Origin of the sequence: Streptomyces sp. NPDC007157 (assembly GCF_040634235.1) — a bacterium.
GTDB lineage: Bacteria > Actinomycetota > Actinomycetes > Streptomycetales > Streptomycetaceae > Streptomyces.
Window position 1 is genome coordinate 113535 of sequence record NZ_JBEYFE010000021.1, and the last position, 56382, is coordinate 169916.

Genomic DNA, 56382 nt, shown 5'->3' on the forward strand with positions numbered 1-56382 from the left:
GACACCGTCGGCGGCCTCCAGATCGGCCGGATGCGCATCGAACTGCCCGGCCGCTACGAGGACAACGTGGTGCCCATCGGCTTCCTGCGCGAACAGGGCCTGCAGATCGACGTGGTGGGCCAGGAGTCCGCGCTGGTGAAGGAAGGTGCCAAGTGAGCTGGTCCGAGATGCAGCCGCTGCTGTCCCAGGCGTGTTGGGACACGCTCTACATGGTCGGCTGGTCCACGTTGATCGCCGTCGTCGGCGGACTCCCGCTCGGCGTCCTGCTCGTCCTCACCGACCGCGGCGGACTGCTCCAGAACGTGCTGGCCAACAAGGTCATCGGCCAGATCGTGAACATCGCCCGCTCGATGCCGTTCATCATCCTGATGGTCGCGCTGATGAACTTCACGCGCTCGATCACCGGGACGACCATCGGCCGTGAGGCGGCCATCGTGCCGCTCGCCATCGGCGCGATCCCGTTCTTCGCGCGGCTGGTCGAGACGGCTGTCCGCGAAGTGGACGGCGGGCTCGTCGAGGCCGTGCAGTCGATGGGGGGCAACACCTGGACCGTCGTACGCAAGGTCCTGGTGCCCGAGTCGCTGCCCTCGCTGATCTCCTCCACCACGACCACGATCGTCGCGCTCATCGGCTACTCGGCCATGGCCGGCACGGTCGGTGCCGGCGGCCTCGGCGACATCGCGATCCGCTACGGCTACCAGCGCTTCGAGACCCAGCTGATGTGGATCACCGTGGCGATCCTCGCCGTCGTCATCTCCCTCATCCAGTTCGCCGGCGACTACGCGGCCCGCTCCCTGCACCGCCGCGGCGGTGCGTCCGGGCCGGTGCCGAAGCTGCGGCTGCTGAAGGCCGCCACGGCCACCGGCAAGACCGTCTGAGCCTCTTCGGCACCCCTTCAGATTTCCCCGCACCACCCATCGCGGGGTCGCTCCACCCTTAAGGAAAGGCACTTTTCGTGCGTAACACCGCCAAAATCACCACCGCCGTCCTCGCCGCCGGAGCCCTCACCTTCGGGCTCACCGCCTGCGGCTCGGACAAGGACTCCGCCTCCGCCGACTACAGCGGCCCGCTGGTCGTCGCCGCGAGCCCGACCCCGCACGCCGAGATCCTGAACTACGTCAAGGACAACCTGGCGAAGAAGGCCGGACTCGACCTGGAGGTCAAGGAGTTCCAGGACTACATCGTGCCGAACACGGCGACCGAGGACGGCTCGGTGGACGCCAACTACTTCCAGAACCAGCCGTACCTCGACGACTTCAACAAGAAGCGCGGCACCCACATCGTGCCCGTCGTCACGGTGCACCTGGAGCCGCTCGGCCTCTACTCCCACAAGGTCAAGAGCGCCGACGCGCTGAAGAGCGGTGCGACCGTCGCCGTCCCGAACGACGCGGTGAACGAGGCGCGTGCCCTCAAGCTGCTGGCCGCCAACGGGCTCATCACCCTCAAGGACGGCGCCGGCACCGAGGCGACCCCGCAGGACATCGCCAAGAACCCGAAGAACCTCCAGTTCAAGGAGGTCGAGGCGGCCCAGACCGCACGCTCCCTGGACGACGTGGACGCCGCGGTGATCAACGGCAACTACGCCATCTCCGCCGGTATCAAGCCCGCCAAGGACGCCCTCGTCCTGGAGTCCGCGAAGAACAGTCCCTACGGCAACTTCCTCGCGGTGAAGAAGGGCAACGAGAAGGACCCGCGGGTGAAGAAGCTCGCCAAGCTCCTCACGTCGCCCGAGGTCAAGAAGTTCATCGAGGACAAGTACCAGGGCTCGGTCATCCCGTCCTTCTGATCGTCCTGCCGATCGCCCTTCCGATCGTCTTTCCGGTCGGGTTTCCGACGGCTGGTACACGTCTTTCCGACGGCACGTATACGGCGTATCGCCACGCACGGGGTCCACTCGCTCACCGCGGGTGGGCCCCGTCGTGCCGTTCGGTGGTTTCATGCTGCATGCTGGGCAGTTCGCAGCCCTGAAGGATTTCCGAAGGTTACGGAGTGGCGCATGACTAGCACCTTCCCCAACATCTCCATCAACACGGAGCGGTTGGTGCTGCGTCCCCTCGACGAGGACGACGTGCCCGCCCTGGCCGAGATGATGAACGACGAGCAGGTCGCGGCCTGGACCGACGTGCCCCAGCCGTTCACCGAGGACGCGGCCCGGCACTGGATCACCGAGTACGCCCCCGCCGAACGCACCGACGGCCGGGGCCTCGACCTCGCGGTCACCGAGTTCCTCACCCAGCGCCTGGTCGGCGTCATCCAGCTGACCAAGACCAACTGGCACATCCGGTCGACCGAGTTGTCGTACATCATCGCCCCCTGGGCCCGCGGCGAGGGCTACGCCTCCGAGGCCGCGCTCGCCACCGCCCACTGGCTCCTGGGCGACCAGAAGCTCGAACGCATCGAGATCCGCACCGCCGCCGACAACACCGCCTCCCAGCAGGTGGCCCAGAAGATCGGCGGCATCAGCGAGGGGGTGCTGCGCAACGCCTGCATAGTCCACGTGCGCACCGAGGACGGCACCTGGACGGACGTGCGCACCGACTTCATCGTGTGGAGCCTGCTCCCTGAGGACCTGGAAGGCGCCGGCGAGGAATTCGCCGAGAGCGGCGGCTTCACCTCCTGGAACTGACGCCGACGGGACTCGCCCCGTCGCGCGCCGGACAGCTCCACCAGGTACTCTCACGGGGCCCGCCCACGGGCCCGGACCCTGACGACCTGCGAAAACTCTGGAGACTGACGACGATGGCCGACCGGGTCACGGTGATCGGCTGGGACGGCTCGCCGCTGACCGCCGCGGGACGCGGCGCGCTCGGCGCCGCCACGCTCGTCGCGGGCGCGGCCCACCATCTGGCCCTCCCCGAGGTGCCACCGACCGCCGAACGCATCCGCCTCGGCAGCGTCGCCCTCGCCGCCCGCCGCATCGCCGGCCACCGCGGCACCGCGGTGGTGCTCGCCGACGGCGACCCCGGCTTCTTCGGTGTCGTACGGACCCTGCGCGCGCCCGAGTTCGGCCTGGAGGTCGAGGTCGTCCCCGCCGTCTCCGCGGTGGCCGCCGCCTTCGCCCGCGCCGGCATGCCCTGGGACGACGCACAGGTGGTCGTCGCACACCGGCGCACCCTGCGCCGCGCGGTGAATGTGTGCCGCGCCCACGCCAAGGTCGCCGTCCTCACCTCACCCGGCGCCGGACCCGCCGAACTCGGCCTGCTGATGGAGGGCGTCCACCGCACCTTCGTCATCTGTGAGGAACTCGGCACCGACCGCGAGCAGGTCAGCGTCGTCACCTCCGACAAGGCCGCCGACCACATCTGGCGTGACCCCAACGTCGTCATCGTCATCGGCGGGCCTTCCGCACCGGTGCCGGCGGGCGAGGGCGGCGGCTGGATCGCCGGCCGGGACCCGTCGGCCGGCCCGCGCGGCTGGGTGCAGCCCGACGCGGAGTACGGCGAGGGAGCCGCGCTCGGCGAAGGCGAAACGGATCTGCTGAGGTCCGCCCAACTCGCCCGGCTGGGCCCCCGGGTGGGGGACCTCGTCTGGGACATCGGCTGCGGCAGCGGCGCGTTCGCCACCGAGGCCGCACGCGCCGGGGCCGCCGTCATCGCCGTCGACCGGGACCTCGCGGCCTGCGTCCGCAGCGAGGCGGCCGCCCGCAAGTTCGGGGTCCAGCTCCAGATCGTGCACGGCGGCGCGCCCCACGTGCTGGAGAACCTGCCCGAACCCGACGTCGTCCGGGTCGGCGGCGGGGGAGCGGCCGTGGTCAACGCGGTCGCCGACCGGCGCCCGCAGCGCATCGTCACCCACGCCGCCACCCGCGACGCGGCCGAAGTCATCGGACGCGACCTGACCGAGCACGGATATCAGGTCGAATGCGCCCTGCTGCAGTCCGTCGAACTCGACACCAGGGCCTGGACGGAGACCGAGCGGAACGTCGCTTTCCTGCTCAGCGGCGTCCTGCCCGAGCGTGCCCCGTGATCCTGTTGTCATACTGCGCGCGGTAGGCTGGCCGATCGCTGCACCGCACCGGTGGCCCGGAAATTCGTTCGCCAATATCCGGAAAACGCGCTCCTTTTGGGACGGGTGTGGTACGGCAGAACCGGGGGACGCGCAACGTGGCGCAGTCCACAGCGGGCTGTCGCGGATCACGCTGTCGCGACGGTCGAACGGCCGGGACAATGCCACTGAATGGCTTTGTCGCCTTTTCCGGCGGGTCGTTCGTGCCGCTGGGCACGCACGCTCGTTCTCACTGTGGGGCGGTCGGTGCGCCGCCCCGAGTGAGCTGGTCGTAGAAGGCACTAACCGATGGGCGAGGGGTACGCATGACGGACACCGGCCAGGTCCCGGGCGAGGGACTGCCGGAGAGCGCAGGCATGGTGGAACAGCCGGGCGTTCCCGCGCACGGCGCGTACACCTACCTCTCCGAGTCGCCCGCCGAGGACGAAGACCTGCTGCTCCCGGGCGCCCAGGGGGCCTGGGGCAACGAAGTGCCGCCGCCGGCCCCGGAACCGGTCGTCGAGACCGTCCACGAGCCCGGCCCGCACGAGACGGACGGCCGGGACAGCGGCTCGGTCGACCTCACCGCCGTCCGGCTGCCCAGCTCGGTACCGGCGTCCCCGATCCTCTCCGTGCCCCACGACCCGACGGTCACCCCGGCCCCGCGCCGACCGCTGCACCTCGGTCCGCCGATCCCCGACACCTCCGCGAGCCCGGTCCGCTCCCTCGCCGACCGGGGCCCGGCCGACACGCCGGCGTCCCGGCAGCCCGGCCTGCCGACGGCCGGACCCGAGTACCTCGACGCCCAGCCGCCGCGCGAGGCCGCGCCGCAGTCCGCCGCGCCCTGGGGTGCGTCGCAGGCGGTCCCGCAGGCAGCGCCGGTGGCACAGGTGGCCGCACAGGCCCCGGCTGCGGAAACGGTTGTTCCGGCACCGGAGACGGTTGCTTCCGTGGCTTCCGCCGTCGCGGCTCCCACGACTTTCGCGCCCGGGTCCGCGCTGACGGACGTCGCGGGCATCGCGGCCGACCAGCAGGCACCGGCGGATCTCGGGGTGTGGCCCGAGACCGCGTACGGCCCGGAGGGCGTGGCCCAGTCGGTCGACGGCGGCGTTCAGGTACCCGTGGCCGAGCCGGTGGCTCCGCAGGTCGCCGAGGCTGCGGACGGTTCTCAGGGGCCGGTGGCCAGTGCGATGCCGGAGGCCGCGCCGGTGGTCGCGGAGGCTGCGCAGGCCGTGCGGACTCCGCAGGCGGTGCAGATTCCGGAGGCCGTGCAGATTCCGGAGGCTCCGGAGGTTTCGCAGGTTTCGCAGGTTCTGGAGGGGCAGGACACGGTGCCCGCGCCCGGTGCCGGGCCGGCTCCTGACGCGGTGGCCGAGCCCGAGGCCGTGCCCGTTGCGGAGGCCGCGGGTCCGCTCATGGCGGCGGCGGTTCCGGAGCCGGCCGCCCAGGCCGTGACGCCCGAGGCGGTGCACCCGGAGGCGGTGCACCCCGAGCCGGTTTACCCCGTGCCACCGGTCGGGCCGGAGCCGCCGTTCGTGGAACCTGTCGTGCCCGAGCAAGTCGTGGAACCTGTCATGCCCGAGCAGGTCGTGGAGCCCGTCGTGCCGGAGTCCGTCCCGGTGTCGGAGGCGGTCGCCCCCGAGTCCGTCCACGCCCCGGAAGCGGTCCTGGCCGAGGCCGGTCAGCCGGTGGCCACCGCGCCGCCCGCGCTGCCCGAGCCGGTGCGGCCCGAGGAGGCCGTCACCGAGGCGCCGGCCCCGGCAGCCCCCGTGGCCCCGGCAGCCCCCGTGGCTCCCGCGGCCGTCGTCGAGGCCCTTGAGCCGCCCGCCCCCGCCGCCCCGGAGGCCGAGCACCTCGCGCCGCCCGTCGCCCCGGACGCCGTTGCGCCGCAGGTCCCGGCCGAGTTCCCCGCGGCGGCCGTCGTACCGCCGTTGGAGACCGCCCCCGAGGTCCCCGAGGTTCTTGAGCCGCTGCCGGTCCAGCCCCTCGCCGGCCCCCAGATGCAGGGCACCCCGCCCACTCCCGCGGCTCAGCCGGAGGAGTCCCCGGCCCCGGCCGTTCCGACGGAGCCCGCGCCGGGCCAGCCCCTCGGCGAGTTCGTCGCCGTCGACGGCCAGGTGCCGACCACCCCGCACCTCGCCCCGACCCCGCCGCACCCGCTGATCCTCCCCGCCCAGGACCAGGGCGAGAACGCGCCGGAGCAGGCCGCCACCGTCCCCGCGCCCCGCGAGGCCGAGCCCGGTCCCGTGGCGGCGCACCACCCCGATGTCGTACAGCACGCGGAGGACCTGGAGACCAGGGCCGCCGAGCAGGAAGAGAGCACGGCCCCCGTGGCAGAAGCACGTCAGTCCACCGGCCCGGCCGCGCCCGCCTACGACGACGCCGAGCGCGAGGCCGTTCTCAAGGTCATGCGTGAACGCCGTGACATCCGCAACGGCTTCCGCAGCGACCCCATCCCGCACGAGGTGCTGCTGCGCGTCCTGGAGGCCGCCCACACCGCGCCCTCCGTCGGCCACTCCCAGCCCTGGGACTTCGTCGTCATCCGGTCCGCCGACACTCGGCGCAGCATGCACGAACTGGCCATGCGCCAGCGCGACGCCTACGCCAAGTCCCTTCCCAAGGGCCGCGCGAAGCAGTTCAAGGAACTGAAGATCGAGGCCATCCTCGACACCCCGGTCAACATCGTCGTCACCGCCGACCCGACCCGTGGCGGCCGCCACACCCTCGGCCGGCACACCCAGCCGCAGATGGCGCCGTACTCCGCGGCCCTCGCCGTCGAGAACCTCTGGCTCGCCGCCCGCGCCGAAGGCCTCGGCGTCGGCTGGGTCAGCTTCTTCGACGAGCGCGAGATGGTCCGCGCGCTGGGGCTGCCCGAGCATCTCGAGGTCATCGCCTACCTGTGCGTGGGTTACGTCGACGAGTTCCCGGACGAGCCCGAGCTGATGCAGGCCGGCTGGTCCAAGCGGCGCCCGCTGTCCTGGGTGGTGCACGAGGAGACGTACGGCCGCCGTGCCCTGCCCGGGGAGGACCCGCACGACCTGCTCGCCGAGACCGTCGCCGGGATCCGCCCGCTGGACGCCAAGGCGCTCGGCGAGGCCTGGGAGCGGCAGAAGCGGATGACCAAGCCGGCCGGCGCGCTCGGCATGCTGGAGATCATCTCCGCCCAGTTGTCCGGCCTGTCCCGGCAGTGCCCGCCGCCGATCCCGGAGCCCGCGGCCGTCGCGATCTTCGCCGGCGACCACGGGGTGCACGCGCAGGGCGTCACTCCCTGGCCGCAGGAGGTCACCGCCCAGATGGTGGCCAACTTCCTCGGCGGGGGAGCGGTCTGCAACGCGTTCGCGTCCCAGGTGGGGGCCGAGGTGTGCGTGGTGGACGTCGGTGTCGCCTCCGAACTCCCGGCGACGCCCGGCCTGCTGCCCCGCAAGGTCCGCGCGGGCACGTCCGACATGACGACCGGCCCGGCCATGACCCGCGAGGAGGCCAAGCAGGCCATCGAGGTGGGCATCGAGACCGCCCGCGATCTGGTGGCGGCCGGCAACAAGGCCCTGCTCACCGGGGAGATGGGCATCGCCAACACCACGGCGTCCGCCGCGCTCATCTCCGTCTACACCGGGGCCGACCCCGCCGAGGTCACCGGCCGCGGCACCGGCATCAACGACGAGACCCTCGCCCGCAAGACCGAGGTTGTCCGCCGCGCCCTGGACCTCCACCAGCCGGACCCGGCCGACCCCATCGGTGTCCTCGCGGCGATCGGCGGCTTCGAACACGCGGCGATGGTGGGCCTGTTGCTCGGCGGCGCGTCCCTGCGTACCCCGGTGATCCTGGACGGCGTCAGCGCGGGCGCCGCGGCCCTGGTGGCCCGCGCGATCGCGCCCGAGGTCCTGGCCGCGTGCATCGCGGGCCACCGCAGCGCGGAGCCCGGCCATGTCGCCGCCCTCAACAAGCTGGGCCTGCGCCCCCTGGTCGACCTCGACCTCCGTCTGGGCGAGGGCACGGGCGCGCTGCTGGCCCTCCCGCTGGTCCAGAGCACGGCAAGGGCGATGCACGAGGTGGCCACGTTCGACTCGGCGGGCGTGACCGAGAAGTAGCGGGGCCGTCCCGCGCCGGCGGGGAGCGAACGGCGGCCTGTGCGGCGCCGCGCGGACAGGGAGCCGCCCCTGGCCCGGGCGGCCGACCACAGAGCCCGCCGCGGTTCCTTCCGCGCCGACGACGAGCCATCACGGCCCGGCCGGCCCGCCCCAGGGCGGCGCGAACCGCGTCGTGGTCCGAGCGACCGGTCCTGCGGGCCGTCGGCCGCTCGGCGGCCGGGGCGCTCCGTCCTGCGCGGGCGTTGGCCGCACGGTGGTCTGCGTGGTGCGTTGCGCGGGGTGGTCAACCGCTTGGTGGTCTGGGCGGTTGGTCCTGCGGGCCGTCGGCCGCTCGGTGGCCGGGGCGCTCCGTCCTGCGCGGGCGTTGGCCGCACGGTGGTCTGCGTGGTTCGTTGCGCGGGGTCGTCAACCGCTTGGTGGTTTGGGCGGCCGGTCCTGCGGGGTGTCGGCCGCTCGGCGGCCGGGGCGCTCCGTCCTGCGCGGGCGTTGGCCGCACGGTGGTCTGCGTGGTTCGTTGCGCGGGGTGGTCAACCGCTTCGTGGTCCGGGCGGTCGGTCTTGCGGGACGCCAACCGCTTCGTGGTCTGGGCGGTTCGTTGCGCGGGGTGGTCAACCGCTTCGTGGTCGGGGCTGTCGGTCTTGCGGGACGCCAACCGCTTCGTGGTCTGGGCGGTTCGATGCGCGGTGGCGCCAACCGCATCGTGGTTCGTGGGCAGGCGTTCCGCAGGGCGGAACGGGTGGGCACGGACCACGCACCCGCACCCGGCCATCTCGCCCAGCCCCCGGGCACCTGAGTCGCCGTACCCCCCCCACCCCCGTACCCCCGTACCCCCGCGCCCCGTAAAATCTGCACGTCAGGGCACCGCACCGCGCCGCCGCCACACCTGGGAGTCGCACCCTCATGGCCGAACACCCCGCCTACCCCGTAGGCCTCCGCCTCACCGGCCGCAAGGTGGTCGTCCTCGGCGCCGGCCAGGTCGCCCAGCGCCGCCTCCCCGCGCTCATCGCGGCCGGCGCCGACATCACCCTCGTATCCCCCGAGGCCACCCCCTCCGTCGAGGCCATGGCGGACGCAGGTGAGATCACCTGGGTGCAGCGCCCCTACCAGGACGGCGACCTCGGCGAGGCCTGGTACGCCCTCATCGCCACCAGCGACCCCGACGCCAACACCGCCGCCTCGGCCGAGGCCGAGCGCCACCGCGTCTGGTGCGTCCGCTCCGACGACGCCGACCAGGCCACCGCCTGGACCCCGGCCACCGGCCACAGCGAGGGCGTCACGGTCGCCGTGCTCACCACCGACGCGCGGGGCCGCGACCCCCGGCACACCGCCGCCATCAGGGACGCGGTCGTCGAGGGCCTGCGCGACGGCACCCTCGTCGCCCCGCACCACCGCACCCGCCACGCGGGCGTCGCCCTGGTCGGCGGCGGTCCGGGCGACCCCGACCTGATCACGGTGCGCGGCCGCCGCCTGCTCGCCGAGGCCGACGTGGTGATCGCCGACCGCCTCGGCCCCCGTGACCTGCTCGCCGAACTCCCGCCGCACGTCGAGGTGATCGACGCGGCGAAGATCCCGTACGGCCGCTACATGGCCCAGGAGGCCATCAACAACGCCCTGATCGAGCACGCCAAGCAGGGCAGGTCGGTCGTACGGCTCAAGGGCGGCGACCCCTATGTCTTCGGCCGGGGCATGGAGGAGGTCCAGGCGCTCGCCGAGGCCGGGATCCCCTGCACGGTCGTGCCCGGCATCTCCAGCTCGATCTCGGTGCCGAGCGCGGCCGGCATCCCGGTCACGCACCGGGGCGTCGCACATGAGTTCACCGTGGTCAGCGGCCATGTCGCGCCGGACGACGAGCGCTCGCTCGCCGACTGGCCGTCCCTCGCGAAGCTCACCGGGACCCTGGTGATCCTGATGGGCGTCGACAAGATCGGGCAGATCGCCGAGACCCTGGTGGCCCACGGCAAGTCCCCGGACACTCCGGTCGCCCTGGTCCAGGAGGGCACGACGGCCGCCCAGCGCCGGGTCGACGCGACCCTCGCCACGGTGGCGGAGGTCGTCCGCGCGGAGGACGTGAAGCCCCCGGCGGTCATCGTCGTCGGCGAGGTCGTGAACGTCGGCCCGCACCCGTCCGCCGGACAGGCACCGGCGTAACCCCGGGTAACACAACCCGTTCCAGCCCGTTGGCACCACACCCAGGACAAGGCAGTATCACCCTGTGGCCGATCTCATCACCGTCGAGGATCCCGACGACCCGCGCCTGCGTGACTACACGGGCCTGACCGACGTCGAGTTGCGCCGCAAGCGCGAACCGGCCGAAGGCCTGTTCATCGCCGAGGGCGAGAAGGTCATCCGCAGAGCGAAGGACGCGGGCTACGAGATGCGTTCGATGCTGCTGTCCGCCAAGTGGGTCGACGTCATGCGCGATGTCATCGACGAACTCCCGGCCCCCGTCTACGCGGTCAGCCCGGAGCTCGCCGAGAAGGTCACCGGCTACCACGTGCACCGCGGCGCGCTCGCCTCCATGCAGCGCAAGCCGCTGCCGACGGCGACCGAACTGCTGCGCACCACGCGCCGGGTCGTGGTCATGGAGTCGGTCAACGACCACACCAACATCGGCGCGATCTTCCGCTCGGCGGCGGCCCTCGGCATGGACGCGGTGCTGCTGTCCCCCGACTGCGCCGACCCCCTCTACCGCCGCAGCGTGAAGGTCTCGATGGGCGCGGTCTTCTCCGTGCCGTACGCCCGTCTGGACACCTGGCCCAAGGGGCTCGACTCGGTCCGCGAGGCCGGTTTCACGCTGCTCGCCCTGACCCCGGACGAGAAGGCCCGCAGCCTCGACGAGGCCGCGCCGCACCGGATGGACAGAGTGGCCCTGATGCTCGGCGCGGAGGGCGACGGTCTCTCCACGCAGGCGCTGGTCGCCGCCGACGAATGGGTCCGCATCCCGATGTCCCACGGCGTCGACTCGCTCAACGTCGGCGCGGCGGCCGCGGTCGCCTTCTACGCGGTGACCACCGGCCGCCCGCAGGCGTAGGGCCCGTCTGACAATTCCCGCCTGCCTCACGACGCCATGCACGTACTCTCGCCGCACCGGGCGCAGACCCAAGTACGTCCAGTACGAGGGCCTACGCCCGGCACGCCGAGAGCACGCACCTGATGCCGAGCGGCCGCCCTCCGGGCGACGACGGGAATGGTCAGACCGGCCCTAGGACCCGTTACTCCCTGAGGGCTGCCGACTTCACGGGTACGCCCCCACCGGGCACGCCCATCCCGTGCGACGGGCCGGAACAGCCCTGGGCCAGCGCGATCCCCAGCGCCACCAGCAGGGTCACCACGACGAACACGAACAACCGCTGCCGCAGCAGCCGGGGGTTGGCCGGGCGCCGTCCGGTGCCCGTGGGGCGCGGCGCCGGTCGTCCGGTACCGCTGCGCGGCCCGGGCCGGTTCCCGTTGGTGTTTCCGGGGCGGGTGCCGTTGCCATGGCCGCGCGGAGCGGGCGTGGGGCGCGCGCCACCCGGCCGGGACGGCACACCGCCGTTCGCCCGTGGACCGCTGCCGCCGCGCGAGGGCGCGTTGCCCCGCACCGGAGTGCCCGGCGAGGACTGCGGCGGCCGCCGCTGGGCGCGCTGCGGCTCCGGGTAGGTCTCGGCGAGCCGCCCGGTGGGCCGGTCCGCCTCCGCGGCTCGCGGCGCCGGCGGCCGTACGTCGGGCAGCCCCTGCGCCTCGCGCGCGGCGATCTCCTTGAGCCGGAGCGACAGCTGCAGCGTGCTCGGCCGGTCCTCCGGGTCCTTCGCCAGACAGGCCCGCACCAGCGGGGCCAGCGCGTCCGGCACCCCGTACAGCTGCGGCTCCTCGTGCACCACGCGGTAGAGCATCACCTCGGAACTGCCGTGCCCGAAGGGCGAGTCGCCGGTCGACGCGTACGCCAGGGTCGCGCCGAGCGAGAACACGTCGGTGGCCGGGGTGACGGCCGCCCCGCGCACCTGCTCGGGCGCCAGGAACCCCGGCGAGCCCACCGCCGTACCGACGTGGGTGAGCGTGGAGGCCCCGGTGGCCCAGGCGATGCCGAAGTCGATGATCCGCGGCCCCTTCGGGGACAGCAGGATGTTGGACGGCTTGAGATCCCGGTGGACGACGCCGGCCTCGTGCACGGCGACCAGGCCCTCGGAGAGCGCCGCCCCGACCGCCGCCGCGTCCGCCGCGCCCAGCGGGCCGTCGTCGGCGACCTTGTCGTGCAGCGAGGGACCCGGCACGTACTGGGTGGCGAACCACGGCCGCTCGGCCTCCAGGTCCGCGGCGACCAGCCGTGCCGTGCAACCGCCCCGGATCCGCCGGGCCGCCGAGACCTCGCGGGCGAAACGCGACCGGAACTCCTGGTCCTCCGCCAGATCCGGCCGGATCACCTTCAGCGCGACCCGCTGCCCCTTCTTGTCGGAGCCCAGATAGACGACGCCCATCCCGCCGGCGCCGAGCCTTCTGTGAAGCCTGAACGAGCCGACGACGCGCGGGTCCTCGCGCCTCAGGCGCATCATCGCCATGTTCATCCCCGCTGCCCGGTCCGTGTGACGTGGCACAGCTTACGTTTCCACGGCCGCCCGCGCGCAGAGGCCGCGCCCTCTCGGCCCGACGGATTGTCAGTGCCGGGTGCGAGACTTGAGGAGTGGTCAGGAAGGCGCCGGTATCGGCTCCTTTGGGCATCCGCCTGCGCCAACAAGCCGTCACAGAAGGGGGATTGAAGCTGTGAAGGGTGACCGAGTGGAGATAGTCGTCGACGCCGGCGACACGACCCGTACGTACGAGGTGGTGGCCAGCAGGGCAGGCCGCCGAGTGGAGACGGCGGTACGACGAGGGGTGGTGGAAGTGAGCGAAGTCACGCGAAACGGCAGTGTTGTCCGTACGGCCCGTTTCATGGCGACCCGGGTCCTGGCCCTCGTCGAGCAGCCGGTCCCCCGCGAGGACAGCTCGGAAAAACCGGGAAGGACCGGGCACCCCCTCCGGGAAGACCCCGAGGCCCAGGACGAGGCGTAGGACCCCGTCTCCACCCAGGGGAGTAGACCGCAGGTCATGGCTCATCCTCTCGGAGGCCCGCGATTCGGTACGAGGGCATGACGTCCCCGAGGTGGCCCGCGCCTAGATTTGAGGTCAAGCGGCGGGTGCAGCACTCGTCCCCCGAGGTCAGACACCCGCCGCTGCCAACGACAACTGAACGGTCAGGAGAGGGACCATGGCTCTTACGGCACAGCGGACACGCACCACCCGCCCCCGCCGGCAGGGCCGTCGCCACCCCTTGGTGGCGACGCTGATGGCCCTTCCCCTGGCGGCCCTGCTCCTGCTCGTCTTCGACGGCTGGGAGACGGTGGCCACACAGGCGTCGTCCGTGGGAGTGATGCTGGGGCGCTGAGCGGCGACCCCAGGCCCGGAAGAGCGGTTCGGGCGGGGACATCCACCCATGAAACCCCGTGGGGACGGGGGTGCGGCGGACGGCAAAAATGCCGGCGCAGCTGGGGAGCTGCGCCGGCATTGCTTTTCTGCGGTGCGCACGGCCGAAGTGCTTCTGCGGCCCGGCGGGGGCTGATCGCACAGTTCCCCGCGCCCCTGACGGGGCTCCTCGTAGCCGCGGGCAGTCGTGCCGCCGGGGAATGGGGTCCCCCGCTCGAGCGAAGCCGCGAGTGGGGGAGGGTGAGCGCAGCGGCACCCCGCGAGCGCGGGCGAGTGAAACCCCCGTATCCCAGCCCCGCCCCGGCCGACCGCAAACCCCGGCCCAGTACACCCACGTACGCTCGTCGCAGCAGCCGCACACCCCCGGGGGACCCTTGACGACCGCAGACGTCATACCGCAGCTGACCGCCGAGGTCAGAGCCGCCGCCCACCCGGACGCGACGCCCTGCCACTGCGGCGCCACCACCACCCTCGCCCACCGTCCCGACACCACGGTCCTCCGGCACGCGGAAACCGTCGCCAAGGCCCACGCCCCCGGCACCGACCCCACCGCCCTGGCCCGCCGCCTGGCCACCGCCGCCCACCTCCCCGACGTCTTCCTCGCCCCGCTCACCCCCACCCCGGCGACCGTCCTCGGCACCCGCCCGGTCACCCTCTGGCCGTACGGCCGCCCCGTGGACCCCGACGCCCCGGACGCCGCTCCCTGGGAAGCCGCCGCCACCCTCCTCGCCCGTCTCCACCGCACCCCGCCCCTCCCCGCCACGCCTGCGATGCGCGGCCCCGCCAAGGCGGCCCATGCGACGGCCCGCCTCCGTGAGGCGCTGGCCGCCGCTCCGGGCCACCCCGCCGCCCCGCCGGTCCTCCGGGCCTGGTCCGGGCTGCCCGCCTGGGCCCGCGCCGAGGCCCCGATGCCCGGCACCCGTACCCTCTGCCACGGCGACCTGCATCTCGGCCAGCTGGTCCGGCACCCGGCGCCGGACGGCCCCTGGCGGCTCATCGACGTCGACGACCTGGGCGTCGGCGTCCCGGCCTGGGACCTCGCCCGCCCCGCCTCCTGGTACGCCTGTGGCCTCCTTTCCCCCGAGGACTGGACCCGCTTCCTGACCGCCTACCGGACGGCCGGCGGCCCGGCCGTACCAAAGGACGGTGATCCGTGGCCGGCCCTGGACGTTCCGGCCCGCGCCCTCACCGTCCAGACCGCCGCCCGCTACCTCGCGAAGGCGCTCGCGGCGGACCGCGCCCTGGACGAGGTCGAGCAGTCCTTGATCGACGCTTGTGTCCGGATGGCCCCGGAATGACCCCCGGATAGCTCCCGACCGACCCCGGTCCCCGCCCGGTTGGCCCTCGATTTCCCGAAGTAGGGTGCAACCGACCGGGGTCGGACGGAGTCTGTCCTGGGAGAACGCGAAGCAGTTTTTACCGGCGAGGAGTTGAGCCGACCATGCAGTGTCCGAAGTGTCATGCGCCGATGCACACCTACAACCGCAACGGCGTCCAGATCGAGCAGTGCAGCGGCTGCCGGGGCATCTTCCTCGACTACGGCGAGCTGGAGGCGCTGACGCAGATGGAGGCCCAGTGGTCGAAGCCGGTCCCGCCGGCCCCGCAGGCCTACCCGGCGCCGCCCGCGCCGGCCTGGGGCGCCCCGCAGCAGCACGGCGGCCACTACGGCGGCCACGGTGGGCACCACGGCGGTCACCACGGCCACAACAAGAGCTGGGCCCACATGCTCTTCTCCAGCTGAGCCCGGCGCGCCCGGCATCTGTGCCGGGCGCCCGCGCAGCCCCTGGGACACGAAGAAGCCCCGACCGTCGGAACGGTCGGGGCTCTCTGTGGTGTGGACGATACTGGGATTGAACCAGTGACCTCTTCCGTGTCAGGGAAGCGCTCTCCCGCTGAGCTAATCGTCCTCGGGACCGCGATCCGAGGATCACGGGCACTGCGTGCGCGATACTGGGATTGAACCAGTGACCTCTTCCGTGTCAGGGAAGCGCTCTCCCGCTGAGCTAATCGCGCGGGATCAGATCCTCGGTCCTTCGACGAGAACGACGAAGGGGGCGAAGATCCAGTGGACGATACTGGGATTGAACCAGTGACCTCTTCCGTGTCAGGGAAGCGCTCTCCCGCTGAGCTAATCGTCCTTGGAGGTGGAGACGGGATTTGAACCCGTGTAGACGGCTTTGCAGGCCGTTGCCTCGCCTCTCGGCCACTCCACCAGGAGTGTAGGGGACCGGGAAGATCCCTACTTCCTTCGAGCGGACGACGAGGCTCGAACTCGCGACCTCAACCTTGGCAAGGTTGCGCTCTACCAACTGAGCTACGTCCGCCTGTCGTTTCGGTCCGCTCTCGCGGCCCGGCGACGTGTTGAACTCTAGCGGATTCCCGGGCCAGCACAAAAACGCGTTTGCGCAGCGTGCTGCGCCGGTCCCGGCGGACGACGTGGTCAGGGCCCCCTTGACGACATGCCCGGGCCACCCCCACGACACCCGCCATAGACTCGACGACGTGCTCCATCACCCTCCTCTGGCCCGCTTCGGCACACGGCTCGCCACCGGTCTCCTCGATGTCACCAGCGACCCCGCGGCTCTCGACAGCGCCGGTTTCTGGGCCGTCTGCGCGGACTTCGAGGGCCGGCTGACCTGCGCCCGGTTCGGCGACGTACGCGAGGAACCGGTACCCGCGCCGGTGCCGGGGCGGTGGCGGGGTCCGGCCGCCGGTGACTGGACGTCGTCCCTCGACCGCGACGCGTACACCAGGGCCGTACAGCGGATCCGTACGCATATCGCGGCCGGTGAGGTGTACCAGGCCAACCTGTGCCGCGTGCTGTCCGCGCCGGTCGACCCGGACGCCGACGTCGACGCCCTGACCGCGCTGCTCGCCCGCGGCAACCCGGCGCCGTACGCCGGAACGATTCGGCTGCCGGAGCACGACGTGGAGATAGCCACCGCCTCGCCCGAGCTGTTCCTGCGCCGGGCGGGGCGGACCGTGGAGAGCGGGCCCATCAAGGGCACCGGCCGCACCGAGGCGGACCTCCTGGAGAAGGACTACGCCGAGAACGTGATGATCGTCGACCTGGTCCGCAACGACATCGGGCGGGTCTGCACCGCCGGCACGGTGACCGTCCCCGACCTGTGCGCCGTCGAGAAGCATCCCGGGCTCGTCCATCTGGTCTCCACGGTCCGGGGCGAGCTGCCCGACGGGGCCGGCTGGGCCGAACTGCTCACCGCGGCCTTCCCGCCCGGATCCGTCACCGGCGCGCCGAAGTCGAGCGCCCTGCGGATCATCGAGGACCTGGAGACCGCGCCCCGCGGCCCGTACTGCGGCGGCATCGGCTGGGTCGACGCGGACCGGGGCGTCGGCGAGCTGGCCGTGGGCATCCGGACCTTCTGGATCGACCGGGGCGCGGGCGAGCTGCGGTTCGGTACCGGGGCCGGGATCACCTGGGGGTCCGACCCCGAGGGCGAATGGCGGGAGACCGAGCTCAAGGCCGCCCGGCTGCTCGCGGTAGCGTCGGGTACGTACGACGTGAACGAAGGGGAACCCCGGTGAAGATCTGGCTGGACGGCAGGCTGCAGGACGCCGAGTCCGCGCGTGTCTCCGTGTTCGACCACGGGCTGACCGTGGGAGACGGCATCTTCGAGACGGTGAAGGCGACGGCGGGCCGGCCCTTCGCGCTGACCCGGCACCTCGACCGGCTGACCCGCTCGGCCCGCGGCCTCGGCCTGCCCGAACCGAACCACGACGAGGTGCGCCGGGCCTGCGAGGCGGTGCTGGCGGCCAACCCGATGCCGCTGGGCCGGCTGCGCATCACCTACACCGGGGGCCACGGCCCGCTCGGCTCCGACCGCGGTGACCGCGGACCCACCCTCGTGGTCGCCGTCGCGGAGACCGGCCGCCGCGCCGACGCCACCGCCGTCATCACGGTCCCCTGGACCCGCAACGAGCGCGGCGCGGTCACCGGCCTGAAGACCACCTCGTACGCCGAGAACGTCCTGGCCCTGGCCCGCGCCCACGAACACGGCGCCTCCGAGGCGCTGTTCGCCAACACCGTCGGACAGCTCTGCGAGGGCACCGGCTCCAATGTCTTCGTCGTCCTCGACGGCGAGATCCACACCCCGCCGGTCGCCTCCGGCTGTCTGGCCGGCATCACCCGCGCCCTGACCGTCGAGTGGGCCGGCGCGAAGGAGACCGACCTGCCCCTGGACGTCCTGGAGCGGGCCGACGAGGTCTTCCTCACCTCCACCCTGCGCGACGTCCAGGCCGTGCACCGGGTCGACGACCGTGCGCTCCCCGGCGCCCCCGGCCCGGTGACCGCCAAGGCGATGCGGATCTTCGACGAGCGGTCGGGCGAGGACCTGGATCCGTAGGAGCCCCCTGTTAATTGAGCTGACGTGGGAGTCCGCGGCGGGTAGAACACCTCTGATGACCACCACCCTGCGGCCGACCGAGCCGCTCCAGCACGAAACGGACGGGACGCGTTCCCGCCGGTACCAGGTGTGTGTGAACAGCCGTCCCGTCGGCGCGATACACATCGGCGTCAGCCCCCACTTCGGCAACTCGGTGGGCCGGATCCTGGACCTGCGGATCGAGGAGCCGGACCGCCGACGAGGCCGGGGCACGGTCGCCGTGCTCGCCGCGGAGGAGGTGCTGCGCGGGTGGGGGTGCACGCGGATCGAGGCATCGGTGCCCGCGGAGGCGGAGGCGGCGCTGAAGGCGGCGACCGCCCTCGGCTACCTCTTTCGCAACCGCCACATGGAGAAGCCGCTCGGCGACACCACGCCCGGACTGCCCGCGGGGAGCCGGGGGCGGCCCATGACCCCGGTGGAGTTCGGCTCCTGGCAGGAAAAGCACCAAGAGGACTACGCGCGGAGCTGGATCGAGCGCGGGGTGCCCGAGGCCGAGGCCAGGGCCAAGGCTCGGCGGGACACCGCCACCTCGCTGCCCGACGGCCTGGCCACCCCGGGAATGGTCTTCAGCGTCCTGGAGCACGAGGGGAGCGCGGTCGGCACACTCTGGACGGGCACCCGAGAGGACCGGGCCTTCGTCTACAAGGTCGAGACCGACGCGCGATACCGGGGCAGGGGGCACGGCCGCACGCTGATGCTCCTGGCGGAGGCGCAGGGCGTCGCGGGCGGCCGCAACGCCATCATGTTGAACGTCTTCGCGGGCAACACCCCCGCCGAGCGGCTCTACGAGTCACTCGGCTACGAGACGACCACCTACCACCTGTACAAGAACCTGCTCTGAAAGCCGCTCCGGAACCGGCTGTGGGCTTCGCCCGTGGGGTCGTCCGCGGGGTGTGTCCGCGGGGTGCGCCTGCGGGTCAATCCCGGTCGGCCAGCAGCCGGTCCGCGATCTCCGTCACCCGCTCGCGCAGGCCCTCCTGGCTCTTGCCGCCGTCGAGGCGTTCGCCGCCGATCACGTAGGTCGGGGTGCCGGTCACGCCGATGGCCTGCCCCTCGGCCTGGTCGGCGTCGACGATCAGGATGTGCCGGCCGTCGACCAGGGCGGTGTCGAACTCCTCGGCGTCCAGGCCCAGTTCACGGGCCACCTCGACCAGGAACGGCTCGCCGCCGCGGTCCAGCTCCTCGACCCGGCCGAGGACCGCCTCGACGTACTCCCAGCCCTTCCCCTGCTCCAGAGCCTCCTCGGCGGCCTGTGCGGCGGCGAAGGCGTGCTTGTGCTTCTCCAGCGGGAAGTGCCGCAGCCGCAGTTCCAGCCGGTCGCCGTACCGGGCACGCAGGGCGCGGAGGTCGTCCAGGGCGCCGCGGCAGTCGGGACACTGGAGTTCGCACCAGACGTCGAGGACCGGGGCGTCGGCGCGCGCGGGGGAGTCGTTCATGGCGACCAGTCTTCCAGGCCGGACTCCGTCGACCCAATCGTGACGGTGGGCGGCGGTCGGTGGCCGGCTGTCATCACCGCTCGTACCTGGGGTGGAGACGACCCGGAGAGGACCCCGAGATGCCCCCGATTGTCGGGCCTGGGCATGGATCGCGCGGGCCGGGCGGTGCACGATGGAGGGGGCGCGACGCAGCGCGCGTGTGTCGCCCCGCCCGACCGAGCCCGCCAGGAGGACCGGATGATCGCCGAGACAGTCTGTTCCGCCGCGTCCGCGGCGGGCCTGGGCATCGCCGTGGTGACCGCCTACCGCAAGCGGTACCTGTCGGCGGCCCGTATCGCCGCCTACTCACTCGTGCCCGTCGGTCTGGTCATGACGGGAGTGGTCGGCTGGCTCGCCGACACGGCTTTCAGCCCCACCGCCTGGGCGGGCTTCGGCGTGCTCGGTGCGGCCTGGGCCCTGTTCGCCTCCACGCGTGCCGTGGAACGGCGGCGCGGCTCCACCCGCGCCGAGCGCAAGGCGGCCGCCCGGGGCGAGCGGCGGGACGCCGTCGCCCCCACCGCCTCGGCACCGTCCCTGGGTCCCGCCAACCGCTCGGCGGCCAAGCCCGCGGGGGCACCCCGCGGCACCGGCTCGGGTGAGGACTTCAGCGACATCGAGGCCATCCTCAAGAAGCACGGGATATGACGCTCCGCGGGAGCCCTACGCGGGCTTCCGCACGGCAGCCTGCGCCGCGTGGCGCGGGCCCGACGCTGTTCAGGCGGGTCGCGGGCGGATGCATATGACAATCGCATGAGGCATTGAAACGACACAGTGTGCCTACGGCGCGCCCGGAAGCGTTCACAGGGTGAGCGCAAGTGAACCGGACATCACGGAATTCAGCGAACTCCCGCCCATTTCGGGCGTGTTGATCGCGCGGCGGGTGCTCGCTGGGTCATCATCGCCGCGAGATGCTGGACACGAAACAGAGCGAGGCCGTGCCGCCGAAGGACGAGCCGCGCGGGTGCCTCTTCGCCCTTTCCCAGCCACCGCTGATGATCTTCCTTGCGGTGATCGGGTGTCTGCTCCTCATGGCTGCGCTGCACGACCTGCTGTGGCTGTGAGCCGTACCCGCCCGTCCCGGCGTCACCCGCCGGGGCAGGCGTCGGCATCGACGAACCCCGACGACGGACCGCACGGCCGGCCCGTGGTCTCGGCCCTTCCGGCCTTCGGCGTCCTCGGGCATCGCCCCGGGGATCAGCCCGCCGCCTCCTTGCGGCGTGCCCGGTAGGCGGCGACATGCAGTCGGTTTCCGCAGGTCCGGCTGTCGCAGTAGCGGCGCGAGCGGTTGCGGGAGAGGTCGACGAAGGCGCGCCGGCAGTCCGGGGCCTCGCAGCGCCGCAGCCGCTCCTGCTCCCCGGCGACGACGAAGAACGCGAGCGCCATCCCGCAGTCGGCGGCGAGGTGGTCGGCCACCGAGGCGCCCGGCGCGAAGTAGTGCACATGCCAGTCGTAGCCGTCGTGGTCCGTGAGCTGGGGGGTGGTGCCCGCGGCCGCGACCAGTTCGTTGATCATCCCTGCGGCGGTCCGGGCGTCCGGGGCGGCGAAGATGCCCGCGAACCGTCCGCGGACCCTGCGCACCGCCGACAGGTCGAACTCCGAGAGCACGCCCACACCGCTCATGTCGTGGTTTCGTACGAAAACCTGGAGCGCCGCGACATCGGGCAGTCCGTCCGGCGCCGTGTCGTCCTCCGGCGCGGTGTTCACCAGGTCCACCACGGCGTCTAGGGAACACCGGGTGTCGTGGGTGATCAGCACGTTTCGCTCCCTGGCCTGGGGGGTCGGGCGGGCGCCCGCCGATGGTGGCCGATCGTAGCGACATACGGCTCCACCGCACCGTGCTCTGTCCCACTCGTCGCTGCCCTGTAGAACGCGCACCGCCCGGCGGTGGTTCCCAGGGCACACGGACACACCGGCGCCGCCCCCGTGACCCATCACGGTGGCGGCGCCGGTGCTGCCGTATGCGGTTGTCTAGGCCCGAGCCGTCTCCCCGAGTGGACGGCGCCGGGCGGCTTGCAGGGGCGTTGCCCTAGCTCTCCGCCAGAATGTGCGAGAGCTCCTGATCGAGATCGAAGTGCCGGTGTTCCGTGCCGGGCGGCACGGCGGCGTCAGTGCGCTTCAGGAAGGACTCCAGAGCCCGCGCCGGGGCTTCGAGCAGGGCTTCGCCCTCCGGAGAGCTCAGGGCGATGCACACGACGCCCTGACCGTGACTCCGGGACGGCCAGACGCGGACGTCGCCGGTGCCGGTGGGGCGGTGCAGCCCCTCGGCGAGGAGGTCTCGGGCGAACACCCACTCGACGGTCTCCTCGGCTCCGGTGTGGAAGGTGGCGTGCACGGCGTAGGGGTCGGCCGTGTCGTACCGCAGGCCTGCGGGGACAGGCAGGGATGACTCGCTCGACACAACGAGGCGCAGGTGCAGCTCGCAGCTGACCGTGGTGTTCATAAGCGCCAGGGCCTTTCGCTCAGTGTGCGCTCGGGGATTCGCACGTCGGCGAAATCGACATGCCACCTACGGTGCCGTTGTAAACCCCTCTGAGTGTTTTGCGTGTGTTTACGTAACTCTTCCGGCCGAGAACCTCGGCGCGATCTACGACCATTCCGGTGACCGGAATCGCTCGGGTAGGGTTTGGTCGTATGAATACGGGGAGTAACGAACCGGGCGAGGTCGCCGTGGCCTCGGACGGGAGCGAGGTGGACGGGACGGAGACGGACGGGGCGCGCGACGAGCGGGGGCTCGGATCGCGGGCGCCCGAATTCGTCAAGGCGCGCCGGATGCTGCACCTGAGCTGGCAGGTCGGGGTCTTCGCGGTCGGCCTGGCGGTGGTGGTCGTGGGCGTCGTGCTGTTGCCGTTGCCGGGGCCCGGCTGGGTGATCATCTTCGGTGGCATGGCGATCTGGGCGACCGAGTTCGTCTGGGCCCAGCTGGTGCTCCGCTGGACGAAACGCAAGGTCACGGAGGCGGCCCAGAAGGCCCTCGATCCCAAGGTGCGCCGCCGCAACATCACGCTGACGGCGATCGGCCTGGTGATCGTGGCGGGCCTGGCCGGCATCTACCTCTCCAAGTTCGGCATAGTGATGCCCTGGAAGATCGAGGAGTGACCCGGCCGACGGCCGCGGGCCCCCGGCGACTGGTCGGGGGCACCCCCTGACATGGGGTAATGTTCTTCCTGCGTCCGGGCGATTAGCTCAGTGGGAGAGCGCTTCGTTCACACCGAAGAGGTCACTGGTTCGAACCCAGTATCGCCCACCCGGAACCGCGGCCCACCTGCGAGAGAGCAGGTGGGCCGCGGTCGTTTGAAGGCCCACGGAGGGGTGCTGCGGGACTCCCTCGGCCACAGCGGCCTCGCACAGCCCGCGTCACGCGTGGTGGGCGTCGGCGCGTCGGTGATACGGGTGAGGCGCGTGGGCGCCGGCTCCGCCGCGCTCCGAGCCGTGCGAGGGGTTCCTGGCCGTCCGGGGCGGCGCGTACGAACACGGTCGGTACACGGCCCATGCCGCATCGCTCGGTGGCCGACCGCACACGCCGGGTAGCGCGGAGGGCCGCCGGTGATCTGCGCGGCAAGCCCGCTGGGCGGGGTCGGAGGGGGTACGTCGGGAGCGCAGTGGTCGGAGGAATCGGCCGCGCCGCCGGCTCGGGGGCGTGAGAACCCCTCGTTCGTGAGAACCCTTCGTCTCATGACCGTGCCCCACCCGCGCCGCCGACCGGGCCGAGTCTCCGCCGGGAGAGGAACCCGCGGCGCCCGCCCCGAACCCTCGCCGCTCCCCCCTCCGCATCGGATCTTCGTCCCGGCCCCACCTTCCGGGCGCGTTCTTCGGCCACGCTCTCCGGCCACACCCTCCGGCCCCACCCTCCCCGGCCGCACGTCGAGGCTGACTCGTAATCCTCACCCCCGTCGGCCACTTCGCGTCCGGTCACCCGACCGTGCGCCCCTCACCTGCGGCGTCGCCCGGTCGGCGGCCCCCGTGCCCGCACCCCGGCGCGCCGCTCCACCGTCTGCGGCCACAAGAAATTCCTGTCCGAATCATTGACGCCTCACCGGCCCCTCCGTAACTTGTGCCAGCAAGCGCTTACTTGAAACGATTCATGCAGGCGTCGGCGACGCTGCGGGGAGGGGCCCGACTGTGGGAACGAGCAGGAACATGGAGAGGCGGACCGTCCTGAAGGCGGCCGGGGCCTCGGCGGCCGCGCTCGGGCTCGCCGCGACGACCGGCTGCGGAGGCGGAAGCGGTTCCGGGGACGGGACGGTGACGATCCGTTACTCGTGGTGGGGTGCCGAGGAGCGCGCCAAGAAGATCAATCAGACCATTAGGCTCTTCGAGAAGAAGTATCCGAAGATCAAGGTCAAGACGGACTTCCAGACATATCAATCGTTCTGGGAGAAGTTCCAGACCCAGGCCGCCGGTGGAAATCCCCCGGACGTTTTCCAAAATGCCGTCACCTTTCTTCGGAAGTACGACAAGCGCGGAATTCTCCTCGACCTCAAGTCTCAGGTTCAGGCAGGCAATCTGAGCCTGGATCACTTCCGGGCCGACGTCACGAAGGTCGGCGAGGTGGACGGCAAGCAGCTCGGAATCCCGGTCGGTTCCAACACCATGGCGCTCGTCATCGACAAGAAGGTGTTCGAGAAGGCCGGCGTCGACCCGCACGCGGGCTGGACCTGGGACGACTACTTCAAGGCCCTGAAGACCATCCACGACAGGACGAAGGTCGCGGGGGACACCGGCTACTTCGCCATCATGTACCTCTACGACCTCTACCTCCGCCAGAACGGCAAGGCGTTCTACACCGAGGACGGACTCGGCTTCGACAAGGCCGACCTGACGGAGTGGTGGGCCGACGGCTACGGCCGGGTCAAGGCCGGCATCGTCACGGACCCGAAGGTCGTCGCCCAGGACGTCCCCAAGTCGTCCCTCTCGGCCGGTCACGGCGCCTCGGAGTTCACCTGGGACAACTTCACCGTGCGCTACTCGTCGGAGGGTGACAGCACCTACGGTCTCGCGCCGATCCCGACCATGGACGGCAAGCACACCGGGCAGTACCTCGCCTCCCTGATGCTGAGCGCCTCCGCCCGTACCGCTCACCCCAAGGAGGTCGCGCAGTTCATCGACTTCATGGTCCACGACCCCGAGGTCGGCAAGATCATGGGATACGACCGGGGCATCCTCGCGAGCACCGAGCAGTACACGGCGTTCAAGCCGACCGACGCGGTGAACAAGGAGATCGCGCGGTACGAGGACGACACCGCCAAGGCGGGCGTCCTCGGCACGATCACCCCGCACCCCTCCGGTGCCGACACCATCGAGGCCGCCTTCCTGCGTATCGGCGGCGACCTCGGACAGGGCAAGACGAAGGTCGCGGACGCGGTGAAGCAGTTCTTCACCGAGTCCGAGGCCGCCTTCCAGGCCTGATGGGACATGCCGTGACGCTCGTCAAGGACTCCCTGTCCGCCGCGCGCGGGACGCGTTCGGCCGCCTCCGCCACCACGGGGCGGCGGCCGGGCCGCCGGCGCGAGAACCTCGCCGGCTACCTCTTCATGTCCCCGTGGATCGCCGGCTTCCTGCTGCTGACCGCGGGCCCGATGGTCGCCTCGCTCTACTTCGCGTTCACCGACTACAACCTCTTCAACACCCCGAAGTGGGTCGGGTTCGACAACTTCACCAAGATGTTCGACGACCCCCGCTGGCAGAAGTCGGTGGAGGTGACCGCGAAGTACGTGGTCGTCGGCACCCCGCTGAAGCTGCTGCTCGCCCTCGGCGTGGCCATGCTGCTCGCCCAGAGCCGGCGCGGCCAGGCCTTCTACCGGGCCGCCTTCTACGCCCCCTCGCTGATCGGCGCGAGCGTCTCGGTGGGCTTCGTGTGGCGGTCCCTGTTCTCCGACGGCGCGGTCGTGGACCGTGGCCAGTCCTTCTTCGGCTGGCACGTCGGCGGCTGGGTCGGCAACGCCGACTGGGTGCTGTACAGCCTGGTCGCACTGACCGTATGGCAGTTCGGCGCACCCATGGTCATCTTCCTGGCGGGCCTGAAGCAGGTACCGAAGGAGTTGTACGAGGCGGCCGAGATGGACGGCGCCGGGCCGCTGCGGAGGTTCTGGAACATCACCCTGCCGATGATTTCGCCGGTGCTGTTCTTCAACGTGCTTCTGGAGACCATCCACTCCTTCCAGATCTTCGGCTCGGCCTATGTCGTCTCCAACGGCACCTGCGGACCGGCCGACGCCACGCTCGTCTACACCTGCTACCTCTACGAGCAGGGCTTCAAGAACGCCCAGATGGGCTTCGCCGCCGCGATGGCCTGGATGCTGCTGCTCGCCGTCGCCCTGGTGACGGCCGTCCTCTTCTGGTCCCAGAAGAAATGGGTGCACTACGAGGAGGCCGCCCGATGAGTTCCCCCGCTCTCTCCCGCAGGCGCACCGGCTCGCTCGCCTGGCACCTCGGCGCCCTGCTGATCCTCGCCGTCATCCTCTATCCGGTGGTCTGGGTGATCGGTGCCTCGTTCAAGCCCGGCAAGGACATCATCAACAGCCTCCAGTTGCTGCCGTCCCACCCGATCCTGTCCAACTTCAAGGGCCTCGCCGACGGCATCGCGGACATCTCCATCTGGACCTTCTTCCAGAACTCGCTCTGCTACGCGCTCGGCGCCGTCGTCGGCGTACTCGTCTCCTGCTCGCTCACCGCCTACGCCTTCGCCCGGATCCGCTTCGCCGGCCGCAACCTGCTCTTCTCCCTGATGATCGGCACCCTGCTGCTGCCGTACCACGTACTGCTGATCCCGCAGTACGTGATGTTCCAGAAGCTGGGCTGGATCAACACCTACACCCCCCTGCTGATCGGCAAGTACCTCGCGACCGAGGCCTTCTTCGTCTTCCTGATGGTGCAGTTCATGCGGAACCTGCCCCGGGAACTGGACGAGGCGGCCCGGCTCGACGGCTGCGGGCACTTCCGCATCTACTGGTCGATCGTGCTGCCGCTGTGCCGGCCCGCCCTGATCACCAGCGCGATCTTCACCTTCATCAACGCCTGGAACGACTTCATGGGCCCGCTGATCTACCTCAACGAGCCCGGCAAGTACACGGTCTCGCTGGGCCTGATGATGTTCCGCGACTCCGACGGCGTGGCCGCCAACTACGGCGGGATGATCGCCATGTCCCTGGTCGCGCTGGTGCCCGTGCTGCTGTTCTTCCTCGCCTTCCAGCGCTATCTGATCGACGGAATGGCGACCTCCGGACTGAAGGGCTGAGGCCGTGGCCGACGACGTACGGGCGAAGTCCACCGCCTTCTCCGACCGCTTCGGCGTCTTCGCCGAGTGCCTCCTCACCGGCGTCTGGATCGCCGTCGCCTCCCTGGGTGTCGTCACCTACCCGGCCGCCTTCGCCGCCGGCGCCCGGCACCTGCGCCGCCGCACCGGGCAGGTGGGCGGCGGGTGGCGGGAGTTCGTGAGCGACTTCCGGGCCGCCCTGCCCGGCGGCCGGCTGGTCGGGCTCGCCGGGTGGGGTGCGGTCGCCGTGGCCTGGGTGGACGTCCGGGCCGTACGGGCCGGGCTGCCGGGCGGGCCGCTCGTCGGAGCCGTCGGCCTGTTCGCGGTGATCGGCCTCGCCGTCGCGGGGCTGCGCGCGGCGGCCGTCTGGGCGCCCGGCGACCGCTGGCGCACCCTGCTCGCGGCGGCCGGCCGCCGTACCGTCCTCGACCCCGGCGGATCCTTCCTGCTGGTCGGGGGAGCGGTCCTGGTGGCCTGTTCCGCCCTGCTCATCGCGCCGCTGGCGGTGCCCGTGCTGGGCGCCGTCGCGGCGGCGGCCGTCGCCGTGGAGGAGCGCCACCGGCGCCGCCGCTGACCGGCCTCGCACCAGGGGCGGCGCCCGTCCGGCGCCGCACCCCTGTCTGTCATGCCCCTGATCATCCTGCACTCGCACGGAAAGGAAGGCGGACGATGTCTCCCATCCCCCGCAGGTCCCTCCTCAAGGCGGCCGCCGTCGCCGGTGCCGCCGCCCGGTTCAGCTGGGCGCTGGGCGCCAAGGACGCGCAGGCCGCGCCCGGAGCCGAGGCCGCCGACGCGGACCCGGTGACCCTGGACTGGCTGGAGGACGGCGGTCTCGGCGCCGCGCCCGGCTCGACCGTCGGTGTGCCCTGGCCGATGGGCGCGTTCCGGGCGGGCCAGACCTTCGCGCTGACGGACGAGGGTGGCGAGGACGTGCCCGTCCAGTCCTGGCCGATCGCCTACTGGCCGGACGGCTCCCTCAAGTGGACCGCCCACGCGGTGAGTTCGGGCAGCGGCACGCTCACGCTCGCGGCGGGCGACGCGGTGGCGCCCGACAAGAAGGTCACCGTCTCCACGGGCGGCGGGACCGTCGACGTGTCCACCGGCGTGATCTCCGTGAAGATCGGCAAGAACGGCTCGACGCTCGTCAAGTCGGTCACCCGAGGCTCGACGGAGATCGCCAGGAACGGGCGTCTCGTCCTCGTCCGCCAGCCCGAGATCGAGGACGAGGACCAGGGCACGGTCAAGACCGAGCGCTTCGACGGCGCCATCGACGCGGTGACCGTCGAACAGGAGGGGCCGGTCCGCGCGGTCGTCCGCATCGAGGGCAAACACCGCAAGGGAAACCGGAGTTGGCTGCCGTTCTCGATCCGTCTCTACTTCTACGCGGGCGCCGACTCCTTCCGGATGGTCCACACGATCACGTACGACGGCACCCAGGAGCCGGGCAGGGCGAGCGGTGACTTCATCCGCGGGCTCGGCGTCCGCTTCAGCGTGCCGATGCGCGACGAGGCGTACGACCGGCACATCCGCGTCGGCGGTGAGGGAACGGGCCTGCTGCGAGAGGCCGTCCAGGGCGTCACCGGGCTGCGCCGCGACCCGGGCGCGGCCGTACAGGCGGCCCAGTACGCGGGGCAGCGGCTGCCCGACCCGTCCACCTGGGACCAGCGGGTCACCACCCGCCTCCAGTACATCCCGCACTGGGGCGACTACACCCTCGCCCAGCTCTCCGCCGACGGCTTCACCCTGCGCAAGCGCACGAAGAAGGGGCACGGCTGGATCGCGGCCGGCGGCGGCAAGCGGGCCTCCGGCTTCGGGTACGTCGGTGGCGCGAGCGGCGGATTCTCCTTCGGGCTGCGGGACTTCTGGGAGAAGTTCCCCGCCCAGCTCGACATCCGCGACGCCCACACCGACGAGGCCGAGGTCACCCTCTGGCTCTGGTCGCCCGAAGCCCAGCCGATGGACCTGCGCTTCTACCACGACGGCATGGGCCAGGACACCTACGCCGAACAGCTCGAGGGCCTTGAGATCACCTACGAGGACTACGAGCCCGCTTTCGGCACCCCCTACGGCATCGCCCGCACCTCCGAACTCCTCTTCTGGGCCAACGAGTCGACGCCCGCGCCGGAGACCCTCGCCCGGCAGGTCGAGGCCGTACGGACGCTGCCCCAGCTCACCGCCCCGCCCCGACAGCTCATCAAGGCAAAGGTGTTCGGCCCCGGCCTCTACTCCGAGCCCGACCGCTCCACCGCCGCCAAGGCCAAGATCGAGGACCATCTCGACTTCCTCTTCACCTACTACAAGGACCAGGTGGAGCAACGCCGTTGGTACGGCTTCTGGGACTACGGCGACTTCATGCACACTTACGACACCGTGCGCCACCAGTGGCGGTACGACATCGGCGGCTACGCCTGGGACAACTCCGAGCTCTCGCCCGACCTCTGGCTCTGGTACGCGTACCTCAGGAGCGGCCGCCCGGACATCTTCCGGTTCGCGGAGGCGCTCACCCGGCACACCGGCGAGGTCGACGTCTACCACCTCGGCCAGTGGGCCGGCCTCGGTACCCGGCACGGCGTCCAGCACTTCGCGGACAGCGCCAAGCAGCAGCGCATCTCCAACACCACCTACCGGCGCTTCTACTACTTCCTCACCGCCGACGAACGCGTCGGCGACCTCATGGCCGCCAACGTCGACTCCGACGAGACCTTCCTCGTCCTCGACCCGCTCCGCAAGATCCGCACCGACCCCTACACCCCCGACCGGCACGCCCTCTCCGTCGGCTTCGGCACCGACTGGAGCGGTCTGGTGTCGGCCTGGCTCACCGAGTGGGAACGCAAGGGCCCCAAGTGGGAGAAGGCCAAGGCGCGGGTGCTGTCGACCATGGAGGGCATCGCCGCCCAGCCCAACGGCTTCGTGCAGGGCAGCGGCCTCTACGACCTGGACACCGGGAAGTTCGCCACCGCCGCCGCCCCGGTCGTCTCCGTCTCCCACCTCTCGGCGGTCTTCGGCCTCAACGAACTCTGCGCCGAACTCATCCACCTGGTCGACATGCCGAAGTTCAACGAGGTGTACTTCGACTACTGCCGTTACTTCAACGCCACCAAGGCCGAACAGGCGGCACGCTACGGCTCCAACTTCGGGACCCTGCTGCTCTTCCAGGGCCACTCGAGGCTCGACGCCTACGCCGCCGTACAGACCGGTGACGAGACGCTCGCCAGGCGTGCGTGGACGAAGTTCTACAGCTCCGACGGCTATACGGAGTCCTCGCCGTGGAAGACCGAGCCGCTCTCCGGGCCGGTCACGCTCGTCGCGGGGAGCGAGGCGAGCTGGGTGTCCTCCAACGACACCGCGCTGTACGGGCTCGCGGCCATCGAGAACCTGGCCCTGCTGGGCGACAAGATGCCGTCGTAGCAGGTGAGGGGGGGAGCGCCGTCGCACGGGCGGCGGCGCTCGCACCCATGAGTGTGGTCCAGGTCACTCCGTGCGGCATGAGTATGCGTACTCAGATCGCCTCCCTGGGCAGACTCCGCCCATGGACTGGACCCACTACCGCTTCCGCAGTCTGTGGCCGCTGCCCTTCGGGGGCGCGGCCGTCTTCCAGGCCCTCGAACGGGTCGAGGACTACCCGCGCTGGTGGCCGCAGGTCCGTACGGTCACCCGGCTGAACGACACCACCGGCGTCATCACCATCCGCTCGGTCCTGCCCTACGACATGACGTTCACCGCGCGCGAGACCCGGCGCGACCCGGCCGCCGGCGTGCTGGAGATCGCGATGAGCGGCGACATCGAGGGCTGGGCCCGCTGGACGGTCACCGCCGACGGCACCGGCACCCTGGCCCGCTACGACCAGGTCGTCGACGTCAGCAAGCCGCTGCTGCGCCGACTGGCCGTCCCCGGGCGGCCGTTCTTCCGCGCCAACCACCGGCTGATGATGTGGTCGGGACGGCGGGGACTGCGCAGGCACCTGCAAGCGGTTTGAACGAAGCCCGCCGGTCCCTGTATCGTTCACTGCGTTCCCGGGCGATTAGCTCAGTGGGAGAGCGCTTCGTTCACACCGAAGAGGTCACTGGTTCGAACCCAGTATCGCCCACCACCGGGAAGGCCGGTCCGCCTGTGCGGACCGGCCTTTTTGCGTGTGGTCCGGCCGAATGGTGGACCCGCGGGCCCGCGCCCGCCTGCCCTTCGGCCGGCCGCGGTCGGGGGTGCCTAGGCTGTCACCGCTGCGGAAAGGTGGTGCCATGGACGCTGATTCCCGGATCAGGACCGCGATCGAGGAGCATTGGCGGGCCTCGGAACGCGGGGACATCGAAGCCGAGCACGCCGTCTACGCCACGGACGCGATCCTGGACTACCCGCAGTCGGGTGAGCGCTTCCGGGGGCGCGAGACGATCGCCGCGCAACGCGGCGGGCACCCCGCCGACCGGCACTTCACCATCCAGCGCATCACCGGCCACGCGCGGGTATGGGTGAGCGAGTGCGTCATCACCTACGACGGTGTGCCCTCGTACTCGGTGAGCATCATGGAATTCGCCGACCAGCACGTGGTGCACGAGACGCAGTACTTCGCCGGCCCGTTCGGCTCACCGGCCCGGCGGGCCGCGCTCGCCGAGCCGATGCCGGGACGGACCATCACCAGCGCCTGACGGTCGGCCTCGCGGGGCGGTCAGCCGGGCGGCCCACCGTCGCCCGCGGTGCCTGCGGTGTCCGTGGCGTCGTCCGTGGCGTCCGTGGTGCGGAAGCGTGCCCGGTAGGTCCCCGGCGTGATCCCGAGGTTGCGGGTGAAGGCCCGGCGCAGCGACTCCGGTGAGCCGAAGCCGGTGCGCCGGGCCACCGTGGCCATGGGGTCGTCGCCGCCTTCCAGCATCGCCTGGGCGGCTTCCATGCGGATCCGCTCGACATAGCGGGCCGGGGTCGTGGTCATCTCGTCGTGGAACAGGCGCGTCATGTGACGGGGACTCACGCCCGCCCGGCGCGCCATGGCCGCGAGGGCGTGATCGGCGGACGGGTCCTCGGCGACCGCGTCCAGGACCCGGCGCAGCATCTCCTGCCGCACGTGCGGGGTCCGGGTGCGGACACTGAACTGCGACTGGCCTCCCGGTCGCTGCATGAACACGACCATGTCCTTGGCCACGGCGCGGGCGACGTCGGCGCCGAAGTGCTCCTCGACCAGGGCGAGCGACAGATCGATGCCCGAGCTGACACCCGCCGACGTCATGATGTGGCCGTCGCGCACGAACAGGGGGTCGGCCGCCACGGTCACCCGCGGGTACCGCAGGGCGAGCTGGTCGGCGAAGCGCCAGTGCGTGGTCGCGGTGCGGTCGTCGAGCAGTCCGGCCGCGGCGAGCAGGAAGGCACCGGTGCAGATGGACGCCGTACGGCGGCTACGCGCGTCGAGCGCCCGCACGGTGTCCAGCAGGGCGTCGTCCTTGACGAGGGAGGGCCACTCGGGGCCGCCGGGGACGACGAGCACGTCGCTGACGTCCTGCGCCTGCGCGGCGGGCAGATCGACGCCCAGGCCGGTGCCGGACGCGGTGACCACGTCGGCGCCGTCCGGGGACACCGTGCGTACGCGGTAGCGGCCGCCGAAGTCGTTGGCCGACGAGAACACCTCGATCGGGCCGGTGACGTCGAGCAGGCGAACGCCTGGGAAGAGCAGCACGGTCACCAGCAGGGGTTTCCCGCCTGACGCTCTGTCCTTCATCGTGCGCCTCCTGGCCGGACGGACTCGCTCCACAGTAGGCCCGGTGGGTTTGACCACCCAATTCACCCGGCGGCCGGTGCCCCGATGTCCTGGAGTGAGGGCGTCGTGGCACGTGCTGCCGTGTGCCGGGATCCGTGCCGCGCCCTACCGTCGGAAATCGCCAACGGGCCGACGGTCTCGGCCGCGACCCGTGAGCTGTCGGGCGTGGGCCGGCCGGTCGGCCGGTCACCGTCGCCGGTCCTGGGCGCTGACGCATCCGACACGAGAAGAGAAGGCGCTCCACGCCGTGGCACCCCACTCCAGTCCCAGCCCAGCCATCCCGTCCCAGGGCGGCCCGGTTCCGAGAGCTTCCGGACGGACCCGTGCCCGCCCGGTGGGAGCGAGCGGCACGGGGCGAGGGCGGCTCGGTCCCAGTTGGTTCGCAGCCGTCATGGGCACCGGGATCGTGGCCGCCGCGGCCGCCGGCCTGCCGCGGACCTTTCCCGGGCTCGGTTGGGCCGCCACGGTGGTCTGGGCGGCGGCCGCGCTGCTGCTGATCGTGCTGGGCGCCGGGTATCTCGGGCAGCGGATGCTGCGCGTGCACGCCGGTGATCCGGTGCTGGCGCAGTTCTTCGGGGCGCCACCGATGGCGCTGCTCACCGTCGGGGCCGGGACGCTGCTGCTCGGCCGGCGGCTGATCGGGGAGCGGGCGGCGCTGGACGTGGACTGGGTGCTGTGGTCCGTCGGTACGGTGCTCGGTCTCGCCACCGCCTGTACGGTGCCGTACCTGATGGTCACCCGGCACCGTTTCACGCCGGACGCGGCGTTCGGCGGCTGGCTGCTTCCGGTGGTGCCGCCGATGGTCTCCGCCGCCACGGGCGCGCTGCTCGTCCCGCGGGCGCCGGCCGGGCAGCCGCGGCTGGCCCTGCTGCTGGGCTGCTACGCGATGCTCGGGCTCGGGCTGGTGGCGGTCCTGCTGGTGCTGGCCATGGTGTACAGCCGTCTGGTGCATCACGACCCGCCCAGCGGTGCGACGGTGCCCACGGTGTGGATCGGCGTGGGGGCGCTGGACCAGGCGGTGACGGCGCTGGGTGCGCTGGCCACGGCGGCGCCGAGTGCGCTGCCCGCCCCGTACGCGCGCGGGAGCGCGGTCGCGGCGCTCCTGGGCGGGATCGGGATATGGGGCTTCGCCACGCTGTGGCTGGTGCTCGCCACGGCGCTGACGGTGCGGGAGGTCCGGCGGGGGCTGCCTTTCGCGCCCACCTGGTGGTCCTTCATCTTCCCGCTCGGCGCCTGCGTCACCGGTACCAGCGCCCTCGCCGTCCGGACCGGCTCTGAGCCCTTCGTGTGGAGCGCCGTCGTCCTGTACGCGCTGCTCGTCGTCGCCTGGGCGGTGGTGGCCTGGCACTCCGTGCGACACGCCGTCCGCCGGTGACACCGCCCCGACGCCGTGCCGCGTGCGTCCACCGGAGGCCGCTCCCAGCCCGCGGGCGTCGACTCGCCGTACGGGACGGCGTCGGAGGGGGTGCCGCCACACGCCCGGAGCCGGCAGGAGCGGCCGCGGGTTCGCGGCCGGTGGAACCGTCTTCGGGAGCGACATGAGCGACAGTGATCCGTCGGACACCACCGGGCGGCGGCCTCCGTCGATCCTGCTGACCCTGGGGCACCTGCACGGCGAGCTGCGGGCGCGGCACGGGCTGTCGCTCCACGGCTACCTCGTTCTCGGCGCCGTCGCGGAGGCCGGGGGCGAGCCCGTGCCCGTGGCCCGGCTGACGGCGTTCCTCCGGGAATCGGGCAGCCGGATGACCTCTCTCCTCAAGGGCCTGCAGGCGGCCGGACTCATCGAACGCGATCGACGTGCCGGAGACCGCAGGACCGTCGAGGTCACCCTGACCGACGCCGGACACACCAGGTTCGCCGACGCCGAGAGGACCGCTCAGGCGCTGCTGCGCGGCCGTCTCGGCCCCGGGCTGCCGTGAGCCGGACCGGCGTCGCCGGAGGCCTGCCGGGTGGACATGCCGCCGGCGAGCGGCGGAGGTACGGTCGGGGGACGGCATGGGTGCGGACCTCTCAGCCGACGAACAGGCCGGCGCCCGAGACACGCCCGGGAGGGCCCATGGCTCAGCAAGCGAACATCGCCGCGCAGACCGCCTTCGGAGAGGCCGTCGTCTCCGGCAACCTCGACGCCCTCGACGAGATCGTCGCCTCCCAGTCGGTCGACCATGATCCCGCCCCGGGACAGGGGCCGGGGCCCGAGGGGTACAAGGGCATGTTCGGCGAGTTGCGGGAGGCGTTCCCCGACTTGAACGTCCAGGTGGAGCATCTGCTGGCCACCGACGACGAGTTGGCCTTCGCCTACGTCATCTCCGGGACGCATCTGGGGCCGCTCATGGGGCGACCGGCGACCGGCAAGAAGGTCAGCTACCGAGGCATGCAGATCAGCCGCTTCGACAGTGACGGCAAGCTCGTCGAACGCTGGGGCAGCAGCGACGAACTCGGCATGCTGCGGCAACTCGGCCTCGCCGCGGTATGAAGCCGCGAAGCAAGGCCGTGAAGTGAGGCCGTGAAGCGGTGAAGTGAAGCCGTGAGGCCGTGATGTGGCGGGGCGCCGGGTGGGCCGGCGCCCCGCCCGTCACGCTGCCGTCGGCAGTTCCGGCCGTAGCGGCCAGTACGTGTTCACCGTCTCCGGTGTGCCGCTGCGCGCGAACCACGCCTGGAGCCCGCGTGCCTGCGCCGCGTGCCACGTCGTCTGCAGCGTGTGCAGCTCGGCGGGGCTCAGGCGCTCCAGCCGGGCCGCGAACCGGCGGCCCAGCGCTCGTATCAGATCCAGCGAGGCCAGTGCGTCGGCGGCCGCGTCGTGCGCGCCCTCCAGCGTGACCTCGTAGTGCGCGCAGAGGTCGGTCAGGGTGCGACGACCCTTGCGGTAGCGGTCCAGATGTTTGTCCAGGACCCGCGGATCGAGGACGAGCAGGGGGCTCGCCTCGAACCAGCGGTCCAGTGCGGACGCCCGGTGCCGCCGCAACTCGCGGTCCAGGAGCGTCAGATCGAACGGCGCGTTCATCACCACCAGCGGGCGGTGCATCGCCGCGTGCTCGGCCAGTTCCTCGGCTATCTCGTACATCACCGGCGCCGGCCAACGGCCGTTGCGCTGCAGGTGTTCGTCCGTCAGCCCGTGCACCGCCGTCGCCGCTTCCGGCACCGGCATGCCCGGGTTCACCAGCCAGCGGGTCACCCGGGGTCGGGTGCCCGGGGCGTCCTGGACGACGACCGCGGCGGACACGATGCGGTCGGTCTCCACGTCCACGCCCGTGGTCTCCGTGTCGAAGGCCGCTAGGGGCCCTTCGTACCAGCACGTCATGCCAATACAACTCCTCGTTCACCCACGGCAGCTGACGTTCCGTCTTCTGCCCGTTTGGTGATACCCGGGCCGTTTGCGGCGTACGCCGGAAGGACACAACAGGAGTGCGGGTCTTTGCAGTTCAGCGGCCCGCCATGGGGAAACTCTTTGGCTGGGAAGGCTGTTGGTCATGGCGATAGCGCAGCCCGAGCGGGGCGGGCTGCTGCCCGAACGCACGGGCCCCCATCGCGGCACACTCGCCACCACCGCCTGCATGGAGACTCTGCAGGTGGGTTATCTGCACGCCGTCGCCGCGGCGGCCGGCTGCTCGCTGTCGCAGCCGTTCCCGGACAACGGCATCGACTGGCACGTCAGCCACGGCTCGCCCGGGCACACCGTCGACGACGAGGTGACCATCAAGGTGCAGCTCAAGTGCACGTACCAGATCGCACCCAACCCGCCGGGACGTTTCTTCTCCTTCACGCTGGACAACGACCACCTGCGCAAGCTCGCCCGCACACCGGTGTCGGTGCACAAGATCCTCGTGGTGATGCTGGTTCCGCGCTCCCAGGACGACTGGCTGCGCGCCAGCCACGACCGGCTCGATCTGCGCCACTGCTGCTACTGGGTCAACCTGGCAGGGCACCCGATCACCGGCCGGAACCGGACCACCGTGCGGATTCCCACCTCGCGCATCTTCGACGACCGGGCGCTCTGCGAGATCATGACGCGGGTCGGGACGGGAGGACGACCATGAGGCACCGTCCGCACGAGGAGCAGCTGAGGGAAGTCCGGCCGCATCCGGTGGACCCCCACTGGAACCGTCCTCCCGAGCCCACCGAGGTCGACCCCGCGGTGCTCGGCGCCCTGCTGCGCCGGCACGGCTGGCAGCGGCGCGGGGGAGCCCCGGGGCGTTACGGCCGCTGGACCCCACCCGGGCCGGGCAACACCGGCACCAGCCTGCTCGTACCAGAGAGCCGCGCCTTCCCGGACAGTGACGATCTGCTCGGGGAGGCGCTCACGGCTCTCATGCGCAGCGGCACGCCCGCCGCGCGTGAGGTCCTGGTCGGGCTGGTGGTGCCCAGCGACGAGATCCGCTGGTGGCGGGATGTGCCGAGCGGGCCCGCGGACGCCACGCCCTGGACGGTCGAGGAGCAACTGCGCACCGCGGCCCGGGGGACCCTGCTGGCCGGCGCGCTCGCCACACGCGCGCGTGCCGGTTACTACGGCGCCCGGCACAAGCGTGCGGCCGCCGCCCTGCTGGAGTCCGTCCTCGTCGGCTCGGCGGAGGGCGGCCGCGGCCTGACCGCCTTCGTGCCCGTCGGCACCGGGCGGCCCCTCGCCGTCCGCCTCCACCAGGCCCTGTACGCCGCCCGCGAGGCCATCGACTACCAGCGGGCCACCGGCGGCATGGACGCCTTCGACGGAGCCGTCGAGGCGGGTGTGAGCCGTGAACTGACCGATGCCCTGGTCACGCTCGTGCGCGGCACCGAGGGCGCCCGGATCTCCATCGAGTGGGCCCCGGGTGCCGGAGTCCCCGACGACTGCGCGGCCACCGTCGAGCCCGTCGAGTTCTCGCCGGGCGACCTGCCCGTGCTGCGCGAGGCCGGCGCCCGCTTCCTGCGTGACGAACCCTCCGTACCGGTCCGGATCACCGGCACCGTGGTCCGGATGCGCCGCTCGGAGCCGCGCGGCGAGGGCGCGGTACGGCTGCGGGTCATCGCCGGCGCCGAGGTGCCGTACGTCCGGGTCACCCTCGACGAGGAGGACTACCGGATCGCCGGGCAGGCCCATCTGGTCGGGCTCCCGGTGCGGGTGCACGGGCGGCTGGAGAGCCGGGGCGGGTTCCGGCGGCTGTCCGGCGCCTCCGGGGTCGTACCGGTACAGGTGGACGAGGCCGAGCGGGACCGTCTGGTGAAGTCGCTGCAGGAGAACCTCGACTTCTTCGAGGAGGCGTGCAGCGGCGACGAGCGCGACTGACCGCGGACTGTGGGTGACCGTTTAGCGGTCGGTGGGGCCGGGTCGGTACGATCCGGTATTGCGCGCGCTCCTGGTATGGCGCCGCATCCACCTTCAGGCAGGAGAGACCGGTGTCAGACGTCCGTGTGATCATCCAACGCGATTCCGAGCGGGAAGAGCGCGTGGTGACGACGGGGACTACGGCCGCCGAGCTCTTCGCCGGCGAGCGCTCGATCATCGCCGCGCGGGTGGGCGGCGAGCTCAGGGACCTCGCGTACGAGCTGAAGGACGGCGAGACCGTCGAGGGTGTCGAGATCTCCTCCGAGGACGGTCTGGGCATCCTGCGCCACTCCACCGCGCACGTCATGGCGCAGGCTGTGCAGGAGCTCTTCCCCGAGGCCAAGCTGGGCATCGGCCCGCCGGTCAAGGACGGCTTCTACTACGACTTCGACGTCGAGAAGCCCTTCCACCCCGATGACCTCAAGGCCATCGAGAAGAAGATGCAGGAGATCCAGAAGCGCGGGCAGAAGTTCTCCCGCCGTGTGGTGACCGACGAGGCCGCCCGCGAGGAGCTGGCGAACGAGCCGTACAAGCTGGAGCTGATCGGCCTCAAGGGCTCGGCGTCCAGCGACGACGGCGCGGACGTCGAGGTCGGCGCCGGTGAGCTGACGATCTACGACAACCTGGACGCCAAGACCGGTGAGCTGTGCTGGAAGGACCTCTGCCGCGGTCCCCACCTGCCCTCCACCCGCCTCATCCCGGCGTTCAAGCTGATGCGCAACGCGGCCGCCTACTGGCGCGGCAGCGAGAAGAACCCGATGCTCCAGCGCATCTACGGCACCGCCTGGCCGTCCAAGGACGAGCTGAAGGAGTACCTCGACTTCCTCGCCGAGGCCGAGAAGCGTGACCACCGCAAGCTGGGCAACGAGCTGGACCTGTTCTCCATCCCGGAGCAGATCGGCTCCGGTCTCGCGGTCTTCCACCCCAAGGGCGGCATCGTCCGCCGGGTGATGGAGGACTACTCGCGCCGCCGGCACGAGGAGGAGGGCTACGAGTTCGTCTACACCCCGCACGCGACGAAGGGGAAGCTCTTCGAGACCTCGGGCCACCTGGACTGGTACGCCGACGGCATGTACCCGCCCATGCAGCTCGACGAGGGCGTGGACTACTACCTCAAGCCCATGAACTGCCCGATGCACAACCTGATCTTCGACGCGCGCGGCCGCTCCTACCGTGAACTGCCGCTGCGGCTCTTCGAGTTCGGGACCGTGTACCGCTACGAGAAGTCGGGTGTCGTGCACGGCCTCACCCGGGCCCGCGGCTTCACCCAGGACGACGCGCACATCTACTGCACCAAGGAGCAGATGGCGGAGGAGCTCGACAAGACGCTCACCTTCGTCCTGAACCTGCTGCGCGACTACGGCCTCACCGACTTCTACCTGGAGCTGTCCACCAAGGACCCGGAGAAGTTCGTCGGCTCCGACGAGGTCTGGGAGGAGGCCACGGAGACGCTCCGCGCGGTCGCCGAGAAGCAGGGCCTCCCGCTCGTCCCCGACCCGGGCGGCGCCGCCTTCTACGGCCCGAAGATCTCCGTGCAGACCAAGGACGCCATCGGCCGCACCTGGCAGATGTCGACCGTCCAGCTCGACTTCAACCTGCCTGAGCGGTTCGACCTGGAGTACACCGCCGCCGACGGCTCCAAGCAGCGCCCGGTGATGATCCACCGCGCCCTGTTCGGCTCCATCGAGCGGTTCTTCGCGGTGCTCCTGGAGCACTACGCGGGCGCCTTCCCGGCGTGGCTGGCGCCGGTCCAGGCGGTCGGCATCCCGATCGGCGACGGACACGTCGAGTACCTGCAGAAGTTCGCGGCCGAGGCCAAGAAGAAGGGCCTGCGGGTCGAGGTCGACGCGTCGTCGGACCGGATGCAGAAGAAGATCCGCAACGCCCAGAAGCAGAAGGTGCCCTTCATGGTCATCGCGGGCGACGAGGACATGACGGCCGGCTCCGTCTCCTTCCGCTACCGCGACGGCTCGCAGGAGAACGGCATCCCGTTCGAGGAGGCCATCGCCAAGATCGCGCAGGTGGTCGCGGAGCGGACCCAGGTCTGATCCCGCACCCCCGCCCGAGGCCCTCGGAGATCACTTCTCCGGGGGCCTCGGCTCCGTCCTGCCCGTCAGCGCGTCCTCCTCGCCCTCCAGGGCGAACCGCTGCAGCAGCATCGAGGAGAACGAGCCGGTGACCGCGCCGAGCAGGGCGATCCCGCAGGCCATCAGCCCCACCGCGATGGTCCGGCCGAGCGTGGTCACCGGGGTGACGTCGCCGTAGCCGACGGTCGAGAGGGTCGAGCAGGTCCACCACACGGAGTCGCCGAAGGTGCGGATCGTCGCGTTAGGGGCGCCGCGCTCGGCCTGGTAGACGGCGAGTGCCCCGGCGAAGCCCAGCAGGGCGATCGACAGGGTCGCGTAGGTCATCACCCGGGACTGCAGCGCGAGCCGGGGATGCCCGTGCCTGCGCTGCATCGCCTCGTAGGTGCGCACGATCCGCACCGGCCGCATCAGGGGCAGCAGCAGGACGAGCGTGTCCAGCCACTGCCGTCGTACGAAGCGCGGGCCCTCACCGCTGATCCGCCAGCGCACCGCGTAGTCGACGGCGAACAGCCCCCACGCCCCGTAGGTCAGCGACAGGAACAGGTCGTGTACGGTCCTGGGCAGTCCGGGAGCCAGCACGCGCACCGCGTACGAGCCCAGGAAGACCAGGGACGCGATGCCGAGCGGCAGGTCCGTCCCCCGCTTCCAGCGGTCCAGGCGGCTGTCGTCGTCCATCCGCCCAGCTTCGCCGCCCGGCGGTTTCCGCTGGCCCCGGCGACACGCCGCGAACGGGCGAAGCCATATGCTGCCTAGCATGACGAGTGAGCCCGAGCAGCAGATCGGAGTGGGGACGCAGGACGCGTTCCAGCGCCTGTGGACGCCCCACCGGATGGCCTACATCCAGGGCGAGAACAAGCCGACCGGCCCGGGAGCCGAGGACGGCTGTCCCTTCTGCGCGATCCCGGCCAAATCCGACGAGGACGGGCTCATCGTCCGGCGCGGCGAGCACGTCTACGCGGTGCTCAACCTCTACCCGTACAACGGCGGCCATCTGATGACGGTCCCGTACCGCCATGTCGCCGACTACACGGACCTGACCGGCCCGGAGACGGTCGAACTGGCCGAGCTGACCAAGCAGGCGATGACCGCGCTGCGTACGGCCTCGGGCGCGCACGGCTTCAACATCGGCATGAACCAGGGCACGGTGGCCGGCGCGGGCATCGCGGCCCACCTGCACCAGCACATCGTCCCCCGCTGGGGCGGCGACACGAACTTCATGCCGGTGGTGGGCCACACCCGGGTACTGCCCCAGCTACTGGCGGACACCCGCAAGATGCTGGCCGAGGCCTGGCCGACGCCGGCGTGACCGCCCCGTCCGGCGTTTGAGGACGGGGCCGTTCAGGCCGAAGCGGGGGTGGGCGCGGCAGGCCCCCCGGCGGGGCCTGCGACCCCTCTTCTGCTCTGCCGCCGGAGGCTCACGCGTCGTACTTGTCCGCCTTCTTCGGTGACGCGTCCTGGACCGCTCCGCTGAGGTTCCCCGCCCGCGAGTTGAACTTGTCGATGTCGACGTCGTGTTCCTTGAGGACACTGAGCGCGGCCCGGTGCACGGCCCGGAGTATCGGCGTGGCGGCGCGCAGCGCGTCGTCGGCCATGAAGCGGTGGTCCCAGGGCTGGTCGGCCCAGGCGTGCCGCAGACCGAACGGCTCGGGCAGGCCTATGGAACCGCCGAGCCACTTCAGCAGCGGCGGATACCAGCTGATGGTGGCGCGGGCGCCGAGGCGGACCACCTCGTCGGGGGTGACCAGCGGCAGCTTGACGGTCCGGGTCTCCCAGAACCGCACGGTCTTGGCGACCTTCTTGGTGGGAGCCTCGGGCTTGGCGTTGAACAGGCCGTTGACCGGGCCCAGGGCGTGGCCGGTGACCTCGATGCGGAGGGTCTCCTTCAGCACGGTCACGGTCGCCATCATCGTGATGATCAGGTCGCCGTTCCACAGGTACGGCCACTGCACGCCCAGGTAGTGGCGGTCGCCCTTGTCGAAGTGGTTGCTGTTGCAGATGTCCTCGACATCCCTGGGCCCCACCTTGTAGTCGGTGCCCTCGGGCCTGGACACCGTCTTGGCGCCCGCTCCGACATGGGTGACGATCCAGTGCTTGACCTGGGGTTCGGGGAAGCCGCCGGTCTTCAGGTGCTGCCGGTGCAGCACGCTCAGCTCCTTCTCGATCTCCCGGACGACCGTCCAGGCCCGGAACTCGTGGACGCCCTTGACCGGGTCGAGGGGGACCAGTTCCTCCGCGAGTACCCAGGAACCCCAGCGGGTGCCCATGCCGAGTATGCCCTTGGTGCCGGCGTAGAAGACCGAGTTGGACTGCTGCTCGGCGCTGAGCCGGGCCAGTGACTGGCGCAGCTGCTCGGCCGCGGCCTGGTCGGGGCTGGTCGGCACCGCCTCGGGCACCTTCGCGCCGACGCTGCCGCCGGAGAGCAGACCGCCCCAGGCCGCGCGCAGGTCGTTCGCGGTGCCCTCGCAGAGCCGCTTGGCCAGATACCAGCCGACCACGGGCAGCACGATGCAGCCGCGCGCGTACCAGCCCCAGAAGCCGGTGAGCGGCATCCGGATCAGGAAGATCACCGCGAGCACGCCGACGGCCGCCAGCAGAGCGCTGCCGAGCCCGGAGACCCGCTTGCCGCCGGCCTTCAGCATGGTCGCGCGGAGCTGGAAGACCAGCAGCCAGACCACCAGGCCGGGCAGGAACAGCACGCCGCACAGGAGCATGATGGCGGTCAGGCGCTGGTCGCGTTCCTTACGGATGCGGTTGGCCGCCAGGCAGTGCTCGACGACCACCTGGGGTTCGCTGCCGAAGGACTGGATGAGTGGGTTGCGGCCGACGCCCAGCATGCGGTCGATGACCGCCTGGGAGTACGCCTCACCGAAGTTGGGCCGGAAGATCTTCGCCCACTTGCGGCCCTCGTTGACCGTGGACTGGTGCCACTCGTTGTCGGCCTTCTTGATCTCCTCCATCGGCGTGTCCCGGTAGGCCGCCGAGGCCAGGGCATAGGTCGGGGCCTGCGCCTCACCGCCCGGCCTGGGCACCTGTGGCCCGAAGAAGTCCTCGAAGCTCATTCCCGCCCCCACTTGCCGCTGTCCCGCTTCTGCGGCCTTCCCGACTTCCGTACTCCGCACACCTGTTGATCAAGTACTCAGGGTATCCCCGGCCACCGACAACCGTCGGCGGACGGCCGAAGCCGTCCGCCGAACACCCTTGTCGCCGACTGTGACGACTTGTCGGCCTTCTCGACTATGAGGCCGACTACGAGGCTTCCTTGACCTGTTCGCGAATTTTCTCGGCGATCTGTGGAGGCATCGGCTCGTGGCGGGCGTACGAACGGCTGAAACGCGCCGTGCCGTGCGACAGTGAGCGCAGGTCGACCGCGTACCGGCCGATCTCGAACTCGGGCACCTCGGCCTTGATCAGCGTGCGCCCGCCACTGGTCTGCTCGGTGCCCAGGACCCGGCCGCGCCGCCCGGACAGGTCGCTCATCACCGCGCCCACGTAGTCGTCGCCGACCAGCACGGACACCTCGGCCACCGGCTCGAGGAGATGGATCCTGGCGTCCGCGGCGGCCTCCCGCAGCGCCAGCGCGCCCGCCGTCTGGAAGGCGGCGTCGGAGGAGTCCACCGAGTGCGCCTTGCCGTCGAGGAGGGTGACCCGCACGTCCACGAGCGGATAGCCGGCCGCGACGCCCTTGGCCGCCTGGGCCCTGATGCCCTTCTCGACGGAGGGGATGAACTGCCGGGGCACGGCGCCGCCGACCACCTTGTCGACGAACTCGACGCCGGAACCACCTGGCAGCGGTTCCACCTCGATCTCGCAGATCGCGAACTGCCCGTGCCCACCGGACTGCTTGACGTGCCGGCCGCGCCCGGCGGACCGGCCCGCGAACGTCTCGCGCAGGGACACCCGGTGCGGTACGACGTCGACCTGGACCCCGTACCGGCTGCGCAGCCGCTCCAGGGCGACGTCCGCGTGCGCCTCGCCGAGGCACCACAGGACGACCTGATGGGTGTGCTGGTTCTGTTCGAGCCGCATGGTCGGGTCCTCGGCGACCAGCCGGGACAGGCCCTGCGAGAGCTTGTCCTCGTCCGCCTTGCTGTGTGCCTGGATGGCCAGCGGCAGCAGCGGGTCGGGCATCTCCCACGGCTCCATGAGCAGCGGGTCGTCCCGGCGGGAGAGGGTGTCCCCGGTCTCGGCGCGGCCGAGCTTCGCCACGCACGCGAGGTCACCGGCGATGACATGGGAAACCGGGCGCTGCTGCTTGCCGAACGGCGTGGACAGGGCGCCGATCTTCTCGTCGACGTCATGGTCCTCGTGGCCGCGGTCGGCGAGGCCGTGCCCGGAGACGTGGACCGTCTCGTCGGGGCGCAGGGTGCCGGAGAAGACCCGGACCAGCGAGACCCGGCCGACGTAGGGGTCGGAGGCGGTCTTCACCACCTCGGCGACCAGCGGACCGCCCGTGTCGCACGGTTTGATGGCACGCGGCTCGCCGTCGATGGTGGTGACCCCCGGCGTGGGGTGCTCGAACGGGGTCGGGAACCCGCCCGTGACCAGCTCCAGCAGTTCCACCGTGCCGAGCCCCTGGCGGGCGCCGTCGGTGGCCGGGGCGGCGGCCAGCACGGGGAAGAACGCCCCGCGTGCCACGGCCCGCTCCAGGTCCTCGATCAGCGTCTTGAGGTCGATCTGCTCGCCGCCCAGATAGCGGTCCATGAGCGTCTCGTCCTCGCTCTCCGAGATGATCCCCTCGATCAGCCGGTTGCGGGCCTCGTCGATGTCCGGCAGCTGGTCGGGCCCGGGCTCGGACTCCTTGCGCTCCCCGGAGGAGTAGTCGAACAGCTTCTGCGTGAGCAGCCCGACCAGACCGGTCACGGGCGCGTGCCCGTCCGGTCCCTGCGGGCCGTGCAGCGGCAGGTAGAGCGGGAGCACGGCGTCGGGGTCGTCGGCGCCGAACGCCTCGGCGCACACCCGGGTCATCTCCTCGAAGTCCGCGCGGGCGGCCTCCAGGTGCGTGATGACGATCGCCCGTGGCATCCCGACGGCCGCGCACTCCTCCCACACCATCCGGGTCGAGCCGTCCACCCCGTCCGAGGCCGAGACGACGAAAAGGGCCGCGTCCGCCGCGCGCAGACCGGCCCTCAGTTCACCGACGAAGTCGGCGTATCCCGGGGTGTCCAGGATATTGATCTTGATTCCGTTCCAGTCGACCGGTACCAGTGAAAGCTGTACGGAGCGCTGCTGCCGGTGCTCGATGTCGTCGTAGTCCGAGACCGTGCCGCCGTCCTCCACCCGGCCCGCCCGGTTCACCGCTCCCGCGGTCAGCGCGAGAGCCTCCACCAATGTGGTCTTGCCCGATCCGGAGTGGCCGACCAGCACCACATTCCGTACGGACGCGGGGTGGTCGGCCGCTGTAGCCCTGCCGGCGGCTCCGGGGTGTTCCTTGACCTTGTCGCCCATGGCTTTGCCTCCCGTGCACGGTGAGGTCTGTGTGGGCGCGGGCGAGCATGGCGGGCCGCGTGCGGTGGCGGCTCCGATGACGCCCGCGGTTATTCGAGCTTTCCACTCCCGTCACGGTGCGTCCATACGAAGGACGTGATCGTGCCCGCGAGGCCCTCCGCGCGCCGCCACCGGTGCCCTCAGAGAGTGCCCACCCGTCGCACCCACGCGCGCGTGGCTACGATGGGCCAGCCGGGGTGGCCAGCAGGGGCCGCACGGCGCAACGACCGTCGGGAAGGCCATGCTGAACAAGTACGCGCGTGCATTTTTCACGCGTGTCCTCACACCGTTCGCCGCGTTTCTCATCCGCCGGGGTGTGAGCCCGGACACGGTCACGCTCCTCGGCACGGCCGGAGTCGTCGCGGGCGCGCTGGTCTTCTTCCCCCGGGGCGAGTTCTTCTGGGGCACGATCGTGATCACACTGTTCGTGTTCTCGGACCTGGTCGACGGGAACATGGCCCGCCAGCTGGGCCGCACCAGCCGCTGGGGCGCCTTCCTGGACTCCACCCTGGACCGGGTCGCCGACGGCGCCATCTTCGGCGGCTTCGCCCTCTGGTACGCGGGCAACGGCGACAACAACGTCCTGTGTGCCGTCTCCATCTTCTGCCTGGCCAGCGGCCAGGTGGTGTCGTACACCAAGGCGCGCGGCGAGTCGATCGGGCTGCCGGTGGCCGTCAACGGTCTGGTCGAGCGCGCCGAGCGCCTGGTGATCTCGCTGGTGGCGGCCGGTCTCGCCGGTCTCCACAAGTTCGGTGTGCCTGGCATCCAGATCCTGCTCCCGATCGCCCTGTGGGCCGTCGCCGTGGGCAGCCTGGTCACCCTCGTCCAGCGGGTGGTCACGGTCCGCCGGGAGTCCGCCGAGGCGGAGGCCGCGGCCGAGCGGGAAAAGGCCTCCCACGGGAGCGAGGCCGGGCAGTGACCGCCGCCGACCGGCTCACCGACGGTCTGTACGGGCTCGGCTGGAGCACCGTCAAGAACCTCCCCGAGCCGGTCGCCGTGCGTCTCGGCCGGACCGTCGCGGACCTCGCCTGGCGACAGCGCGGCAAGGGCGTCGAGCGCCTGGAGTCCAACTACGCGCGCGTGCTGCCCGACGCGAGCCCGGAGCGGCTGCGCGAGCTGTCGCGCGCGGGCATGCGGTCGTACCTGCGCTACTGGATGGAGTCCTTCCGGCTGCCGGCCTGGAGCGAGGACCGGATCCGGACCGGTTTCGCGCCCAAGGACGTCCACCACCTCACCGACGGCCTCGCCTCCGACCGGGGCGTGATCATCGCGCTGCCGCACCTGGCCAACTGGGACCTGGCCGGCGCCTGGGTCACCACCGAGCTGAAGACCCCGTTCACCACGGTCGCCGAGCGCCTCAAGCCGGAGACGCTCTACGACCGTTTCGTCGCCTATCGCGAGGGCCTCGGCATGGAGGTCCTGCCGCACAGCGGCGGCTCCGCCTTCGGCGCCCTCGCCCGCAGGCTCCGCGACGGCGGCCTGATCTGTCTGGTCGCCGACCGTGACCTGTCCGCCTCCGGCGTCGAGGTCGACTTCTTCGGCGACAAGGCCCGGATGCCCGCCGGACCGGCCCTGCTGGCCCAGCAGACCGGCGCGTACCTGCTCCCGGTGACCCTGTGGTACGACGACACTCCTGTCATGAAGGGCCGGGTGCACGCGCCGATCGACGTCCCCGAGTCAGGTGACCGGGAGTCGAAGACGTCTGTCATGACACAGGCGCTGGCCGATGCCTTCGCCACCGGGATCGCCGACCATCCGGAGGACTGGCACATGCTCCAGCGGCTGTGGCTCGCCGACCTCGACCCCGCGAAGGGACCGTCGTGAGGATCGGCATCGTCTGCCCGTACTCCTGGGACGTGCCGGGTGGCGTCCAGTTCCACATCCGCGACCTCGCCGAGTACTTCATCCGCCTCGGCCACGACGTCTCCGTGCTCGCCCCGGCCGACGACGACACCCCGCTGCCGCCGTACGTCGTCTCGGCGGGCCGGGCGGTCCCGGTGCCCTACAACGGCTCGGTGGCCCGCCTCAACTTCGGCTTCCTGTCCGCCGCGCGGGTGCGGCGCTGGCTGCACGACGGCGCGTTCGACGTGGTCCACATCCACGAGCCGACCTCGCCCTCCCTCGGCCTGCTGACCTGCTGGGCGGCGCAGGGCCCGATGGTCGCGACCTTCCACACCTCCAACCCGCGTTCCCGCGCGATGATCGCCGCGTACTCGATCCTGCAGGCCGCCCTGGAGAAGATCAGCGCCCGGATCGCGGTCAGCGAGTACGCCCGCCGCACGCTGGTCGAGCACCTCGGCGGGGACGCGGTGGTCATCCCCAACGGCGTCGACGTCGACTTCTTCGCCAAGGCCGAGCCGCGCCCCGAGTGGCAGGGCGACACCATCGGCTTCATCGGCCGGATCGACGAGCCCCGCAAGGGCCTGCCGGTGCTGATGAAGGCCCTGCCCGAGATCCTCGCCGCCCGCCCGCAGACGCGCCTGCTGGTGGCCGGCCGCGGCGACGAGGAGGCCGCCGTCGAGTCCCTGCCCGCCGAGCTGCGCTCTCGCGTCGAGTTCCTCGGCATGGTCAGCGACGAGGACAAGGCCCGCTTCCTGCGCAGCCTCGACCTGTACATCGCGCCCAACACGGGTGGCGAGAGTTTCGGGATCATCCTGGTCGAAGCGCTCTCCGCCGGGGCACCCGTCCTCGCCTCCGACCTCGACGCCTTCGCCCAGGTCCTGGACCAGGGGGCGGCGGGCGAACTCTTCGCCAACGAGGACGCGGACGAGCTGGCTCGGGCGGCGGTACGGCTCCTGGCGGACCCGGAGCGCCGGGCCGCGCTGAGCGCGCGCGGCAGCGTGCACGTGCGCCGCTTCGACTGGTCGACCGTGGGCGCGGACATCCTGTCCGTCTACGAGACGGTGACCGCGGGCGCGGCCGCGGTGGCGGCCGACGAACGCCCCGGCCTGCGGGCACGATTCGGACTGGCGCGGGACTGAGATCCGCGGGGCGGTTTCGGTGGGGTGCGGGGCTGAGGTACGCGGGGTGGTTCCGGTGGGGTGCCGGGCCGGATTTTCGGGACCGAGGTCCGTGGGTGGGGCGACGGGTGCGGGCTGAGGTCCGTGAGTGGTTCCGCGGGGGCGCGGGGCTGAGTTGGGCGGACGCGGTTCGGGGCGGTGCGGGACCGAGTCCCCGGGTGTGCCGATGGGCCGCTAGCGTGTGCGCCCGTGACCGCAACCCTCATCTGGACGCTCTGGATCCTCGCCGCCCTCGTCGTGACCGGCCTCTACCTGAGCTGGACCGCGGGGCGGCTCGACCGGCTGCACGCGCGCATCGACGCCGCCCGCGCCGCCCTCGACGCCCAGCTGCTGCGGCGCGCCTCCGTCGCCCAGGAGCTGGCGACCTCCGGGGTGCTGGACCCCGCCGCGTCGATCGTGCTGTACGAGGCCGCGCACGCCGCCCGGCAGGCCGAGGAGGACCAGCGGGAGGTCGCCGAGAGCGACCTGAGCCAGGCCCTGCGCGCGGTCTTCGAGCATCCGCAGCAGGTCGAGGAGGTCCGCGCGGCCCCCGGCGGCGAGGCCGCCACGAGCGAGCTGGCGGAGGCCGTGCGCCGGGTGCCGATGGCCCGCCGGTTCCACAACGACGCCGTCGGCGCGGCCCGCCGGCTGCGCGAGCACCGCAAGGTCCGCTGGTTCCGGCTGTCCGGCCACGCCCCTTTCCCGATGGCCTTCGAAATGGACGACGAGCCGCCCGCCGCGCTGGTGGACCGCGGCACCGGACCGGCCGCCTGAGCTGCGGCGGGCCGGTCCAGGCAGGCCAAAAGGATCCACCGGCTTGCCATTGGCCCTTGCTGTGGACTGGTCCACTCGCGTTTCCTCGGTGTTTGCAGAAACCCTCTTTCACCCAGTGAGGTCACCCGTGTCCACCTTTGAGAACCAGGCCCCCGAGACCGGCACCGCCCGCGTGAAGCGCGGCATGGCCGAACAGCTCAAGGGCGGCGTGATCATGGACGTCGTCACGCCGGAGCAGGCGAAGATCGCCGAGGACGCGGGCGCCGTCGCCGTCATGGCGCTGGAGCGGGTCCCGGCCGACATCCGCAAGGACGGCGGCGTGGCCCGGATGTCCGACCCGGACATGATCGAGGGCATCATCGAAGCCGTCTCCATCCCGGTCATGGCCAAGTCCCGGATCGGCCACTTCGTCGAGGCCCAGGTCCTCCAGTCGCTCGGCGTCGACTACATCGACGAGTCCGAGGTCCTCACCCCGGCCGACGAGGTCAACCACTCCGACAAGTGGGCCTTCACCACCCCCTTCGTCTGCGGTGCCACCAACCTCGGCGAGGCCCTGCGCCGGATCGCCGAGGGCGCGGCCATGATCCGTTCCAAGGGCGAGGCCGGCACCGGCAACGTCGTCGAGGCCGTCCGCCACCTGCGCCAGATCAAGGGCGAGATCGCCAAGCTGCGCGGCTGCGACAACAACGAGCTGTACGCCGCCGCCAAGGAGCTGCGCGCCCCCTACGAGATGGTCAAGGAGGTCGCCGAGCTCGGCAAGCTGCCGGTCGTGCTGTTCTCCGCCGGCGGTGTCGCCACCCCGGCCGACGCGGCCCTGATGCGCCAGCTCGGCGCCGAGGGCGTCTTCGTCGGCTCCGGCATCTTCAAGTCCGGCGACCCGGCCAAGCGCGCCGCCGCCATCGTCAAGGCGACCACCTTCTACGACGACCCGAAGATCATCGCCGACGCGTCCCGCAACCTCGGCGAGGCCATGGTCGGCATCAACTGCGACACCCTCCCCGAGACCGAGCGCTACGCGAACCGGGGCTGGTGATGACCACTCCCGTGGTCGGCGTACTCGCGCTCCAGGGCGACGTACGGGAGCACCTCGTCGCCCTGGCCGCGGCCGACGCCCTGGCCAGGCCGGTCCGGCGCGCCGAGGAACTCGCCGAGGTGGACGGCCTGGTCATCCCGGGCGGCGAGTCCACCACCATCTCCAAGCTGGCCGTGCTGTTCGGCGTGATGGAGCCCCTCCGCGCGCGTGTGCGGGCCGGAATGCCCGTCTACGGCACCTGCGCGGGCATGATCATGCTCGCCGACAAGATCCTCGACCCGCGCTCGGGCCAGGAGACGATCGGCGGCATCGACATGATCGTGCGCCGCAACGCCTTCGGACGGCAGAACGAGTCGTTCGAGGCGGCGGTCGACGTCAAGGGCGTCGCGGGCGATCCTGTAGAGGGCGTGTTCATCCGCGCCCCCTGGGTCGAGTCGGTGGGCGCCGCGGCCGAGGTGCTCGCCGAGCACGACGGCCACATCGTCGCGGTCCGCCAGGGCAACGCGCTCGCCACGTCGTTCCACCCGGAACTGACCGGCGACCACCGTGTGCACTCCTTGTTCGTCGACATGGTGCACGCGAACCGGGCGACGGAGTCCTAGTAGGATCTCTGGCGTTCGTTGCAGAGATGGGTTACGCGAAGGAGACAGGCAGATGTCCGGCCACTCTAAATGGGCCACGACGAAGCACAAGAAGGCCGTGATCGACGCCAAGCGCGGCAAGCTCTTCGCGAAGCTGATCAAGAACATCGAGGTCGCCGCGCGTATGGGTGGCGTCGACATCGAGGGCAACCCGACGCTCTACGACGCCATCCAGAAGGCGAAGAAGCAGTCGGTCCCGAACAAGAACATCGACTCCGCGGTCAAGCGCGGCGGCGGTCTCGAAGCCGGTGGCGCCGACTACGAGACGATCATGTACGAGGGCTACGGCCCGAACGGCGTCGCGGTGCTCATCGAGTGCCTCACGGACAACCGCAACCGCGCGGCCTCCGACGTGCGCGTCGCCATGACCCGCAACGGCGGCAACATGGCCGACCCGGGCTCGGTGTCGTACCTCTTCAACCGCAAGGGCGTCGTGATCGTCCCCAAGGGCGAGCTGTCCGAGGACGACGTCCTGGGCGCGGTGCTCGACGCGGGTGCCGAGGAGGTCAACGACCTCGGCGAGTCCTTCGAGGTGCTCAGCGAGGCCACCGACATGGTCGCGGTCCGCACCGCCCTTCAGGACGCCGGCATCGACTACGACTCCGCCGAGGCCAACTTCGTCCCGACCATGCAGGTCGAGCTGGACGAGGAGGGCGCCCGGAAGATCTTCAAGCTGATCGACGCGCTGGAGGACAGCGACGACGTGCAGAACGTCTTCGCCAACTTCGACGTCAGCGACGAGGTCATGGAGAAGGTCGACGCGTAACGCCGCCGCGGGCCGAGCGATTCCGGCGGGCCGGAGGGACACGTCCCACCGGCCCGCCGCTGTTGTCGGTGGCACCGGATAGCCTGCACGAACTGGGGGTACCGCCCAGCGGTGGCTGGGGGAGGACGACGGGAGGGGCGCGGTGCGTGTACTCGGGGTGGACCCCGGACTGACCCGATGCGGTGTCGGGGTCGTCGACGGCGTCGCCGGGCGCCCGCTGACCATGGTCGGTGTCGGAGTCGTCCGCACGCCCGCGGACGCCGAACTCGGCCATCGCCTCGTCGCCATCGAGCTGGGCATCGAGCAGTGGCTGGACGAGCACCGGCCCGAATTCGTCGCCGTGGAGCGGGTGTTCAGCCAGCACAACGTCCGGACCGTGATGGGCACCGCCCAGGCCAGCGCCGTCGCCATGCTGTGCGCCGCCCGCCGGGGCATCCCGGTCGCCCTGCACACCCCCAGCGAGGTCAAGGCCGCCGTCACCGGCTCGGGGCGCGCCGACAAGGCCCAGGTCGGCGCCATGGTCACCCGGCTGCTGCGGCTCGACGCACCGCCCAAGCCGGCCGACGCCGCCGACGCCCTCGCGCTCGCCATCTGCCACATCTGGCGGGCCCCCGCCCAGAACCGACTCCAGCAGGCCGTCGCCCTGCACGCAGCCAACGCAACGAAAGGCCGTACGGCATGATCGCCTTCGTGAGCGGCCCGGTCGCCGCCCTCGCCCCGGACTCCGCGGTCGTCGAGGTGGGCGGGATCGGCATCGCGGTCCAGTGCACGCCCAACACCCTGTCCGGGCTGCGGATGGGCCAGCAGACCAAGCTCGCCACCTCCCTCGTCGTACGGGAGGACTCGCTCACGCTGTACGGCTTCGCCGACGACGACGAGCGCCAGACCTTCGAGCTGCTGCAGACGGCGAGCGGGGTCGGACCCCGGCTCGCGCAGGCCATGCTGGCGGTGCACAGCCCCGACGCACTGCGCCGGGCCGTCGCCACCGGCGACGAGAAGGCCCTCACCGCCGTCCCCGGCATCGGCAAGAAGGGCGCCCAGAAGCTGCTCCTGGAGCTCAAGGACCGGCTCGGTGAACCCCTTGGCGCCCCCGCGATCGGCGCGCCGGTCAGCCAGGGCTGGCGCGACCAGCTGCACGCCGCGCTGATCGGCCTCGGCTATGCGACCAGGGAGGCCGAGGAGGCCGTCACCGCGGTCGCCCCGCAGGCCGAGGCCGCCGGGGGCACCCCCCAGGTCGGCCAGCTGCTCAGGGCGGCCCTGCAGACCCTCAACCGCGCCCGCTGACCCCACCACCGCTGAGGCACATCACTTATGAACTGGGACGACACGACCGACACCGGCGCCGACGCGGAGCGGCTGGTGGGTGCTGTCGCCGACCGTGAGGACCAGGCCGTCGAGGCCGCCCTGCGCCCCAAGGACCTCGGCGAGTTCATCGGCCAGGAGAAGGTCCGCGAGCAGCTGGACCTGGTCCTGCGGGCTGCCCGCGCGCGGGGCGCCACCGCCGACCACGTGCTGCTCTCCGGCGCCCCCGGCCTGGGCAAGACCACCCTCTCGATGATCATCGCGGCGGAGATGGGCGCCCCGATCCGCATCACCTCGGGCCCCGCCATCCAGCACGCCGGCGACCTGGCCGCGATCCTCTCCTCCCTCCAGGAGGGCGAGGTGCTCTTCCTCGACGAGATCCACCGCATGTCCCGGCCCGCCGAGGAGATGCTGTACATGGCGATGGAGGACTACCGGGTCGACGTCATCGTCGGCAAGGGCCCCGGCGCCACCGCCATCCCCCTCGAACTCCCCCCGTTCACCCTGGTCGGCGCCACCACCCGGGCCGGCCTGCTGCCGCCGCCGCTGCGTGACCGCTTCGGCTTCACCGCGCACATGGAGTTCTACGAGCCGCGCGAACTGGAGCGGGTGGTGCACCGCTCCGCGAACCTCCTCGACGTCGAGATCGATCCGGCGGGCGCCGCCGAGATCGCCGGCCGCTCGCGCGGCACGCCCCGGATCGCCAACCGGCTGCTGCGCCGCGTCCGCGACTACGCGCAGGTCAAGGCGGACGGACTGATCACCCGCGAGATCGCGCACGCGGCTCTGGCCGTCTACGAGGTCGACGAGCGCGGCCTCGACCGGCTCGACCGCGCGGTCCTGGAGGCCCTGCTCAAGCTCTTCGGCGGCGGCCCGGTCGGTCTGTCGACGCTGGCCGTCGCGGTGGGGGAGGAGCGCGAGACGGTCGAGGAGGTCGCCGAGCCCTTCCTGGTCCGCGAGGGCCTGCTCGCCCGCACTCCACGCGGCCGCGTCGCCACCCCCGCGGCCTGGGCGCACCTGGGCCTGACGGCCCCCCGGGGGACGGGATCAGGCCAACAGGACCTGTTCGGCGCCTGACACCGGGCGAACCTCCGGATCCCACCGCGGACCGCCCCGTCGGCGCCGCCGTCACGCCGGCCACCGGATGTGCCGCGCTCGGCCGTCACGCCGGCCACCGGATGTGCCGCGCTCGGCTGTCGGAGGTGCTGCGCTCGGTGTCGCGCCCGCCGTCGGATGTGCCGTGCTCGGCCGTCGCACCCGTCGCACCCGTCGCACCCGTCGCACCCGTCGCCGGATGCGCGGTGCCCTGGGCCTCGTGGCCGGCGTAGGACCTGATGTGTTCGCTCTCGGTGTCCGGCGTCGGACATGCCGTGCCCGGTCTGCGTGTCTGCGGCGGGATGTGTCCCGTCTCTCCCTTACCCCCGGCCCCGGTATTCGGCCGCCCGCCCCGCGGGGCCCGTGGGCAGACGTGATCTCTTCGTGACGGCGGGGCATTGGCGGGCGCAGGAACCCAGGTGCCATGCTGAGCGTTGTTCCATGCGCGCGGACTCGCTTAGACTCCGCCGATGCTGCCTTTGCGGGCGGCGCCGACCACACCCCCATCATCCAGGCCGCTCACTGCCGCGGCTGCGCGAAGGAAATTCCGTCTCGTGAATACCTTGCCTCTTCTTTTCTTCATCGTTCTTATCGCGGCCATGTTCCTGATGACGCGTTCCAACAGGAAGCGCCAGCAGCAGGCCAAGCAGATGCGGAACGAGATGCAGCCCGGCAGTGGCGTCCGCACCATCGGGGGCATGTACGCGACGGTCAAGGAAGTCAACGAGGACACGGTCCTCCTCGACGCCGGCCCGGGCATCGACCTCCTCTTCGCGAAGAACGCGATCGGCGCCGTGCTCACCGACGACGAGTACAACCGCATCGTGCACGGTATCGAGCACGACCTGAAGTCCGACACCGACATCGTCCCGGACGACGCCTCCTCCCTCACCGAGACCGACGACGAGCCCGCCGGCACCGCCGCCGCCTCCGGCGACAAGGCCGTCGATTTCGGAAAGAAGGACGTGGCCGAGGAGAAGGCCGACGAGAAGGCCGAAGACACGGTCGAGGACAAGGCCGAGGAGGCGGAGCCCACCGAGGCGAAGGCCGACGAAGAGCCGAAGAAGACCGACGGCGACTCCGACGCGAAGTAGCCGTGTCCCGGGGAGCACGGCGCGCATCACCCGCGTCGGCCGCACCCCGGGCGCGTCTGTTTCCCGGACGGGATCCCGACACCATGTCATGGCCGACCGCACCGACCAGGCGCGCGGCGGCCCGAGAGGGAGTACGAGAAGGTGGCAGCACCTAAGAGGGGCCGGAGCGCGAGCGCCCAGAGCAAGCCAGGGCGCTCGCTGGCCTTGATCCTGATCGCCATCGTGGCGCTCACCGGAGGGATGTTCCTCTCCGGAAACACCACTCCGCGTCTCGGTATCGACCTGGCCGGTGGTACGAGCATCACGCTCCAGGCGAAGAACGAGCCGGGCCAGCCCAACGCGATCAACAAGACCAACATGGACACCGCGGTCGCCATCATGAACCGCCGTGTCAACGGTCTGGGCGTCTCCGAAACGGAGGTTCAGACCCAGGGCACCAGCAACATCATCGTCAACATCCCCAAGGGCACGAACTCCGCAGAGGCCCGCCAGCAGGTCGGCACCACCGCGAAGCTGTACTTCCGCCCGGTCCTGGCCCAGGAGGCCAGCGCGGGCGCCGCGTCCAGCGCCTCCCCGAGCGCGTCCTCCAGCGGCAGCGCCGGCGCCTCCCCGAGCACGACCGCGAGCCCGTCGAGCAGCGCCTCGGGGTCGCAGAAGGCGACCGGGTCCTCCTCCGCCTCGCCGTCGTCCTCGGCCACCTCGCAGGGCCGTGCGGTCACCGACGCCCTGAAGGCCGACTCCACGCCGTCGTCCTCGGCGTCCGCCTCCTCCTCGGCGAGCCCCTCCGCCTCCTCCTCGCCCGACGCGAGCGCCTCCGCCGCAGCCTCGAAGCTGGAGGCCGAGTACACGGCGCTGGACTGCTCCAAGGCCGCCCAGCGCGCCACCGCCGGCAAGGCCGCCAAGCCCACTGACACCACGGTGGCCTGCGGCCAGGTCAACGGCGCCTGGTACAAGTACGTGCTCGGCCCGGCCCGTGTCGACGGCACCGACGTCAAGAAGGCCCAGGCCGTCTTCGACACGCAGGGCGCCTCCGGCTGGCAGGTCCAGATGACCTTCACCTCCGGCGGAGCCAAGAAGTTCGCGGACGTCACCGGTGAACTCGCGAAGAACGCCCAGCCGCCGCAGAACGAGTTCGGCATCGTCCTCGACGGCGAAGTCGTCTCCAGCCCGACCGTGAGCCAGTCCATCACCGGCGGCCAGGCGGAGATCTCCGGCAGCTTCACCCAGGAGGAGGCCCAGAGCCTCTCCAACGTGCTGTCGTACGGCGCGCTTCCGCTGTCCTTCAGGACGGAGAGCGTCACCACCGTCACCGCCGCGCTCGGCGGCCAGCAGCTGCACGCCGGTCTGCTGGCCGGTGCCATCGGCCTCGCCCTGGTCATCATCTACCTGGTGGCCTTCTACCGCGGTCTGTCGCTCGTCGCGATCCCCTCGCTGCT

General features: G+C 71.5%; 53 protein-coding genes and 7 tRNA genes (2 of these 60 running past the window's edge). 46 read left to right on the top strand and 14 right to left on the bottom strand.

Features of this window, described 5'->3' with window-relative positions; genetic code table 11:
- The 8 genes from ABZ642_RS32235 to ABZ642_RS32270 all read left to right on the top strand — a co-directional run.
- Positions 1-156 carry the 3' end of an ATP-binding cassette domain-containing protein gene (locus tag ABZ642_RS32235; RefSeq protein ID WP_360490265.1) on the top strand. 879 nt of this gene lie to the left of the window's left edge, so the window shows 156 of its 1035 coding nt (coding positions 880-1035); the start codon falls outside the window, past its left edge; it ends in the stop codon at positions 154-156.
- Positions 153-878: a methionine ABC transporter permease gene (locus tag ABZ642_RS32240; RefSeq protein WP_360490267.1), complete on the top strand. Its 726-nt coding sequence runs from the start codon at positions 153-155 to the stop codon at positions 876-878. The genes ABZ642_RS32235 and ABZ642_RS32240 overlap by 4 nt, the downstream gene beginning before the upstream one ends.
- A gap of 77 nt (positions 879-955) precedes the next feature.
- Entirely contained in the window at positions 956-1786 is an 831-nt protein-coding gene (locus ABZ642_RS32245) for a MetQ/NlpA family ABC transporter substrate-binding protein (RefSeq protein ID WP_360490269.1), read from the top strand.
- A gap of 210 nt (positions 1787-1996) precedes the next feature.
- Positions 1997-2626 carry a GNAT family N-acetyltransferase gene (locus tag ABZ642_RS32250; RefSeq protein WP_360490271.1) on the top strand — a complete coding sequence of 210 codons (630 nt, stop codon included), beginning with the start codon at positions 1997-1999 and terminating at the stop codon, positions 2624-2626.
- Positions 2627-2739: 113 nt separating this feature from the next.
- Positions 2740-3966 (top strand): precorrin-6y C5,15-methyltransferase (decarboxylating) subunit CbiE, encoded by a 1227-nt coding sequence (gene cbiE / locus ABZ642_RS32255; RefSeq protein WP_360490273.1) that lies wholly within the window; start codon positions 2740-2742, stop codon positions 3964-3966.
- Between the two features lie 344 nt (positions 3967-4310).
- Complete coding sequence (gene cobT / locus ABZ642_RS32260) at positions 4311-8072, top strand: nicotinate-nucleotide--dimethylbenzimidazole phosphoribosyltransferase (protein ID WP_360490275.1); 3762 nt, start codon at positions 4311-4313, stop codon at positions 8070-8072.
- Between the two features lie 900 nt (positions 8073-8972).
- Positions 8973-10220, top strand: a complete 1248-nt coding sequence (gene cobA / locus ABZ642_RS32265) for a uroporphyrinogen-III C-methyltransferase (protein ID WP_360490277.1) — start codon at positions 8973-8975, stop codon at positions 10218-10220.
- A gap of 64 nt (positions 10221-10284) precedes the next feature.
- Positions 10285-11103: an RNA methyltransferase gene (locus ABZ642_RS32270; RefSeq protein ID WP_132889225.1), complete on the top strand. Its 819-nt coding sequence runs from the start codon at positions 10285-10287 to the stop codon at positions 11101-11103.
- 181 nt (positions 11104-11284) lie between these two features.
- On the opposite strand, the gene ABZ642_RS32275 is transcribed toward ABZ642_RS32270, so the two are convergent.
- Positions 11285-12613, bottom strand: coding sequence for a protein kinase (locus ABZ642_RS32275; RefSeq protein ID WP_360490408.1), 1329 nt, complete (start codon positions 12611-12613; stop codon positions 11285-11287).
- Between the two features lie 196 nt (positions 12614-12809).
- Between ABZ642_RS32275 and ABZ642_RS32280 the strand changes: the two genes are divergently transcribed.
- The 4 genes from ABZ642_RS32280 (at position 12810) to ABZ642_RS32295 (ending at position 15249) form a co-directional block, all read left to right on the top strand.
- The gene (locus tag ABZ642_RS32280) at positions 12810-13097 is read left to right on the top strand and encodes a hypothetical protein (RefSeq protein WP_351320234.1); all 288 of its coding nucleotides are present in this window, start codon (positions 12810-12812) and stop codon (positions 13095-13097) included.
- A gap of 196 nt (positions 13098-13293) precedes the next feature.
- Positions 13294-13470 carry a hypothetical protein gene (locus ABZ642_RS32285; protein WP_360490280.1) on the top strand — a complete coding sequence of 59 codons (177 nt, stop codon included), beginning with the start codon at positions 13294-13296 and terminating at the stop codon, positions 13468-13470.
- Positions 13471-13882: 412 nt separating this feature from the next.
- Positions 13883-14806: an aminoglycoside phosphotransferase family protein gene (locus ABZ642_RS32290; RefSeq protein WP_360490282.1), complete on the top strand. Its 924-nt coding sequence runs from the start codon at positions 13883-13885 to the stop codon at positions 14804-14806.
- A 143-nt stretch (positions 14807-14949) separates the two neighbouring features.
- Complete coding sequence (locus ABZ642_RS32295) at positions 14950-15249, top strand: zf-TFIIB domain-containing protein (protein ID WP_360490284.1); 300 nt, start codon at positions 14950-14952, stop codon at positions 15247-15249.
- Between the two features lie 94 nt (positions 15250-15343).
- Here the strand turns inward: ABZ642_RS32295 and ABZ642_RS32300 are convergent.
- The 5 genes from ABZ642_RS32300 to ABZ642_RS32320 form a co-directional block, all read right to left on the bottom strand.
- Positions 15344-15415: transfer RNA gene (locus ABZ642_RS32300), tRNA-Val, on the bottom strand.
- 34 nt (positions 15416-15449) lie between these two features.
- Positions 15450-15521, bottom strand: a tRNA-Val gene (locus ABZ642_RS32305).
- A gap of 53 nt (positions 15522-15574) precedes the next feature.
- A tRNA-Val gene (locus ABZ642_RS32310) sits at positions 15575-15646 on the bottom strand.
- 1 nt (position 15647) lies between these two features.
- Positions 15648-15721, bottom strand: a tRNA-Cys gene (locus ABZ642_RS32315).
- Between the two features lie 38 nt (positions 15722-15759).
- Positions 15760-15832: transfer RNA gene (locus ABZ642_RS32320), tRNA-Gly, on the bottom strand.
- Positions 15833-16010: 178 nt separating this feature from the next.
- Between ABZ642_RS32320 and ABZ642_RS32325 the strand changes: the two genes are divergently transcribed.
- The 3 genes from ABZ642_RS32325 to ABZ642_RS32335 are packed head-to-tail and all read left to right on the top strand — an operon-like array spanning position 16011 to position 18752.
- Positions 16011-17054 carry a chorismate-binding protein gene (locus ABZ642_RS32325; protein WP_360490286.1) on the top strand — a complete coding sequence of 348 codons (1044 nt, stop codon included), beginning with the start codon at positions 16011-16013 and terminating at the stop codon, positions 17052-17054.
- Positions 17051-17872 carry an aminodeoxychorismate lyase gene (locus tag ABZ642_RS32330; RefSeq protein WP_360490288.1) on the top strand — a complete coding sequence of 274 codons (822 nt, stop codon included), beginning with the start codon at positions 17051-17053 and terminating at the stop codon, positions 17870-17872. Before ABZ642_RS32325 ends, ABZ642_RS32330 begins: the two co-directional genes overlap by 4 nt.
- A 55-nt stretch (positions 17873-17927) precedes the next feature.
- Positions 17928-18752, top strand: a complete 825-nt coding sequence (locus tag ABZ642_RS32335; protein ID WP_360490290.1) for a GNAT family N-acetyltransferase — start codon at positions 17928-17930, stop codon at positions 18750-18752.
- 76 nt (positions 18753-18828) lie between these two features.
- On the opposite strand, the gene ABZ642_RS32340 is transcribed toward ABZ642_RS32335, so the two are convergent.
- A complete protein-coding gene (locus tag ABZ642_RS32340) occupies positions 18829-19347 on the bottom strand; it encodes a DsbA family protein (RefSeq protein ID WP_360490292.1) in 519 nt (172 codons plus the stop codon).
- Positions 19348-19584: 237 nt separating this feature from the next.
- Between ABZ642_RS32340 and ABZ642_RS32345 the strand changes: the two genes are divergently transcribed.
- Both ABZ642_RS32345 and ABZ642_RS32350 read left to right on the top strand, forming a co-directional pair.
- Entirely contained in the window at positions 19585-20031 is a 447-nt protein-coding gene (locus tag ABZ642_RS32345) for a hypothetical protein (protein ID WP_360490294.1), read from the top strand.
- Between the two features lie 263 nt (positions 20032-20294).
- Complete coding sequence (locus ABZ642_RS32350) at positions 20295-20447, top strand: hypothetical protein (RefSeq protein ID WP_352219917.1); 153 nt, start codon at positions 20295-20297, stop codon at positions 20445-20447.
- Between the two features lie 133 nt (positions 20448-20580).
- Here the strand turns inward: ABZ642_RS32350 and ABZ642_RS32355 are convergent, their stop codons facing one another.
- Both ABZ642_RS32355 and ABZ642_RS32360 read right to left on the bottom strand, forming a co-directional pair.
- On the bottom strand, positions 20581-21141 hold the full coding sequence (locus ABZ642_RS32355) for a CGNR zinc finger domain-containing protein (protein WP_360490296.1): 561 nt from the start codon (positions 21139-21141) through the stop codon (positions 20581-20583).
- Between the two features lie 271 nt (positions 21142-21412).
- Positions 21413-21826: an SsgA family sporulation/cell division regulator gene (locus ABZ642_RS32360; protein ID WP_004002642.1), complete on the bottom strand. Its 414-nt coding sequence runs from the start codon at positions 21824-21826 to the stop codon at positions 21413-21415.
- A gap of 191 nt (positions 21827-22017) precedes the next feature.
- On the opposite strand from ABZ642_RS32360, the gene ABZ642_RS32365 reads away from it, so the two are divergent.
- The 10 genes from ABZ642_RS32365 (at position 22018) to ABZ642_RS32410 (ending at position 31278) form a co-directional block, all read left to right on the top strand.
- Positions 22018-22482: a TIGR02611 family protein gene (locus ABZ642_RS32365; RefSeq protein WP_360490298.1), complete on the top strand. Its 465-nt coding sequence runs from the start codon at positions 22018-22020 to the stop codon at positions 22480-22482.
- 76 nt (positions 22483-22558) lie between these two features.
- Positions 22559-22630 (top strand) — tRNA-Val (locus ABZ642_RS32370).
- Positions 22631-23505: 875 nt separating this feature from the next.
- Entirely contained in the window at positions 23506-24792 is a 1287-nt protein-coding gene (locus tag ABZ642_RS32375) for an extracellular solute-binding protein (RefSeq protein WP_360490300.1), read from the top strand.
- A gap of 11 nt (positions 24793-24803) precedes the next feature.
- On the top strand, positions 24804-25766 hold the full coding sequence (locus ABZ642_RS32380) for a sugar ABC transporter permease (RefSeq protein ID WP_360490302.1): 963 nt from the start codon (positions 24804-24806) through the stop codon (positions 25764-25766).
- Positions 25763-26620, top strand: coding sequence for a carbohydrate ABC transporter permease (locus ABZ642_RS32385; RefSeq protein WP_360490304.1), 858 nt, complete (start codon positions 25763-25765; stop codon positions 26618-26620). Before ABZ642_RS32380 ends, ABZ642_RS32385 begins: the two co-directional genes overlap by 4 nt.
- A 4-nt stretch (positions 26621-26624) precedes the next feature.
- The gene (locus tag ABZ642_RS32390; RefSeq protein WP_360490306.1) at positions 26625-27212 is read left to right on the top strand and encodes a hypothetical protein; all 588 of its coding nucleotides are present in this window, start codon (positions 26625-26627) and stop codon (positions 27210-27212) included.
- A gap of 95 nt (positions 27213-27307) precedes the next feature.
- Positions 27308-30046: a Tat pathway signal sequence domain protein gene (locus tag ABZ642_RS32395; RefSeq protein ID WP_360490308.1), complete on the top strand. Its 2739-nt coding sequence runs from the start codon at positions 27308-27310 to the stop codon at positions 30044-30046.
- A 121-nt stretch (positions 30047-30167) separates the two neighbouring features.
- A complete protein-coding gene (locus tag ABZ642_RS32400) occupies positions 30168-30614 on the top strand; it encodes an SRPBCC family protein (RefSeq protein WP_360490310.1) in 447 nt (148 codons plus the stop codon).
- 39 nt (positions 30615-30653) lie between these two features.
- Positions 30654-30728 (top strand) — tRNA-Val (locus ABZ642_RS32405).
- Between the two features lie 145 nt (positions 30729-30873).
- Positions 30874-31278 carry a nuclear transport factor 2 family protein gene (locus ABZ642_RS32410; protein WP_360490312.1) on the top strand — a complete coding sequence of 135 codons (405 nt, stop codon included), beginning with the start codon at positions 30874-30876 and terminating at the stop codon, positions 31276-31278.
- A 20-nt stretch (positions 31279-31298) separates the two neighbouring features.
- Here the strand turns inward: ABZ642_RS32410 and ABZ642_RS32415 are convergent, their stop codons facing one another.
- Positions 31299-32336: a GlxA family transcriptional regulator gene (locus tag ABZ642_RS32415; RefSeq protein WP_360490314.1), complete on the bottom strand. Its 1038-nt coding sequence runs from the start codon at positions 32334-32336 to the stop codon at positions 31299-31301.
- A gap of 373 nt (positions 32337-32709) precedes the next feature.
- Here ABZ642_RS32415 and ABZ642_RS32420 point away from each other — a divergent pair, with 373 nt between their 5' ends.
- The 3 genes from ABZ642_RS32420 to ABZ642_RS32430 all read left to right on the top strand — a co-directional run bounded on the left by ABZ642_RS32420 (position 32710) and on the right by ABZ642_RS32430 (position 34848).
- Positions 32710-33750, top strand: coding sequence for a TDT family transporter (locus tag ABZ642_RS32420; RefSeq protein WP_360490316.1), 1041 nt, complete (start codon positions 32710-32712; stop codon positions 33748-33750).
- A gap of 163 nt (positions 33751-33913) precedes the next feature.
- The gene (locus ABZ642_RS32425) at positions 33914-34294 is read left to right on the top strand and encodes a MarR family winged helix-turn-helix transcriptional regulator (protein WP_360490318.1); all 381 of its coding nucleotides are present in this window, start codon (positions 33914-33916) and stop codon (positions 34292-34294) included.
- 137 nt (positions 34295-34431) lie between these two features.
- Positions 34432-34848 (top strand): ester cyclase, encoded by a 417-nt coding sequence (locus tag ABZ642_RS32430; RefSeq protein ID WP_360490320.1) that lies wholly within the window; start codon positions 34432-34434, stop codon positions 34846-34848.
- 99 nt (positions 34849-34947) lie between these two features.
- On the opposite strand, the gene ABZ642_RS32435 is transcribed toward ABZ642_RS32430, so the two are convergent.
- On the bottom strand, positions 34948-35673 hold the full coding sequence (locus ABZ642_RS32435) for a 3'-5' exonuclease (protein ID WP_360490322.1): 726 nt from the start codon (positions 35671-35673) through the stop codon (positions 34948-34950).
- A gap of 169 nt (positions 35674-35842) precedes the next feature.
- Between ABZ642_RS32435 and ABZ642_RS32440 the strand changes: the two genes are divergently transcribed.
- From ABZ642_RS32440 to thrS, 3 genes are all read left to right on the top strand, one after another.
- The gene (locus ABZ642_RS32440; RefSeq protein WP_089103211.1) at positions 35843-36409 is read left to right on the top strand and encodes a DUF4365 domain-containing protein; all 567 of its coding nucleotides are present in this window, start codon (positions 35843-35845) and stop codon (positions 36407-36409) included.
- A complete protein-coding gene (locus ABZ642_RS32445) occupies positions 36406-37632 on the top strand; it encodes a hypothetical protein (RefSeq protein ID WP_360490324.1) in 1227 nt (408 codons plus the stop codon). The genes ABZ642_RS32440 and ABZ642_RS32445 overlap by 4 nt, the downstream gene beginning before the upstream one ends.
- A 110-nt stretch (positions 37633-37742) precedes the next feature.
- Positions 37743-39719: a threonine--tRNA ligase gene (gene thrS / locus ABZ642_RS32450; RefSeq protein WP_360490326.1), complete on the top strand. Its 1977-nt coding sequence runs from the start codon at positions 37743-37745 to the stop codon at positions 39717-39719.
- A 30-nt stretch (positions 39720-39749) separates the two neighbouring features.
- Here thrS and ABZ642_RS32455 read toward each other — a convergent pair whose 3' ends face one another.
- Entirely contained in the window at positions 39750-40433 is a 684-nt protein-coding gene (locus ABZ642_RS32455; protein ID WP_360490328.1) for an ion channel, read from the bottom strand.
- 67 nt (positions 40434-40500) lie between these two features.
- Between ABZ642_RS32455 and ABZ642_RS32460 the strand changes: the two genes are divergently transcribed.
- Positions 40501-41064: an HIT domain-containing protein gene (locus tag ABZ642_RS32460; RefSeq protein ID WP_360490330.1), complete on the top strand. Its 564-nt coding sequence runs from the start codon at positions 40501-40503 to the stop codon at positions 41062-41064.
- Positions 41065-41173: 109 nt separating this feature from the next.
- Here ABZ642_RS32460 and ABZ642_RS32465 read toward each other — a convergent pair whose 3' ends face one another.
- Both ABZ642_RS32465 and ABZ642_RS32470 read right to left on the bottom strand, forming a co-directional pair.
- Positions 41174-42817 carry a hypothetical protein gene (locus tag ABZ642_RS32465; protein ID WP_360490332.1) on the bottom strand — a complete coding sequence of 548 codons (1644 nt, stop codon included), beginning with the start codon at positions 42815-42817 and terminating at the stop codon, positions 41174-41176.
- A gap of 187 nt (positions 42818-43004) precedes the next feature.
- Complete coding sequence (locus ABZ642_RS32470) at positions 43005-45203, bottom strand: elongation factor G-like protein EF-G2 (RefSeq protein ID WP_360490334.1); 2199 nt, start codon at positions 45201-45203, stop codon at positions 43005-43007.
- Positions 45204-45483: 280 nt separating this feature from the next.
- Here ABZ642_RS32470 and pgsA point away from each other — a divergent pair, with 280 nt between their 5' ends.
- The 12 genes from pgsA to secD all read left to right on the top strand — a co-directional run.
- Entirely contained in the window at positions 45484-46161 is a 678-nt protein-coding gene (pgsA, locus tag ABZ642_RS32475; RefSeq protein WP_360490336.1) for a phosphatidylinositol phosphate synthase, read from the top strand.
- Positions 46158-47066, top strand: coding sequence for a phosphatidylinositol mannoside acyltransferase (locus tag ABZ642_RS32480; RefSeq protein ID WP_360490338.1), 909 nt, complete (start codon positions 46158-46160; stop codon positions 47064-47066). The genes pgsA and ABZ642_RS32480 overlap by 4 nt, the downstream gene beginning before the upstream one ends.
- A complete protein-coding gene (locus ABZ642_RS32485; RefSeq protein WP_360490340.1) occupies positions 47063-48223 on the top strand; it encodes a glycosyltransferase family 4 protein in 1161 nt (386 codons plus the stop codon). The genes ABZ642_RS32480 and ABZ642_RS32485 overlap by 4 nt, the downstream gene beginning before the upstream one ends.
- Positions 48224-48451: 228 nt before the next feature.
- Complete coding sequence (locus tag ABZ642_RS32490) at positions 48452-49015, top strand: hypothetical protein (RefSeq protein WP_360490342.1); 564 nt, start codon at positions 48452-48454, stop codon at positions 49013-49015.
- A gap of 127 nt (positions 49016-49142) precedes the next feature.
- Entirely contained in the window at positions 49143-50048 is a 906-nt protein-coding gene (pdxS, locus tag ABZ642_RS32495; protein ID WP_360490344.1) for a pyridoxal 5'-phosphate synthase lyase subunit PdxS, read from the top strand.
- Positions 50048-50650, top strand: a complete 603-nt coding sequence (gene pdxT / locus ABZ642_RS32500; protein ID WP_360490346.1) for a pyridoxal 5'-phosphate synthase glutaminase subunit PdxT — start codon at positions 50048-50050, stop codon at positions 50648-50650. Before pdxS ends, pdxT begins: the two co-directional genes overlap by 1 nt.
- A 52-nt stretch (positions 50651-50702) precedes the next feature.
- Complete coding sequence (locus ABZ642_RS32505; RefSeq protein WP_360490348.1) at positions 50703-51455, top strand: YebC/PmpR family DNA-binding transcriptional regulator; 753 nt, start codon at positions 50703-50705, stop codon at positions 51453-51455.
- A gap of 142 nt (positions 51456-51597) precedes the next feature.
- Positions 51598-52137, top strand: a complete 540-nt coding sequence (gene ruvC / locus ABZ642_RS32510; RefSeq protein ID WP_360490350.1) for a crossover junction endodeoxyribonuclease RuvC — start codon at positions 51598-51600, stop codon at positions 52135-52137.
- Entirely contained in the window at positions 52134-52739 is a 606-nt protein-coding gene (gene ruvA, locus ABZ642_RS32515) for a Holliday junction branch migration protein RuvA (RefSeq protein WP_360490352.1), read from the top strand. The genes ruvC and ruvA overlap by 4 nt, the downstream gene beginning before the upstream one ends.
- Positions 52740-52766: 27 nt before the next feature.
- Positions 52767-53834: a Holliday junction branch migration DNA helicase RuvB gene (gene ruvB, locus ABZ642_RS32520; RefSeq protein WP_360490354.1), complete on the top strand. Its 1068-nt coding sequence runs from the start codon at positions 52767-52769 to the stop codon at positions 53832-53834.
- Between the two features lie 572 nt (positions 53835-54406).
- Positions 54407-54946, top strand: a complete 540-nt coding sequence (yajC, locus tag ABZ642_RS32525; RefSeq protein ID WP_360490356.1) for a preprotein translocase subunit YajC — start codon at positions 54407-54409, stop codon at positions 54944-54946.
- A gap of 141 nt (positions 54947-55087) precedes the next feature.
- Positions 55088-56382: the 5' portion of a protein translocase subunit SecD gene (secD, locus tag ABZ642_RS32530; protein ID WP_360490358.1), read on the top strand. The gene runs 508 nt beyond the window's last position; the window shows 1295 of its 1803 coding nt (coding positions 1-1295); the start codon lies at positions 55088-55090; its stop codon lies off the right edge, out of view.

Bases quoted from the DNA above. Each gene is read 5' to 3' on its own strand.
- ABZ642_RS32250 (WP_360490271.1), top strand. From the start codon at position 1,997: ATGACTAGCACCTTCCCCAACATCTCCATCAACACGGAGCGGTTGGTG.
- cbiE (WP_360490273.1), top strand. From the start codon at position 2,740: ATGGCCGACCGGGTCACGGTGATCGGCTGGGACGGCTCGCCGCTGACC.
- cobT (WP_360490275.1), top strand. From the start codon at position 4,311: ATGACGGACACCGGCCAGGTCCCGGGCGAGGGACTGCCGGAGAGCGCA.
- cobA (WP_360490277.1), top strand. From the start codon at position 8,973: ATGGCCGAACACCCCGCCTACCCCGTAGGCCTCCGCCTCACCGGCCGC.
- ABZ642_RS32275 (WP_360490408.1), bottom strand. From the start codon at position 12,613: ATGAACATGGCGATGATGCGCCTGAGGCGCGAGGACCCGCGCGTCGTC.
- ABZ642_RS32285 (WP_360490280.1), top strand. From the start codon at position 13,294: ATGGCTCTTACGGCACAGCGGACACGCACCACCCGCCCCCGCCGGCAG.
- ABZ642_RS32295 (WP_360490284.1), top strand. From the start codon at position 14,950: ATGCAGTGTCCGAAGTGTCATGCGCCGATGCACACCTACAACCGCAAC.
- ABZ642_RS32335 (WP_360490290.1), top strand. From the start codon at position 17,928: ATGACCACCACCCTGCGGCCGACCGAGCCGCTCCAGCACGAAACGGAC.
- ABZ642_RS32340 (WP_360490292.1), bottom strand. From the start codon at position 19,347: ATGAACGACTCCCCCGCGCGCGCCGACGCCCCGGTCCTCGACGTCTGG.
- ABZ642_RS32345 (WP_360490294.1), top strand. From the start codon at position 19,585: ATGATCGCCGAGACAGTCTGTTCCGCCGCGTCCGCGGCGGGCCTGGGC.
- ABZ642_RS32350 (WP_352219917.1), top strand. From the start codon at position 20,295: ATGCTGGACACGAAACAGAGCGAGGCCGTGCCGCCGAAGGACGAGCCG.
- ABZ642_RS32360 (WP_004002642.1), bottom strand. From the start codon at position 21,826: ATGAACACCACGGTCAGCTGCGAGCTGCACCTGCGCCTCGTTGTGTCG.
- ABZ642_RS32365 (WP_360490298.1), top strand. From the start codon at position 22,018: ATGAATACGGGGAGTAACGAACCGGGCGAGGTCGCCGTGGCCTCGGAC.
- ABZ642_RS32385 (WP_360490304.1), top strand. From the start codon at position 25,763: ATGAGTTCCCCCGCTCTCTCCCGCAGGCGCACCGGCTCGCTCGCCTGG.
- ABZ642_RS32395 (WP_360490308.1), top strand. From the start codon at position 27,308: ATGTCTCCCATCCCCCGCAGGTCCCTCCTCAAGGCGGCCGCCGTCGCC.
- ABZ642_RS32400 (WP_360490310.1), top strand. From the start codon at position 30,168: ATGGACTGGACCCACTACCGCTTCCGCAGTCTGTGGCCGCTGCCCTTC.
- ABZ642_RS32410 (WP_360490312.1), top strand. From the start codon at position 30,874: ATGGACGCTGATTCCCGGATCAGGACCGCGATCGAGGAGCATTGGCGG.
- ABZ642_RS32415 (WP_360490314.1), bottom strand. From the start codon at position 32,336: ATGAAGGACAGAGCGTCAGGCGGGAAACCCCTGCTGGTGACCGTGCTG.
- ABZ642_RS32425 (WP_360490318.1), top strand. From the start codon at position 33,914: ATGAGCGACAGTGATCCGTCGGACACCACCGGGCGGCGGCCTCCGTCG.
- ABZ642_RS32430 (WP_360490320.1), top strand. From the start codon at position 34,432: ATGGCTCAGCAAGCGAACATCGCCGCGCAGACCGCCTTCGGAGAGGCC.
- ABZ642_RS32435 (WP_360490322.1), bottom strand. From the start codon at position 35,673: ATGACGTGCTGGTACGAAGGGCCCCTAGCGGCCTTCGACACGGAGACC.
- ABZ642_RS32440 (WP_089103211.1), top strand. From the start codon at position 35,843: ATGGCGATAGCGCAGCCCGAGCGGGGCGGGCTGCTGCCCGAACGCACG.
- ABZ642_RS32445 (WP_360490324.1), top strand. From the start codon at position 36,406: ATGAGGCACCGTCCGCACGAGGAGCAGCTGAGGGAAGTCCGGCCGCAT.
- ABZ642_RS32455 (WP_360490328.1), bottom strand. From the start codon at position 40,433: ATGGACGACGACAGCCGCCTGGACCGCTGGAAGCGGGGGACGGACCTG.
- ABZ642_RS32460 (WP_360490330.1), top strand. From the start codon at position 40,501: ATGCTGCCTAGCATGACGAGTGAGCCCGAGCAGCAGATCGGAGTGGGG.
- ABZ642_RS32465 (WP_360490332.1), bottom strand. From the start codon at position 42,817: ATGAGCTTCGAGGACTTCTTCGGGCCACAGGTGCCCAGGCCGGGCGGT.
- ABZ642_RS32470 (WP_360490334.1), bottom strand. From the start codon at position 45,203: ATGGGCGACAAGGTCAAGGAACACCCCGGAGCCGCCGGCAGGGCTACA.
- pgsA (WP_360490336.1), top strand. From the start codon at position 45,484: ATGCTGAACAAGTACGCGCGTGCATTTTTCACGCGTGTCCTCACACCG.
- pdxT (WP_360490346.1), top strand. From the start codon at position 50,048: ATGACCACTCCCGTGGTCGGCGTACTCGCGCTCCAGGGCGACGTACGG.
- ABZ642_RS32505 (WP_360490348.1), top strand. From the start codon at position 50,703: ATGTCCGGCCACTCTAAATGGGCCACGACGAAGCACAAGAAGGCCGTG.
- ruvA (WP_360490352.1), top strand. From the start codon at position 52,134: ATGATCGCCTTCGTGAGCGGCCCGGTCGCCGCCCTCGCCCCGGACTCC.
- ruvB (WP_360490354.1), top strand. From the start codon at position 52,767: ATGAACTGGGACGACACGACCGACACCGGCGCCGACGCGGAGCGGCTG.